The organism is Bacillus massilinigeriensis, from assembly GCF_900117315.1.
GTDB classification, from domain to species: Bacteria; Bacillota; Bacilli; order Bacillales; family Cytobacillaceae; genus Bacillus_BE; species Bacillus_BE massilionigeriensis.
This window is the reverse complement of the sequence record NZ_LT630337.1, coordinates 3,810,774-3,868,444: the sequence shown is the minus strand read 5'-3', so window position 1 is coordinate 3,868,444 and position 57,671 is coordinate 3,810,774. Positions and strand designations below refer to the sequence as shown.

General features: G+C 37.9%; 48 protein-coding genes and 3 pseudogenes (1 of these 51 only partly in view). 27 read left to right on the top strand and 24 right to left on the bottom strand.

Going from position 1 to position 57,671, the window contains the following annotated elements; genetic code table 11:
- The 4 genes and pseudogenes from BQ6100_RS19075 to BQ6100_RS19060 form a co-directional block, all read left to right on the top strand.
- A protein-coding gene (locus tag BQ6100_RS19075; RefSeq protein WP_159433181.1) for a hypothetical protein crosses the window boundary here: on the top strand, window positions 1–266 show its 3' portion. It extends 214 nt beyond the left edge of the window; only the last 266 of its 480 coding nucleotides appear in the window; the start codon falls outside the window, past its left edge; its stop codon occupies window positions 264–266.
- A gap of 131 nt (window positions 267–397) precedes the next feature.
- Window positions 398–943 (top strand): HNH endonuclease, encoded by a 546-nt coding sequence (locus tag BQ6100_RS21010; RefSeq protein WP_097677934.1) that lies wholly within the window; start codon window positions 398–400, stop codon window positions 941–943.
- A gap of 119 nt (window positions 944–1,062) precedes the next feature.
- Window positions 1,063–1,491: a 3-hydroxyacyl-ACP dehydratase FabZ gene (gene fabZ, locus BQ6100_RS19065; protein ID WP_075983110.1), complete on the top strand. Its 429-nt coding sequence runs from the start codon at window positions 1,063–1,065 to the stop codon at window positions 1,489–1,491.
- Window positions 1,492–1,671: 180 nt separating this feature from the next.
- A pseudogene (locus BQ6100_RS19060) lies at window positions 1,672–1,911 on the top strand (hotdog domain-containing protein); the annotation flags it as partial.
- A 316-nt stretch (window positions 1,912–2,227) separates the two neighbouring features.
- On the opposite strand, the gene BQ6100_RS19055 reads toward BQ6100_RS19060, so the two are convergent.
- Window positions 2,228–2,608: a hypothetical protein gene (locus BQ6100_RS19055; RefSeq protein WP_075983108.1), complete on the bottom strand. Its 381-nt coding sequence runs from the start codon at window positions 2,606–2,608 to the stop codon at window positions 2,228–2,230.
- 81 nt (window positions 2,609–2,689) lie between these two features.
- Here BQ6100_RS19055 and BQ6100_RS19050 point away from each other — a divergent pair, with 81 nt between their 5' ends.
- Entirely contained in the window at window positions 2,690–3,052 is a 363-nt protein-coding gene (locus BQ6100_RS19050) for a hypothetical protein (RefSeq protein ID WP_075983107.1), read from the top strand.
- A gap of 133 nt (window positions 3,053–3,185) precedes the next feature.
- On the opposite strand, the gene BQ6100_RS19045 is transcribed toward BQ6100_RS19050, so the two are convergent.
- Window positions 3,186–3,614 (bottom strand): YwpF-like family protein, encoded by a 429-nt coding sequence (locus BQ6100_RS19045; protein ID WP_075983106.1) that lies wholly within the window; start codon window positions 3,612–3,614, stop codon window positions 3,186–3,188.
- A 272-nt stretch (window positions 3,615–3,886) separates the two neighbouring features.
- Between BQ6100_RS19045 and ssb the strand changes: the two genes are divergently transcribed.
- Both ssb and BQ6100_RS19035 read left to right on the top strand, forming a co-directional pair.
- Window positions 3,887–4,252 carry a single-stranded DNA-binding protein gene (ssb, locus tag BQ6100_RS19040; RefSeq protein WP_075983105.1) on the top strand — a complete coding sequence of 122 codons (366 nt, stop codon included), beginning with the start codon at window positions 3,887–3,889 and terminating at the stop codon, window positions 4,250–4,252.
- A 678-nt stretch (window positions 4,253–4,930) separates the two neighbouring features.
- Window positions 4,931–5,164, top strand: a complete 234-nt coding sequence (locus BQ6100_RS19035; RefSeq protein ID WP_075983104.1) for a hypothetical protein — start codon at window positions 4,931–4,933, stop codon at window positions 5,162–5,164.
- Between the two features lie 541 nt (window positions 5,165–5,705).
- Here the strand turns inward: BQ6100_RS19035 and BQ6100_RS19030 are convergent.
- Window positions 5,706–6,113, bottom strand: coding sequence for a helix-turn-helix domain-containing protein (locus BQ6100_RS19030; RefSeq protein WP_075983103.1), 408 nt, complete (start codon window positions 6,111–6,113; stop codon window positions 5,706–5,708).
- A 188-nt stretch (window positions 6,114–6,301) separates the two neighbouring features.
- Here BQ6100_RS19030 and BQ6100_RS19025 point away from each other — a divergent pair, with 188 nt between their 5' ends.
- Window positions 6,302–6,727 (top strand): hypothetical protein, encoded by a 426-nt coding sequence (locus tag BQ6100_RS19025; RefSeq protein ID WP_075983102.1) that lies wholly within the window; start codon window positions 6,302–6,304, stop codon window positions 6,725–6,727.
- A 99-nt stretch (window positions 6,728–6,826) separates the two neighbouring features.
- On the opposite strand, the gene BQ6100_RS19020 is transcribed toward BQ6100_RS19025, so the two are convergent.
- Entirely contained in the window at window positions 6,827–9,763 is a 2,937-nt protein-coding gene (locus tag BQ6100_RS19020) for a DEAD/DEAH box helicase (RefSeq protein WP_075983101.1), read from the bottom strand.
- On the bottom strand, window positions 9,756–11,381 hold the full coding sequence (locus BQ6100_RS19015) for a hypothetical protein (protein WP_075983100.1): 1,626 nt from the start codon (window positions 11,379–11,381) through the stop codon (window positions 9,756–9,758). The genes BQ6100_RS19020 and BQ6100_RS19015 overlap by 8 nt, the downstream gene beginning before the upstream one ends.
- A 799-nt stretch (window positions 11,382–12,180) precedes the next feature.
- Here BQ6100_RS19015 and BQ6100_RS19010 point away from each other — a divergent pair.
- Window positions 12,181–12,843 (top strand): hypothetical protein, encoded by a 663-nt coding sequence (locus tag BQ6100_RS19010; protein ID WP_075983099.1) that lies wholly within the window; start codon window positions 12,181–12,183, stop codon window positions 12,841–12,843.
- Between the two features lie 15 nt (window positions 12,844–12,858).
- Window positions 12,859–14,064, top strand: a complete 1,206-nt coding sequence (locus BQ6100_RS19005) for an efflux RND transporter periplasmic adaptor subunit (protein WP_075983098.1) — start codon at window positions 12,859–12,861, stop codon at window positions 14,062–14,064.
- A gap of 86 nt (window positions 14,065–14,150) precedes the next feature.
- On the opposite strand, the gene BQ6100_RS19000 is transcribed toward BQ6100_RS19005, so the two are convergent.
- Window positions 14,151–15,155, bottom strand: a complete 1,005-nt coding sequence (locus BQ6100_RS19000) for a C40 family peptidase (protein ID WP_075983097.1) — start codon at window positions 15,153–15,155, stop codon at window positions 14,151–14,153.
- Window positions 15,156–15,906: 751 nt separating this feature from the next.
- On the opposite strand from BQ6100_RS19000, the gene BQ6100_RS18995 reads away from it, so the two are divergent.
- The 5 genes and pseudogenes from BQ6100_RS18995 to BQ6100_RS21770 all read left to right on the top strand — a co-directional run.
- On the top strand, window positions 15,907–19,065 hold the full coding sequence (locus tag BQ6100_RS18995) for an Ig-like domain-containing protein (RefSeq protein ID WP_075983096.1): 3,159 nt from the start codon (window positions 15,907–15,909) through the stop codon (window positions 19,063–19,065).
- Window positions 19,066–20,285: 1,220 nt separating this feature from the next.
- Window positions 20,286–20,639: a recombinase family protein gene (locus tag BQ6100_RS18985; protein ID WP_075983094.1), complete on the top strand. Its 354-nt coding sequence runs from the start codon at window positions 20,286–20,288 to the stop codon at window positions 20,637–20,639.
- Window positions 20,640–21,355: 716 nt separating this feature from the next.
- A complete protein-coding gene (locus BQ6100_RS18980) occupies window positions 21,356–21,760 on the top strand; it encodes a hypothetical protein (RefSeq protein ID WP_075983093.1) in 405 nt (134 codons plus the stop codon).
- Between the two features lie 306 nt (window positions 21,761–22,066).
- Entirely contained in the window at window positions 22,067–23,596 is a 1,530-nt protein-coding gene (locus BQ6100_RS18975) for a YifB family Mg chelatase-like AAA ATPase (RefSeq protein ID WP_075983092.1), read from the top strand.
- Window positions 23,593–23,769 (top strand): annotated as a pseudogene (locus BQ6100_RS21770) (transposase); the annotation flags it as partial. The gene BQ6100_RS18975 and the pseudogene BQ6100_RS21770, both read left to right, overlap by 4 nt.
- A gap of 104 nt (window positions 23,770–23,873) precedes the next feature.
- Here BQ6100_RS21770 and BQ6100_RS18970 read toward each other — a convergent pair.
- Window positions 23,874–24,302 carry a hypothetical protein gene (locus BQ6100_RS18970; protein WP_141770171.1) on the bottom strand — a complete coding sequence of 143 codons (429 nt, stop codon included), beginning with the start codon at window positions 24,300–24,302 and terminating at the stop codon, window positions 23,874–23,876.
- Window positions 24,295–24,741 (bottom strand): hypothetical protein, encoded by a 447-nt coding sequence (locus tag BQ6100_RS21600; RefSeq protein ID WP_141770170.1) that lies wholly within the window; start codon window positions 24,739–24,741, stop codon window positions 24,295–24,297. The genes BQ6100_RS18970 and BQ6100_RS21600 overlap by 8 nt, the downstream gene beginning before the upstream one ends.
- 56 nt (window positions 24,742–24,797) lie before the next feature.
- Between BQ6100_RS21600 and BQ6100_RS18960 the strand changes: the two genes are divergently transcribed.
- Window positions 24,798–25,262 carry a hypothetical protein gene (locus BQ6100_RS18960; RefSeq protein WP_075983089.1) on the top strand — a complete coding sequence of 155 codons (465 nt, stop codon included), beginning with the start codon at window positions 24,798–24,800 and terminating at the stop codon, window positions 25,260–25,262.
- Window positions 25,263–25,679: 417 nt separating this feature from the next.
- Complete coding sequence (locus tag BQ6100_RS21510; protein WP_097677933.1) at window positions 25,680–25,829, top strand: hypothetical protein; 150 nt, start codon at window positions 25,680–25,682, stop codon at window positions 25,827–25,829.
- 315 nt (window positions 25,830–26,144) lie between these two features.
- Here the strand turns inward: BQ6100_RS21510 and BQ6100_RS18955 are convergent, their stop codons facing one another.
- The 3 genes from BQ6100_RS18955 to BQ6100_RS21340 form a co-directional block, all read right to left on the bottom strand.
- A complete protein-coding gene (locus tag BQ6100_RS18955) occupies window positions 26,145–26,933 on the bottom strand; it encodes a transposase (protein WP_075983088.1) in 789 nt (262 codons plus the stop codon).
- 132 nt (window positions 26,934–27,065) lie between these two features.
- Window positions 27,066–27,242, bottom strand: a complete 177-nt coding sequence (locus tag BQ6100_RS22095; RefSeq protein ID WP_390622423.1) for a magnesium chelatase subunit ChlI family protein — start codon at window positions 27,240–27,242, stop codon at window positions 27,066–27,068.
- The gene (locus tag BQ6100_RS21340) at window positions 27,196–27,342 is read right to left on the bottom strand and encodes a hypothetical protein (RefSeq protein WP_159433179.1); all 147 of its coding nucleotides are present in this window, start codon (window positions 27,340–27,342) and stop codon (window positions 27,196–27,198) included. The genes BQ6100_RS22095 and BQ6100_RS21340 overlap by 47 nt, the downstream gene beginning before the upstream one ends.
- Before the next feature lie 575 nt (window positions 27,343–27,917).
- On the opposite strand from BQ6100_RS21340, the gene BQ6100_RS18950 reads away from it, so the two are divergent.
- Entirely contained in the window at window positions 27,918–28,493 is a 576-nt protein-coding gene (locus BQ6100_RS18950) for a DUF5067 domain-containing protein (RefSeq protein WP_235816554.1), read from the top strand.
- Between the two features lie 124 nt (window positions 28,494–28,617).
- On the opposite strand, the gene BQ6100_RS22090 is transcribed toward BQ6100_RS18950, so the two are convergent.
- The 3 genes and pseudogenes from BQ6100_RS22090 to BQ6100_RS18940 form a co-directional block, all read right to left on the bottom strand.
- On the bottom strand, window positions 28,618–29,565 hold the full coding sequence (locus tag BQ6100_RS22090) for a methyl-accepting chemotaxis protein (RefSeq protein ID WP_390622447.1): 948 nt from the start codon (window positions 29,563–29,565) through the stop codon (window positions 28,618–28,620).
- Window positions 29,560–30,459: pseudogene (locus BQ6100_RS22085) on the bottom strand (HAMP domain-containing protein); the annotation flags it as partial. The gene BQ6100_RS22090 and the pseudogene BQ6100_RS22085, both read right to left, overlap by 6 nt.
- A gap of 610 nt (window positions 30,460–31,069) precedes the next feature.
- The gene (locus tag BQ6100_RS18940) at window positions 31,070–31,435 is read right to left on the bottom strand and encodes a hypothetical protein (RefSeq protein WP_075983085.1); all 366 of its coding nucleotides are present in this window, start codon (window positions 31,433–31,435) and stop codon (window positions 31,070–31,072) included.
- Window positions 31,436–31,849: 414 nt separating this feature from the next.
- Here BQ6100_RS18940 and BQ6100_RS20890 point away from each other — a divergent pair, with 414 nt between their 5' ends.
- Genes BQ6100_RS20890 through BQ6100_RS18920 form a run of 4 tightly spaced genes read left to right on the top strand, consistent with a single transcriptional unit; the run spans window position 31,850 to window position 36,080 of the window.
- On the top strand, window positions 31,850–32,041 hold the full coding sequence (locus tag BQ6100_RS20890; protein ID WP_084780496.1) for an aspartyl-phosphate phosphatase Spo0E family protein: 192 nt from the start codon (window positions 31,850–31,852) through the stop codon (window positions 32,039–32,041).
- Window positions 32,042–32,085: 44 nt separating this feature from the next.
- Entirely contained in the window at window positions 32,086–32,802 is a 717-nt protein-coding gene (locus tag BQ6100_RS18930; protein WP_075983084.1) for an EAL domain-containing protein, read from the top strand.
- 35 nt (window positions 32,803–32,837) lie between these two features.
- Window positions 32,838–35,396 (top strand): PAS domain S-box protein, encoded by a 2,559-nt coding sequence (locus BQ6100_RS18925; RefSeq protein WP_075983083.1) that lies wholly within the window; start codon window positions 32,838–32,840, stop codon window positions 35,394–35,396.
- A 24-nt stretch (window positions 35,397–35,420) separates the two neighbouring features.
- Window positions 35,421–36,080, top strand: a complete 660-nt coding sequence (locus BQ6100_RS18920; protein ID WP_075983082.1) for a response regulator transcription factor — start codon at window positions 35,421–35,423, stop codon at window positions 36,078–36,080.
- Window positions 36,081–36,130: 50 nt separating this feature from the next.
- Here the strand turns inward: BQ6100_RS18920 and BQ6100_RS18915 are convergent, their stop codons facing one another.
- Window positions 36,131–36,835 (bottom strand): toxin regulator, encoded by a 705-nt coding sequence (locus tag BQ6100_RS18915; RefSeq protein WP_075983081.1) that lies wholly within the window; start codon window positions 36,833–36,835, stop codon window positions 36,131–36,133.
- A gap of 139 nt (window positions 36,836–36,974) precedes the next feature.
- Here BQ6100_RS18915 and BQ6100_RS18910 point away from each other — a divergent pair, with 139 nt between their 5' ends.
- The gene (locus BQ6100_RS18910) at window positions 36,975–41,288 is read left to right on the top strand and encodes a GLUG motif-containing protein (protein WP_075983080.1); all 4,314 of its coding nucleotides are present in this window, start codon (window positions 36,975–36,977) and stop codon (window positions 41,286–41,288) included.
- 55 nt (window positions 41,289–41,343) lie between these two features.
- Here BQ6100_RS18910 and BQ6100_RS18905 read toward each other — a convergent pair whose 3' ends face one another.
- The 7 genes from BQ6100_RS18905 to BQ6100_RS18875 all read right to left on the bottom strand — a co-directional run bounded on the left by BQ6100_RS18905 (window position 41,344) and on the right by BQ6100_RS18875 (window position 49,127).
- On the bottom strand, window positions 41,344–43,416 hold the full coding sequence (locus tag BQ6100_RS18905; RefSeq protein ID WP_075983079.1) for an ABC transporter permease: 2,073 nt from the start codon (window positions 43,414–43,416) through the stop codon (window positions 41,344–41,346).
- Window positions 43,406–44,173: an ABC transporter ATP-binding protein gene (locus BQ6100_RS18900; protein WP_075983643.1), complete on the bottom strand. Its 768-nt coding sequence runs from the start codon at window positions 44,171–44,173 to the stop codon at window positions 43,406–43,408. Before BQ6100_RS18900 ends, BQ6100_RS18905 begins: the two co-directional genes overlap by 11 nt.
- Before the next feature lie 145 nt (window positions 44,174–44,318).
- On the bottom strand, window positions 44,319–45,338 hold the full coding sequence (locus BQ6100_RS18895; RefSeq protein ID WP_075983078.1) for a sensor histidine kinase: 1,020 nt from the start codon (window positions 45,336–45,338) through the stop codon (window positions 44,319–44,321).
- The gene (locus BQ6100_RS18890; protein WP_075983077.1) at window positions 45,335–46,003 is read right to left on the bottom strand and encodes a response regulator transcription factor; all 669 of its coding nucleotides are present in this window, start codon (window positions 46,001–46,003) and stop codon (window positions 45,335–45,337) included. The genes BQ6100_RS18895 and BQ6100_RS18890 overlap by 4 nt, the downstream gene beginning before the upstream one ends.
- A gap of 80 nt (window positions 46,004–46,083) precedes the next feature.
- Complete coding sequence (locus BQ6100_RS18885; protein ID WP_075983076.1) at window positions 46,084–46,929, bottom strand: hypothetical protein; 846 nt, start codon at window positions 46,927–46,929, stop codon at window positions 46,084–46,086.
- Between the two features lie 91 nt (window positions 46,930–47,020).
- On the bottom strand, window positions 47,021–48,514 hold the full coding sequence (locus BQ6100_RS18880; RefSeq protein WP_222705720.1) for an NUDIX hydrolase: 1,494 nt from the start codon (window positions 48,512–48,514) through the stop codon (window positions 47,021–47,023).
- 172 nt (window positions 48,515–48,686) lie between these two features.
- Window positions 48,687–49,127 (bottom strand): zinc ribbon domain-containing protein, encoded by a 441-nt coding sequence (locus tag BQ6100_RS18875; protein WP_075983074.1) that lies wholly within the window; start codon window positions 49,125–49,127, stop codon window positions 48,687–48,689.
- A gap of 216 nt (window positions 49,128–49,343) precedes the next feature.
- On the opposite strand from BQ6100_RS18875, the gene BQ6100_RS18870 reads away from it, so the two are divergent.
- The 3 genes from BQ6100_RS18870 to BQ6100_RS18860 all read left to right on the top strand — a co-directional run bounded on the left by BQ6100_RS18870 (window position 49,344) and on the right by BQ6100_RS18860 (window position 53,282).
- Entirely contained in the window at window positions 49,344–50,918 is a 1,575-nt protein-coding gene (locus BQ6100_RS18870) for a TcaA 3rd/4th domain-containing protein (RefSeq protein ID WP_075983073.1), read from the top strand.
- Window positions 50,918–52,204 (top strand): beta-N-acetylhexosaminidase, encoded by a 1,287-nt coding sequence (gene nagZ / locus BQ6100_RS18865; RefSeq protein WP_084780493.1) that lies wholly within the window; start codon window positions 50,918–50,920, stop codon window positions 52,202–52,204. The genes BQ6100_RS18870 and nagZ overlap by 1 nt, the downstream gene beginning before the upstream one ends.
- Before the next feature lie 211 nt (window positions 52,205–52,415).
- A complete protein-coding gene (locus BQ6100_RS18860) occupies window positions 52,416–53,282 on the top strand; it encodes a hypothetical protein (protein WP_141770168.1) in 867 nt (288 codons plus the stop codon).
- A gap of 61 nt (window positions 53,283–53,343) precedes the next feature.
- On the opposite strand, the gene BQ6100_RS18855 is transcribed toward BQ6100_RS18860, so the two are convergent.
- Both BQ6100_RS18855 and BQ6100_RS18850 read right to left on the bottom strand, forming a co-directional pair.
- Window positions 53,344–54,903 (bottom strand): zinc ribbon domain-containing protein, encoded by a 1,560-nt coding sequence (locus BQ6100_RS18855; RefSeq protein ID WP_159433177.1) that lies wholly within the window; start codon window positions 54,901–54,903, stop codon window positions 53,344–53,346.
- A 55-nt stretch (window positions 54,904–54,958) separates the two neighbouring features.
- Complete coding sequence (locus BQ6100_RS18850; protein ID WP_075983071.1) at window positions 54,959–55,987, bottom strand: hypothetical protein; 1,029 nt, start codon at window positions 55,985–55,987, stop codon at window positions 54,959–54,961.
- Window positions 55,988–56,307: 320 nt separating this feature from the next.
- Between BQ6100_RS18850 and BQ6100_RS18845 the strand changes: the two genes are divergently transcribed.
- On the top strand, window positions 56,308–57,531 hold the full coding sequence (locus tag BQ6100_RS18845) for a right-handed parallel beta-helix repeat-containing protein (RefSeq protein ID WP_235816553.1): 1,224 nt from the start codon (window positions 56,308–56,310) through the stop codon (window positions 57,529–57,531).
- The last annotated feature ends 140 nt before the right edge of the window (window positions 57,532–57,671 follow it).

The window sequence follows — 57,671 nt, the reverse complement described above, 5'->3', positions numbered from 1 at the left end:
ATGTTATTATTTATACATACTTAGCAAAAGTAGCAAGTATAAAAAGATCTGGTGTTCTAAAGTTTGAAATTGGTGATTTATATAACAAAACAAAACTGAGGAAAACCCAGATTAAAACATCAATGAATAATCTTGTGAGAATGGGTATTATCATACCTGACAAAAAAAGTGGATACTACTTAATAGAGGAGTTAGACTTATTTTTCACAAACCCTGAACAGGTTATGGAAATTGAAAGTATGGCTAATTCCATCCTTAAAGATTGATGGGTTCACCCCCAATTACCTTAATGTTTCTTATAACATCAATTTTTTTCATTTTATGTAAAGTATCGGGCTGAAATATTATAGCTTAACTTAGGATATTGGGATTTTGATAGAGTTACGGGGCGATTGCTATGTCGGATATAGGTAGCTTTTGTTTACTTTATAAAAAGTGCAAGATATGTGGAGAAATAAAATACAAAACAGATTTTCCTCCATTGGGTGGGAAAAAGAATAAAGGTAAGAGAAGGTCATTCTGCAAGATCTGTAAAGAAAGGAGATATGAAGTTGTTCTAGATAATACTTTGATATATAGCTTTGACACATCAATTTTGAATAAAAATGAGCCAATAATCATAAGGGGTAGGACTAGTAATGATAAACGGTATGAGGACGTTATTAATTTAAAATTTGCAAGGATCTTAGTTGAAGCAGGCCGCGCAGGAATTGTTCATAAAGGATTAATACATAACTTATATACTAGGAAATCCTTCCGAATTATGATATTAGTGAGAGATAATTATACTTGTCACTATTGTGGGAATTATGGAGATACCGTAGACCATATAATCCCTAAATCAAAAGGGGGTTTAACTACACCTAAAAATTGTATCTGTGCTTGTAACGCCTGTAATAAAGAGAAAGCAGATCAGGATTATAATAATTTTCTTTTAAATTAGGTTTCTCATGTCCTTCTCTAAATAAGGTCCATAAGGAATTTAAATTACCGCTCTGTTACTATATAATTAGCAATGGAAAGTTTTTTATTGGATAGAATAAAAGTGGAGGTGTTTTTAAAATGAAACTTAATATCGAACAAATTAAAGAAATTATTCCACATCGTTACCCTTTTTTACTTATAGATTCAATTGAAGAATTAGAACCGGGTAAACGGGCTATTGGAAAGAAAAATCTTACAGCGAACGAGGAAGTTTTTAATGGCCATTTTCCTAATTACGCTGTCTTCCCAGGTGTCTTAACTCTAGAAGCATGTGCTCAAACTGGTGCGGTCGCACTTCTATCAATGCCAGAGTATGCAGGTAAGATTGCTTTCTTTGCAGGGGTAGAGAAGTGCAGATGGAAACGCCAAGTTCGACCTGGTGATACTCTTATTATGGAAGTTGAATTATTATCAATTCGTAGGGGAATCGGAAAAGGTAAGGCTGTTGCAAAAGTAGATGGTGAGACAGCTATGGAAGCTGAAATTATGTTTGCTGTTCAAAGCTAAACTACAATCTCCTTGTTTTTTATTATGTATAATTTTTTATTACATATTCATTTTATATTTTTTTAAAAGTTTTAAATGCATGTGTATATAAGAAAGTGTATACTGATAACAGTAAAATGTCCTTGGATTTAATGAATAAACACACTTAAGAACACATTAATCTACAACATATAACCCATGGCACTCGCGCAGGTTGGAGCTGTATCGGTATTAATCAAAGAAGAATATCGCGGAAAAATTGGTTTTTTTGCAGGAATCGACAATTGCCGTTTTAAAAGACAAGTCAAACCGGGCGACCAGCTTCGTTTAGAGGTGGAAATGCTACGACTCCGCAAATCCTTTGGCAAAGCGAAAGCAGTTGCTACGGTAGATGGAGAACTTGCTTGTGAAGCAGAGATTAGTTTTGGGTTTGGCCAGTAAAATCTTAAAAGGGGGAGCTGCGCTTTAAATGGGTGGCTCTTTTTTTATGGAGAAAGTTTGTATTGGCATGAATCCTTTTCGTGATGATAGTTCATGAAAAGCAGAAAACCCTCATCGCGGATAAAATGACCATTTCCGCGGATAAATTGCAAAAATCGCGGATATAATCCAAAAATCGCGGATAAAACAAAAAAATCGCGGATATCCATTTTTGGGCAGGCGGATATGCTCTTAGATTTCACAAAATGAACTTTGAATATGGAGGAAATTAGGTAAAATACTCTATCGTGTAAGTTTATGTTAAGCCGAAAAACCCTCATCGCGGATAAAATGACCATTTCCGCGGATAAATTGCAAAAATCGCGGATAAATCGAAAAAATCGCGGATATCCATATTCAAGCAGACAGAACTCCCCTTATATTTCACAATCACGCCCCCAAATAAGAATAAACCCACGTCAAATAACCAAATATTTGCTTCTTTCTTCATCCGCAAATCCCACCCATTCTCATCCACTTCCCGAGCATCTACACCCGTTTTTTTCCACCAAACACTATGAAAATCATTCACCTTAATGGGGCATGATAACAAAAGACCACCGGCAACCCGACGGTCAAACATAAATTCTGACATACCAATAAAGTCGAGCCAAATTAAGGATAGTCGAGAGAACAAATTCACAATACTTAAGGGCATTGTATAATCCTAATGCCCACGGGCAATCGACTGTCGCTCAGTCACCTCAGATTTTCTCAAAATGAAAGGAGTCTTAAACAAATGAAAAAGCTTTTATCGTTATTAGGTTGTTCTCTACTTTCAACGATGTTACTGGTTGGTTGTGGAACAGATGACGATCAGGATCCACCGCCAGAAAATCAAGTAGACGTGGGCAACCCGTCAGATGTCAATGATAATGTCGATAATGATGGAGATATCAACGACAACAATAATAATGGAGATAATAATGCAGATGTTGACGGCAACGATAATAATGGCGTAAATAACAACTTGGATCAAAAAGAAGATAATGATCAGAACACAGACAACGATGGGGATCCAGCATCTGATAACAATGATCCAGGCGAGGATGTCATTGAGGATAATAAGGATGCTGCCGATAATGACAATAAAGATCGTTAATAGGTAATTATTGGGGGATATATTGGGTTTAACTTACAATTATTAGAAATCCCAACCTTCTCAGACTGTAGAAGGAACCCCAAATCCTAACATACAAAAAAGAGGCTTACCACAAAGGTAGGCCTCTATACATTTACTTTAAAGGAGACACTTTCGGCTTCAATTGCATTTGCTCCTTAAATTCAGTTAACAAATCATCGCCCTGCAAGCCCTTTTCCATAAGATTCTGCAATAACAATTCTGCATACTCGCTTCTCATTCTCCGGAGGTTTCCTTTGAGGAGAACGCTTATGTGTTGATCCAAGACTTTGACATAATGTATTTTTGCTGTAAACGGAGCAGGGAAATTATCCTTTTTCGTGATAATTACTTGAATGTTAAGCATTTTTCCCTGATTTAATATATCCTGAAAATAATCGTTTTGGGACTTTGGAATATAAGCTTCAATTAACCAAGTATTGCTTTCATCTTCCTTGTTGATGATGAGGCCGTCATCTAGTGGTATATCCCTTAATCCGCTTTCCTCTTCAATTTGCAACGAGACTAATTTAAATGTTTTCACCTATTTTCCTCCCGTTCATCAACTTCCATTAATTTCTTAATTATAACATAGAACAAAAGGAATGCGAATTTGTCAAAAATTGTCGAACAAAACCTGTAGAATTTTGCAAAATTGAAAGTTCCTCCACTTTTTTTAAAATAAAAACCCACTTTGCTACCTCAAAATTCAATTTTTAAATAAAAAATGACCCCAAAATTGAATTTTCACCATTTTACCTATCAGTGTCCCTAGGTTTATGATAGTCCCATCCCCATTTTGAAAGGAGAGAGGATATGATTAATCAAGTAACATTAGTGGGGCGAATGACGAAGGATCCCGAGCTAAAAATTACCTTGGAAGGGACCTCAGTGGTCAATGTAACAATCGCTGTAAACAGGCATTACCGCAACCAAAGGGGAGAAATCGATGCTGATTTTGTGCAATGTACCCTATGGAGGAAAAATGCTGAGAACACAGCCTTGTACTGCAAGAAGGGCTCCCTAATCGGGATTACCGGAAGAATTCAAACGAGGTCCTATGAAAATCAAGACCAGAAAAGGATTTATGTAACGGAGGTGATTGCTGAATCCATTCGCTTTTTAGACCCGAAAAAGGCGGATACGAAGGAGGAAATGAAAAAGGATGTGGTTTTATCATGAACAATCAAGGGAAGGAGGTTTTCTATTTGTGAGGAATCACATGAATAGGTTTACCACCGGGTTTTGTCCTTCATAACCATGATGAGAGACACTTTAATTGGATTGCAACCAGTATTTGTCCTTCATAACCATGATGAGAGACACTTTAATTGGATTGCAACCAGTATTTGTCCTTCATAACCATGATGAGAGACACTTTAATTGGATCGCAACCAGTATTTGTCCTTCATACCCGTGATGAGAGCCACTTTAATTGGTTCCCAACTAAGTTTTGTCCTTCATAGCCTTGATGAAAGCCACATTAATTGGATCGCAACCAGTATTTGTCCTTCATAGGCGTGATGAAAGCCATTTTAATTGGATTGCAACCAGTATTTGTCCTTCATAACCGCGATGAGAGACACTTTAATTGGTTCCCAACTAAGTTTTGTCCTTCATAGCCTTTATGAAAGCCACATTAATTGGATTGCAACCAGTATTTGTCCTTCATAAGCGTGATGAAAGCCACATTAATTGGATCGCAACCAGTATTTGTCCTTCATACCCGTGATGAAAGCCACATTAATTGGATTGCAACCAGTATTTGTCATTCATAACCGTAATGAAAGACACTTTCAATTGAAAATGTTACCTATTCCAAAATCTCAACAGGTTTCTATGATAAGGAGGTTTTTTAAGATGGACGAAAAAAAGAATCTCGAAACAAGTATTGAGCTATTAATCGAGCATCTAATCAAAATGCTAGGGAAATCGAATGAAAAGGTAGTTGAACTTAGCAAAAGGGTTAGCCAGCTCGAATTTATCATTCTCCAATCTATACAATTGAACTCCCCCAGGAAACAACGCTATACAGTAATCACCACCTCAAACCGACAGTTAATAAAACGAGAAGCCCTCAAACAATTTCAGTAAAAAGGACCCTTCGTATAATGGAGGCTTCTTATGAAAAAATAATAAAGGAGCTGGTGGGGAAAATTTGAATATTCACTTTCAAATTGCCATGAAAATCACTCATTCAAAAACTCATTCCCCCATTAGAGAGAATCAATGACATCCTCATACCTTCCCCCATTTCTTCCGGTTGATCAAATGCCGGGATTTTTTTTTGTATATTTTTTTAACTTAAGGTTCTGTTAAACTTGAATGTTGATTTCCGTTCCAGGCGTGAGCGGTTCGCGAGCGTGACGGGGAGCTTACCTCTAGCTAACGCTCCTGCGGGGTCTCCCCTGCCCCGTTTTCCCGCAGGACATTGAAATCGCTTCATTGATAAAACTCCGCACGATAAAAATACTTTAGCATTTTTAGAGGAGTCTTCGCGCCTTCCACTCCAATCAACACGTCTTAATATCAACAATGAACTTTAACACAGCCTAACAAAAAAAACAGGCACTTTAATAGATGCCTGCAAAAAAATATCCAAAAAAACCACAAATCCAACCGCCCACTTGTCCAACTACCGATTCTGCTTAATCCCCCTAACAAACGCACCCAACACTTCCGCAGCATGCTTAATACTTTTATCATCCAATGTATATAGCTCAAGCAAGGCCTTTTTCAAGTTTGGCTCTCTTTTTAGGAGCTTTTGAATGATATCGAGCTCCAGTTTTTCCGTTTCCTCTGTTAAGGTATAAACCGTGTTAGAATCAGAAGGTATGTCATTAGGGTCCAACTCATTCACTAGGTAGCTTTTATCAACGCCGTAGATTTCGGCCAACTCGACAACAGTTTGATAGTTTGGTACCGATTTTCCCGTTTCATATCGGCTGAGCGTTGTTCTGTCGACCTTCATTAAATTTGCAACAAATTTCTGAGACCAATTATGTTTATCCCGAAGCGATCTTAGCTTATCCGACAAAGCCATTCCATTGCACCACCGTTATGTAGTCTTAAGGTTAAACTTAACGGCAATCGTTGGAAAAAAGTCGAAGTGTGTGAAATATGCACGTAAATATATGTGAAAATCACGCACATGGGAATTTTTAGAAGGAATTTAGCAAAAATAGTCGAATAGTAGGATTAAATTATTTTGAAAAATAGGAGAGATGGTGGATGGAAAGCTTAGAAGTCTTCTCTCATATGGAGAGGGAGCTATGTTTACTTTGCATCAGTGACCAACAAAATAATAGTCAAATAGAAATCCATGAAAGACCAACATTCTATGATGCCCTGCAAGTACTCAAACCGCCTCTGAAACAGCAGAAGCAGTATCAAATTCTACCTCTTGGACCAATTACTTCACTCACATTTCTTTATAAGGACAAGAAAATTCAGAGAAAACTAGACATGATTATTGATTTACCTGCTAGAACAATTACCGTACAAGAAACGGAACCTTCCAATGCAAAAGCCTTTCGACTACTTTCCTACTTCATGGTGAAAAAGGACGACAAAGTAATGTTTATGACCCAAAAGCCGAACACGCCCTTTGGTGGGAAAATCAAAGAACCCTCGCCGACATGTCGAACGCGAGTATAATTAACAATATTAAAAGGAGCCAGTGATTGCTGGTTCCTTTTTCATTATACAAAAAAGAGGAATGTCCACATCCGACCCGACATTCCTCTCCACCAAAAATCAACTCAACAACACCAAATCCCGCAAATCATCTGTCGACAGCTCGGTAATCCAATGATCGTTCTGGATAATCTGATCATTCAGCGACTGCTTCTTCTCGAGCATGGCATCAATTTTTTCCTCTAACGTTCCAGTAGAAATAAATTTATGCACGTGAACGAATCGGCTCTGCCCAATCCGGTAGGCGCGGTCAGTTGCCTGATTCTCAACGGCCGGATTCCACCAACGGTCATAGTGGATAACATGATTGGCGGCGGTCAAATTCAGACCCGTTCCTCCAGCCTTCAACGATAAAATAAAAACAGGAAACTCACGGTTTTGGAAGGAGGCAATCATTGTGTCACGCTGACTCTTTGGTACACTCCCATTTAGAAACGGAACCTCAATCCCGTAATTTTTTTCTAAAACCTTCTTAATCATATTGCCCATTTCGATATACTGGGTAAAAATTAAACAGCTTTCCTTTTGGCCAAGAACAACCTCGACTAGTTCATTTAATTTCTCCAGCTTGCTTGAGCGTTCCAGAACCCCATGAGGCTTCGGCTCCTTCAAATAAAGGGCAGGGTGGTTGCAGAGCTGTTTCAAGCGGCTAAGCATCTGCAGGATCAAACCCTTTCTTTCAAAGCCAGACAGTTTTTCAATACTATCAAACGTATCGCGAACAAGCTGCTCATAAAGGGAGGCCTGCTCAACCGTTAACGGGCAGTATTCCTTTTGCTCGAGCTTATCCGGCAAATTCAAGGCAACCTCTTCATCCTTCTTCGACCGCCTTAGTAAAAATGGGCGAATGAGGGCTTGCAGCTCTTGAATCTTGGCTTTATCGTCATCCTTTTCGATGGGCAAAACAAAGCGTTTTTGAAAATGGGTCAGTCCACCTAAATAGCCATGATTGGTAAAATCAAAAATCGACCAAAGCTCAGATAAGCGGTTTTCCATCGGGGTCCCGGTTAAGGCGATATGATGCTGACCACGCAGCTTCCTTACCGCACGAGACTGCTTCGTATTGGCATTCTTAATATTTTGCGCTTCATCAATTGTAATCGTTCCCCATGTCAATGACTCGAATTCGGTAAAATCGAGGTGACTTAACCCATAGGAGGTGAGAACCACATCCGCAGCTCCAGCAATCCGGGCAAATTCCTCACCCTTCAAACGATTCGAACCATAGTGGAGATACACGTTCATGGACGGAGCGAAACGCTCGATTTCCTTTTGCCAGTTGCCGAGTACAGAGGTTGGGCAAATAATCAACGCTGGCCCAGCACCGGAATCTCTGGAAGAGCTGGCAACTGCATCTGGTCCAGAACTATCGTCAGAACTAGCAACAGCAACATCGCCATCCCCGGTCCCAGTCCCCTTACCAGAACGCTCACCATTCTCCTTCACCGACAACAAATAAGAAATCAACTGAATCGTCTTCCCAAGCCCCATATCATCAGCCAAAACCGCGCCAAATCCATACTTCCTCAAAAACAGCATCCAGCTCATCCCAAGAACCTGGTACGGCCTAAGCTCCCCACAAAATCCAGAAGGTACAGGCTCCAAAGGAATCGTCTTAATATCCTGGAGCTGAGAAATCATCTTCTTCCACGAGCGGTTCATCTCAATTTGAATCTTCGCAAAGGCCTTTGGATCATCAAGAGGATCAACCTCGGCATCACCGTCATTCATCAGCTCCTGTGCAATCAAATCACGAACGTGAAGCCCTTCTTTTTCCGCTTGCTTCATTAAATCCTGTATTTGCCGCACAAACCCTGGATCCAGCTTAATCCAACGCCCTCGTATAAACACAAGCCGACGCTTTTCCTCGACGAGCTGGGAGAACTCATCCTCCGATAACTCCACACCATTCATTGAAAAACGCCAGTCATAATCAAGCACCGCCTGAAGTCCAACGAAAGACGGGCGGTGACTGGCGCCAGTCCCCTTAACACGAGCCTTCATTTTCAAACTTGCGCTCTTCATCGCCTGCCACCAAGATGGAAGGAGAATCTCCACACCTAGGGCAAGCAAAATTTCACTGGAATCCGTCAAAAACTCCCAGGCTTCATTCTCCGTCAGCTCCGAAGAAATTCCTCGGTGGCCACGAAGCCAAGGGAAGAGGCGAATCCAGCGCTCCTGCTCACGGTCAACAACGTCAAGATCATCCAACCAACCAGCCGGCATATTTGAATCATCCCCAGCATCGACCACTAAGCCAGGCTCTTCTTTTCCTCGTAAAAAAATCCCCAAATCCCAGCTGCCATCCACATCCTCCGGTTCCACCAATCGAAGTCCAATCGTAAATGGTACATCAGAGGCCTTCAACCCAAGCCACTCCGACCAGGTTTCCTCATCAAAATAAGCAGCCAAAGTAGCCGGTGGAATTTGCTGTTGCTGTAAAGCCTTAATTTTATCGCCAAAATGCTCTCGCAAATCCTGATTTTTCTCCAAATAGGAATTTAGAGAGTGATGGAACCATTCATGGACAAAGCTTTGGACCGGAATCGCCTCGCCATCAGATGCCTCAATCGTCTGCTCCCAGAAGGAGGGGCCGAATTCCTGCTGAACGCTCTCTGGCAGGGCCCAGCGAAATTCGCTCTCCTCCCAAGCATGAAAGTCAGGGAGCCATTCCTTTTCTAAAATCGCATCATATATGGAATGGGCAGCAGACAAACAGATATGCGAATTTTCATCCCAGCTCCAATGGATAAATGGATTGAAATCCTCCTTGGCAAGCATCGTGACAAGCTGCCAGCCATTTGTCGTAACCCCGCGAATCCCGTTTACCTCTGCATCGGTCAGCATCGTGCCGTAAAAGCTTTCCTCATGACGGGAAAATAGGAGATACTTCCATGAGGTTGGCTCGAGATATTGATCCTTGCTATTTTGAGCGGTTATTAAATATCGATCCTTTAGTGGTTGTATATTCACTTTCAAAGTTCTTGTTTTAAGCATCGATTAGCTTACTCCTTTTACATTCTTCCTGAAAAGCACGCAGCCTACGCGTTGATTGCAATAACTGCGCAAGAAAGGACTCCCAATCCTCAAGTCGCTTCATTTTTCTATAAAGTGTTCGCAGCTTCTTCAATTGCTTTACGGCCTCGCGGTAATTGCTGCGATTTTTCAAATCAATATTCTTTTGAATCGATTGATGATAGAGCGGGAGGAGCACAATAGGCTCTTCCTTCGCGATCGTTTTAACGGTGTCGCTCGAAACCGAACTAATGTCAAAACCTAAATAAGTAATCAGCTCGCTCCATCTCTGATATTTCCTCTGATCGATTAAAAAATACTCATAGTTTCGCGCACTGAACGGCAGTGTCTGCACGAGCATTTTCTCAAATCGCTCCATATCCTGACTCTCTTCGCAGTAATTTGCGATCACACCCAAGGCCATCCTCGTGAAATCAATACAGGCATACGGATCATGAAGGTCCTCCAAGTAATCACGAATAATGGTGATCAGCTGGTCAATATAGCTCTCCATTCGCTTCCATTCTTTTTGAATTTCAAGAATCTGTAGCCATAAAAGCAGATAGGGAGCAGCCATTGTATGAATCTTTGCCAAAAGTGAAAGGGCATCGTCATCAAGACCCAATAAAATCTGCTGATGAATAATCCCGATGATCAGTGAAAAATTATCCTTTTCCGTCTTCTGGCTAGCGATTAACCGCTCCAATTCCTGCTCGCGCCACTCCCTTTTTCTAAAAAAGGTCGTCCAGAGCATTCGATAATTGTCGAGCCTCTCAAATTCAAGCTCTGGTCCACTAGCAAGTAGCAGAGAGCAATCCTCCCTCAAACGCTCAAGGAAAGGGTCAAAGGCAAACGGCAACGCCTGCACATGCAAGCGATTGATACAATCCTCCATATCATCGGCCAGTTTGAGAAAAACATGACGGTAATAGCGACTAATTTCCTCCTCGGAGTGTCCGAGCTCTCGGCTCAACTGGAACAGTCGGTTAAATGAAAAAACGGAGCCGATTAATAGGTAAAGCTGCTTCCATTCCTGCTCAGTTGGTGCCCCAGCCCGAATTCTCCTTTTATAAACATGGAATAATTCCGGAATAATATACGGATTTAAATGTCTTTTCCCCTGCATGATTGTCTGAAAGCTTTCCTCAAAGGTCGAAATCCATTGGTCGTAATCCTGCTTAACCGCCCCAGCCTTTTTCAGCAAATCCTTTGCCTTCTGGATGCCCCACTGAGAGGCTGCTTCCCGCTCACGTAACGGCTGCCGCCATTCCTCCACCCAATTCGACACGCTGTCCACATTGGCATATACATGGAAGAAAGTCGCCAGCTGATGACGGCAAAAAACATCTGCCGGACATGAGCAAACACTTTGCATAACAAAATCTAAGTCCACTACAACCGGAACAGGAGTCACATCCTGAACGATGGCCGTAATCTGATTATTTTCTAATCGAACCTTTGAAACAAGGCCCTGTCTATAAAGAAGAAGCCCTTTCTGCACAAGTCGGGCGTCTTCCTCATTTTCTGGTCGTAAAAGTTCCTTCCATTGAATAGCAGCACCCCTTAAAAGCTCAGCGCTCTGCTCTGGAATCGGCGGCATACCCGCACCCCCTAAATCAATTTGCCGGTTAAAATTTCCGATTTCTAAAATTCAATTATAACATTTCTTGGGCAAACACCGCATTATGGGTTACAATGATATTGTCATTTGTTGTCAATAGGGGGTTTGGTTTTGTTTGGGAGAGGCTGGTTTGTAGAGGGGTCATGTTGTGAGGATGTTTGATTTTTGGGAGTGAAGGGATTTCTTTGTGAGTAAGTGGTTGTTTTCGCGAACGGGAGCTATATTTTGCGAATAAATCAAAATTATTGCGAGAAAAGAAGGATTTTCGCGAATAAACGAGGGAAATCGCGAATAAATTTCCGGTTCGCGAATAAAATTTAATTTTCGCGAGTAAATTTCATATTTCGCGAATAAAACTGGACTTTTCGCGAATAAATTTGAAATTTCGCGAATAAATGGTCGATTTTCGCGAATAAACCCCAACTTCGGGGCAAAAATCATCTCGCGACTACTAAAAAAACAAACATACTAGCAAAAATACAATATTCCAAAGCAAAAAATCCTATTTTTTATCAAATTTCCTTTTCAAAACCAGCAAAAATCCAGCTAATCTATCAAGCTGAGATCAACATATTACATTTATTTAATCAAACCATGAAATAAAACCAGCAACACTCAATGGATTTCTCAAATTTCCTTTTCAAAACCAGTAAAAAAACAACTAATCTATCAAGTTCAGATTGAAATAGTTCATTTAGTTAAACAAACCATCTAATAAAATCAGCAACAATCAAAGTATTTATCCAAAATCCAGCAAAATCACTACCAGGAGGTCCCTATGTATTATCGTGTTCAGCTTTTTCGTGGAATCGTTCAACCTAATATTTGTTCTTACCAGCTACAGAAAGCAGAACAGATCACATCGTTGGTGAAGAAAACGATTTTGCTTTTTGTTTGTAGCATCATAATCTTTGGGCTTAGCGCTTATTTTGGGATTGGCAATGAATCGATTTCAAAATCTATCAACCAATTTTCGGCCGCTCAGTTTGAAGCGCATAAGGCATGGTTTGCTATTGGCCAGGTTCTGTGGGGAACCGTGTGGACAGGCTTTATTATCTTTTTCCCGGCTCTCTTATTTTGGATTTTCACAGATTTAGAGTATAGGAAGCTAGTAGTATTGCAGTTGTTCATAACCACGATTTTGTTGGTAGAAAAAGCAATCTTCATCCCGTTCCAGTTAACACTTGGACTTGATGATCACTCCTCGCCATTTTCCCTAGGAGTCATCTTTCAATACGTAACAAATAACGAATTTATCATTGGATTTTTCGGGGCGATCACTCTATTTAAAGTAGGGGCCATGTTTCTACAATATTATTATTTGAAGGAGTTAACGGATAAAACTTCGAAACAGCTTCTTTTCATCATTTTGGCTATCAATCTTTTTTTCTGGCTTTTTTCAGCTATGCTTTCCACAATCGATTTAGACAGACTTATTTAAAGGGGGTTGGCAGAGATGAACTGGAAGAAGTGGACAAAAGCAGGATTAGCATGTGTGTTTATCGCAGGGAATACATATTTAATTGTTCAATCCGATAGTCCAATCAAACGGTCGAATGCAGTGGACGAGTGGACTGCCGTTAAACAAGAAGACTTGGTAAGTACGAAAAAGGCAAAGGGAATTATCATGCCGACCGAAGAGCAGCACATCTATTTGGATCAAAATGTGGGAACATTCGGGAAGTTCCTTGTTTCTGAAGGCGATGAGGTTCAGGCCGGAACTCCACTTTTCGAATATTCTTCCGTAAATGGGGAGGCAAGGAAACAGCAGCTTGAGGCAGAATCGACTCGTTTGGAAAAAGAAATCTCAGGAATCGATGCAAGCATTAGTGAGCTTGAGGATTTAATTGCAGACCTACCTAATAAAACAAAGAGTGAAAAAGAATCCAAGAGAATGCTAGAAGCTTCAATTAAACAAGACATCCAAAATAAAGAACTGCAGAAAAGTAGATTGCAGGCAGAGGCCGATAAATATGAAGACCTAATAACGGCTGAGGAGGATCACCTATCTAACTTAACCGTAACTAGTGAGATTGATGGGGTCGTTAAGAGCGTTAGCCAAGACCTGAAAAATCCAGTTGTCACGATTGCCTCCAATGATCAGCAGATTGAGGGCGTTCTAAAAGAAAAAGAGCTCCGGTCGGTTGCAGAGGAAATGAAGGTCTACGCTTATTCGGAGAGCGCGAAGCAAAAGATAGAAGGAACGATTTCAAAAATTGCCTCTCTGCCAGTAGGGAAGGTAGAGGTGAAGAAGGAAAGTGAGTATCCGTTTATTGTAACCCTGAATGAGAATGTAGAAGGCCTGATTCATGGGTCACATGTGCAGATGAATATTATAAGAAAAGAGGAGCTTGGGGCTCTGACTCTTCCTGCTAGTGTAATAGATCAGGGGAAGAAGAATTCATATGTATATGAACTGAAGGAAAATGGGGTTGTTGAGAAGCGGAAGATTGAGGAAGGCCTTCGATTGGGAGATCGACAGGGTCTTGCGAGCGGGGTTAGCAAGAATCAGATTGTTGCCGCGGAGCCTAATAAAATAGTAAAGGGATCTAGTTATTTCACTCCGTTGAAGGTGGAGCGGTTGAATAAGAAGAATCTTCTTACTGAAATAAGGAAGAAGGATATTTTGAGGTATATTGGAAAAGGATTTTTGGCGAAGTAATCAAAGGGGGTGCCTGCCACAGGTGCCCTTTTCTCGTTCACACAAAAAAGGTCAGCCCCCACACCTGGAGCTGACCTTTCCACTTTTTACTTCAATCTCTTAAACCCGACAAAATGCTCTTTATAATAAGTACTAGTCAAATTCGAAATAACCACACCAGCCGAAGAACTAGCATGAATAAATTCATTGTTTCCTAGATAGATTCCTAAATGGGAGATGCCAGTTGTATTTGGGTCTGTATTTTGAAAGAATACGAGATCTCCAACGATAGGCTTGTCCACGTTTGCTGCAGCATCATAGTATCCCTTAGATGATAGACGATCGATGCTAATCCCTGCTGCATTGAAGACATAAAAAACAAATCCGCTGCAGTCGAAACCGCTTTTTGTCGTTCCAGCGTAAAGGTAAGGGACGCCAATGAGGCTTTTAGCCGTAGAAACAAGCTTGAAATCAGTAGAAGAATCCTTCTCATCCGTGCCAGATTTAGGATCTTCACTATTAACTTTAACAGGAGAAGTAACCTTAAGCTTTTGCCCAGCATATATTCTATCTGATGATAGTTTATTTAATTCCTTCAGCTTTTGGACAGTCATGTTTGCCTTAAGGGCAATCCCGCTTAATGTGTCTCCGGAGACAACAGTATAGGAATAGGTTTTCACCTGTGGTGCCTTAGCTGCTTCCTTTACAGTCGCCTTTTTACTAGTTACCGGTTTAGAAACCTTTAAGGTTTGTCCCACTTTGATCACATCAGACTTAAGCTTATTCCAGGATTTCAGCTGGGTAACAGTCACCTTGTATTTCGCTGCGATTTTGCTAAGGGAATCGCCTTTCTTTACTTTATAGGTTTTTACCTTTGCAGCGGTCTTGGAGGCGCTGGTTGGTTTTGTAACGGTTAACTTTTGATTGATCCGTATCACATCAGATTTTAAATGGTTGATCGTTTTTAAATCCTTCAAGCTGATATGATATTTTTTTGCTATATAGGAAAGAGTATCTCCCTTTTTCACGGTATATGTGGCTGCTTGTGCATTGGATACAATAGCAGACGACAAAAGAGCTACCGCGGCGAGTGATGCGATTTTTTTCTTCATACTTCGTCACCCTCCAGGCTTATTTTCACTCCAGTGATCTGAATATCATTCAGACTGGAAAAATTAATCGTTTTCACTAGCTATAATTTTATCATAATTTCTGGTAGATTAGAGGATTTTGTAGAAAAATAGGAAAATAATCATTGAGTTTCTTTATAAATAGAAAAAATAATATTTATATCAAATGAAGGATGGGAAATATTTTTGGGAAGGAATAAGCATTTAGTAGAAAAATTCAAAAATATTTAACATTTATATTTATAAGAAATTAGAAGAATTTGAACAGATTTTTTTATAAGATAAATAAAAATCATGGATATGTTAGGAAATTGATGTGACGCAAGGTTCAGAGTCTATTTCCCTATGTTTTAGGAATAATCATGCAGGTTAGAACATATATAAATAGAGTGTAAATTTCCATATCATGGGTACAAGGGATATATATTGAAACAATACCATTAATTTCGCCCATTTTTTTGGAAATTATTCCGAAAACAAGCAAATAAAAGCTAGAAATTCGTTGAGATTTGTATTATTATAGGTTTACAAGAATGATTTGGGAAATAAACTAGATTGTTCTTGTACTCATATTTTTGTACTACCAATTAGGATTTATTGGAGATATTGTTTTACATTTCCTAGTTAATCTAGTACAATTAATGTTAGTTTGTAAGTCATTAGGATTCTATTAAAATACATACATATTTAATCCTGATGCACTACTTTAGATATCGAAAGGAGAAACAAATCAATGACGAAAAAGAAAGCAATTAAAGTTATCGCTGCTTCTGCAATCGCTGCATCATCATTCGCAGCTGTAGCTCCTAACAATGCGGACGCTGCTAGCAAAAGCATCAGCACTCAAGTAAAAGAATCAAAAACAACTATGCGTAACGCAATGGTGGCATACTATGATGCTCCAAGTTACGTAAAAGCTTCAGTGATGGAAAAACACATCCAAAAAGCTAAAGATTCATACAACAAAACTAAGGCAAATGTTAAGAAATCTAAGTACAGCTACAAACAAAGACTTGCTTGGGTAACAGATCTTACAAAAACTTACAAGAAATATGTTGGAAATGCGGTTAAATACCAAAATGCTATCAAAGCTGCTTATGCTGCTAAATTAGACATTTTAAAACAACTTGAAGCTGCTAACGCAGCAGTAACTGCTAAAGATTTAGCAAAAGCTGAAGAAGCAGTAGCTGCTATCAACAAAGCTCTAGAAGATCAAGCATACGCAATCAAAGCTGGCGTTGTTGGAGCTGCTCCAGAAGGACATGTATTAGCTGCTTATAATGCACCATTAGCTGCTCAAGCTGAAACTTTAGCTGCTGATGTTGCTAAGCTTAAAGAAGAATTAGCTACTCCTGCAGTTCAATCTGTAAGTGCGATTAACAATAAGACATTAGTGGTTAAATTCAACAAAGAAATTGACGAAAATACATTAAATACAACAAACATCGCTCGTAGTGGTTCTGGTACAGCTGCGTTTTCATCTGGTACAGTTTATCAATTATCAACTGATAAGAAAACTGTAACTGTTTTCCTTTCAACAGCTGCTGCTCAACAAGAAAAGGTTGAAGTTGTAGTTAAAGATGTAAAAACTACTGACGGTTCAACTGTTCCAACTTACAAGCAAGATGTTGTTTTCTTTGATAATGCTGCACCAGAAGTTTCTGATGTAAAAGTAACTGGTAAAAACACAGTTAAAGTATACTTCTCTGAAGCATTAGCAGTAGCTCCAACTGCAAAGATTACTATGAATAATGTAGTATATCAACCAGCTGTATCTTTAAATAGTACTGGTACTGAGGGTACTATTACTTTACCAGTTGATATGGTAGATGGAAATCACTCTATCGAAGTTAGTGGAGGACAAGACTTTGCTCAATCTCCAGGATTTGGAATTAACAAAGTTACTAAACAGTTCACTTATGTAAAGGATACAACTGCTGTTAAAGCAACAGTTAAAACATCAACTGAAACAAGTGTAACACTTAAATTCAACAAGCCAATTCCTGATATTTCTTCAAATGCAGTTGCTCAATACCTAGTATTCTCTCATGGATACAAAGGTTACAACGCAGTAACTAATAATGGTACAGCCTTCTCTGGTGGTTCTGTTACTAAGATTGCAGATGATGAATATAAAGTAACATTCAATCAGCCATTAGCTCCGGGTGCTACAACACTTTATTTTGACTATGCTGCAAACACTGCTGATGCTAACAAAGTAAAAGACGGTTTTGGTAATATTCTCGAACCATTTACTGTAACTGTAAACACTTCAGCAGACTTTGTTAAACCAGTGCTTAACAATGTTGAATTCAAGGATGCTAATACATTAAAGGTTGTTTATTCTGAAGTTGTAAACGATGCATCTACTTCAGGTGCTAATAGTGCTACAAACCCTGCCAACTATGTATTAAAAGATGCGGATGGTAAGATTGTTAACGTAAGCTCTATTGCAAATCCTTCTGGAGACCATAAGACATTTGAATTGACTACGTCAACTTTAAATGGTGGTACTTATACTTTAGAAGTTAAAAATGTTGCAGACGTATCAGTTGCTGCTAATAAAATTGACACAGTAACTAAGTCTTTTGTTGCAACAGATAAAGTTGCTCCAACTGTAAATACTGCAGCTACTGTTCTTGGAACTAAGAAAATCAAAATCAAATTCAGTGAAGCAATGGATAAAGCTTCAATTGAAGATAAATCTATGTATAACGTAGATTCAAAAGTAAAAATTACTGCGTCTGCTGATAATAAATCAGTTGTATTAGATTACACTGACGTTACTGGATCTATTGATTTTACAACAGGTGGTCCAACAACTATTCAAGTGGGTCAAGTTAAAGATGCTGCTGGTAATAAGACTTCTAATTTCGTAACATCAGTTACTGTTACTCATACAGCTGCAACTGTTGTACTTGACAAGGTTGAAGCAGTATCACTTACAAAGCTTAAATTATATGTTGATGATGTTGTAACTGTTAATGCTAGTGCGAAAATTGCAGTATCTGCAGATAACGGTACTAACTATACACTTGCAAACATTGAGAGTTCAACAATTATTGGTGGACAAACAATTATTACTGTTGAGGTTCCTGCGGCAATTGCTTTAGCAGCTGGTAATACAGAAGTTGCTGGTGTTAAAGTTGCTACTGGTACTGTTTCTGGTACTACATTAACTCCAGGATCTATCTCAGGAATCACAAACGCAGATGGAGCACAACTTAACATTGTTGCAACTACTGTTGAAGACAAAGTTGGTCCATCAGTTGTTTCACGTACAACTAAAGACCTCGATGCAGATGGTAAAATTGATGCAGTAGAGGTTGTATTCTCTGAGAATTTATTTGCAGGTTCTGTTACTGCAAGTGATTTCCAAGTAGAAGGATATGTAATTGAAGGTGTAAGTTCAATCGTTAATGGTTCTGGAAATGCTACAGTAACATTAGCATTAAAAGAGGGTGCAAATAACGATACTGCTGCCACACCAAAAGTAACTGTATCAGGACAAGTAGAAGATTTATTACGTAATGCATCTACTGCTGAATCAACAGCTACTGCTGCTGTAGACGGTGCTGCTGCTGTTATAACTTCAGCTGTTTACAACTTAGTAGGAGCTGCTCATAAAGTAGTAATTACATTCTCTGAAGCTGTTACAGATGAGTCAGCAACTCCTGCAGCAATTGCGAGTGGAGATATTCTATTTACTGATGGTGGAGCTGGTTCTGCGACTATCTCAACAGTTGCTCATGTACTAGGCTCTAACACAGTTGAATTAACACTGAGTGCAGCTCCGACAGCTGGCGCAACTGTAAATGCTGTAGCTACAAAAGTTGAAGATGCTGCTGGTAATGCATCTGCTACAACAACTAAAACAATTTCTGGACTATAAGTTTTAACTGAAGTTCTTTAATAGGATTGGTAGACATAATTTAATGTCTTTCTTGGAAAGCTCTGTGGAGAAAAAATCTCTGAGGGACACGGGGACAGGTTCCTTGTCCCTCCCCTTTATCCAATAATTTGTGAGGGACACGGGGACAGGTTCCTCGTCCCAGCACGAAAGTGCTGATAGTGGAAGGAAAGCTCATTCGGGAGAAATCTCAGAATGGGCTTTTCTTTTTAACTTGGCAACCGAATTAAATGGAAAGAAAGATATATTTATATTTTAATCATGCAAGATAGTTACAGCCCTAATTCCTTTCTATGGAGTAAGGGACAAAGGGACAGGTTCCTCGTCCCAGCAAGGGGTTGCGTCACAGTGACCACCCGAGGGACAAGGGGACAGGTACCTCGTCCCAGCACGAAAGTTCTGATTGTGGAAGGAAAGCTCATTCGAGAGAAATCTCAAAATGGGCTTTTCTTTTTGGGGATGCGTCACAGTGACCACCCGATTTTTGTCGAGGGACAAGGGGACAGGTACCATGTCCCAGCACGAAAGTTCTGATTGTGGAAGGAAAGCTCATTCGGGAGAAATCTCAGAATGGGCTTTTCTTTTTAACTAAGACTAACTGTATATGCTATGCCTATGAAGGGACACGGGGACAGGTTCCTTGTCCCACTAAATTAAAGAAGAGCTCAACAGATGTAACTTACCTCTACGAGACATTGATTGCTTTATATTCAGTTGCTTCACACGTTTTGATAGGGACAAAGGGACAGGTTCCTTGTCCCAGTACGTAAGTGCTGATAGGAAGGAAGCTCATTCGGAACAAATCTCAGAATGGGCTTTTCTTTTTGACTTGGTAGCCGATTCAAATAGAAAGAAAAGCTTATATTATAATTGTATAAATTAATAACAGCCCTAATTCCTTTCGATGGAGTTAGGGCTATTTCTATTGGAGGAGGTTGCCGAGGGACACGGTGACTGTTTTCTCGTTCCACTACAAATCATTAGTCATTTATTCCAAATAAAAAAAACATAGCATCTTTTCCAAAATCCTTGCTTATGCTGTTTAAAAAGTCAATCCCCCCGTTTTTCCTACCAACACTTTATTATTTCCGAAAAATATATATATAAATTGTGGTGTTAATGAATAAATTCTTATGTAACAAAAAAGACTCCTCTTTATGCAAGAAATAACAAAATACCCAGAGGAGATGAGTTAAAAAAGAGTGCTAATTATTGATAGCAAAAATAAAAATCTCACTGCAATTAACTACTACAGAAAATCAATAAAAGTTTCTGGTATGTCAGAAGAAGAGAGTATAAACTACCAGCACAATGTTTGTAATGATTTTGCAAAAAGAAATGGGATTGAAGTTTTAGAAACATTTAATGATATAGGATATACAGGAGCAGTGGCAGATAGGCCGGAGTTACATGAGATGTTAAAGTTTATTAAAGAGTCAGATTCTAAAATCGACTGTCTAGGGACACAGGGACAGGTTCATTGTCCCACCCCAATAACCAATAATTTATTATTGAGGGTTGGTGCCTGTCACACCCCGAATTTTGTCGAAGATTAGTAGGCAAATAGTTGAAGGAAGGCTCTGTGGAGAGAAATCTCTGCGGGGCTTTTCTTTTTATTTTGGGCTCTATTGGGGATGCGTCACAGTGACCACCCGATTTTTGTCGAATACTTGATTGGTAGAATAAGGTGGTTGCGTCACAGTGACTACCCGAAATTTGTCGAAAGATAAGTAGATTGGTAGAAAATTTAATGTCTTTCATGGAAAGCTCTGTGGAGAAAAATCTCTGCAGGGCTTTTCTTTTTATTTTAGGCTCTATAATATTTGTTGGGGGGGATGCGTCACAGTGACCACCCGAAATTTGTCGAATGCATAATTGGTAGAATAATAGAATTTTTAAATTTTTAGAAGGATTCTTGTGGTTTTTGTAGAATTTAGGAAGGTGCAATGTAAGTGGTATGAATTGGAATTTCACCTTTAAGCCTCAGTTTATTTATTTTCTTCTATGTCTTCGTATCAGGTCTTCCTTTATTTTTCCGAAGCAACACACAGTATTCAAAAATTTGCTTGTAATTTTGATAATTTTGTTAAGCTAAGGAGGTTTTGTGATGAGAAATTCTCTAAAGGGTTTCTTTTTTTATGCATATTATGTCGCATTAGGAAGATTAAACATTAAACGACATAACACCAACACCTAAAATAATGAATTTTTGTTTATAAAAAGGGGAACAACACCTTTTGTCGAATTATGAAGAGGGAAGGGGGCGACATTATTGCTTGCAAATATATTTCAATTAGCAGCAGGAGTATTGTTAGGAATTTCTAGCTTTATAAAAAAAGATATATTTCAATTTCCGGTATTTGGAGAAAAACTACCTGGGACCCTAGAAAACTCTAAACAATCTTGGATCATTAGGTTAGGACTGGTTCTTCTAATAATTGGGTATGCGTTGCAAATTTTGGATTTTGATCTATATGTATTTTACAATCTTTCAAAAAGTATTAGAGTATTTTTTTCTCTTTTTATAACTGGTATAATAATTGCTTTGTGCTATTGTATAGCTAATGCCTTAGCAAAAAGTGACTATGAAAAAGCGCCTTTGTTTACAGAGGAAACTCCCGCTTCACCTGGAATAATAGCGATTGAAAAAAACGAAGAAGTTATAGATGAGAAGTAAATAAAAGGTACACAGGGGGTTGCGTCACGGGGGGTTCGTCACAGTGACCACCCGATTTTTGTCGAATACTTGATTGGTAGAATAATAGAATTTTTATATTTCCTGAAGGATTTTTGTAGTTTTTGTAGAATTTAGGAAGGTGTAATGTAAGTGGTATGAATTGGAATTTCCTCTTTAAGCCTCAGTTTATTTATTTTCTTCTATGCCTTCGTATCAGGTCTTCCTTTATTTTTCCGAAGCAACACACAGTATTCAGATATTTGCTTGTAATTTTGATAATTTTGTTAAGTTAAGGAGGTTTTGTGATTGACAGTAAAGGTTTCAAGTATTGGGTTAATGGGGTTAGAGGGGTATCGGGTACAGGTACAAGTTCAGATCTCATCTGGAACCGAGTCGATGGTGATTGTTGGTTTGCCGGATGCTTCTGTAAAAGAATCGAAGGAAAGGGTTCTGTCAGCGATCAGAACATTGAACTGTGATGTGACAGACCAAAAGATTGTCGTGAACCTATCTCCCTCTGAACAAAAGAAAAATGGCCCTCTTTTTGATCTGGCAATTGCCATCGGAGTACTCATTGAAACAGGAGAGCTGCAGGGGAATGTCCCAGAAACCATAGGATTCATTGGCGCATTATCCCTAGATGGAACAATTGAAAAGGTTGAAGGAATGCTCCCTGCTCTAGTCGCAGCGAAGACTTTAGGATATAGGAAAGTATACTTGCCTTTTGACCCCTTGATTCCACTGGACATGATTGAAGGGTTGGAATGCGTTGTCGTTCAGCATATAAAGGAAGTGGTGCAACACCTGGATGGGCAAGAACTCCTACCGCTAAGAAAGGTAAATCAAGAACGGGTGCTTCCTGCTTGCAATCATAAATTTGAGAGGGATTTCAGCCACATTATGGGACAAAGACATGCAAAGGAAGCAATGGAGGTAGCTGCGGCAGGTGAACATAATGTATTGATGAGCGGTCCCCCCGGATGTGGCAAAAGCATGCTGGCAGAAACGTTTCCATCTATACTTCCTCCTTTAGACAAAAAGTCACAGCTAGAAGTTATTAGTTTGTACCAGCTTGCGAAGGAAAAACACCTCTATCCCCAGATAGCCCCCTTTCGACATCCTCACCACTCCGCTTCATCAGTTGCAATGATTGGAGGGGGTTCTTATCCGAAACCAGGAGAAATTTCACTAGCCCATCGAGGCGTTTTGTTTCTAGATGAAATGGCCGAGTTTTCAAAGAAAACATTAGATATGTTGAGACAGCCTCTTGAAACAGGGAGAGTCACCATAAGTCGAGTCCATTCAACTGTAACGTATCCTGCTTCCTTTATTTTCCTTGCCGCCGTAAATCCATGTCCGTGCGGTTATCTTGGTTCAAACACTCACTATTGCACCTGTACTCAGAAAAACATTCAAGCCTACCAAAACAGAATTTCAGGACCTGTCTTTGATCGTATTGATATCCTCCTATTTTTAAAACCAGTAAATTTAACTCACACAACTCCAGAAACCACCTCTGATGAAATTTTAGGTAGAGTGATAAGAGCAAGGGAACGGCAATATGAACGGTATCAAGAACCAGTCTGTAATGGAAAAGTTGCCATGGAAAAATTGCTTGCAACAAGCCCTCTAAAGGAACCCCAGCTAAATATGATAAAAAACGCAGCGTTTAAACATCACTGGAGTAATCGTGTGCAAATGAAAATCATCCGTTTAGCGAGAACAATCTCCGACCTGCATGGAAATGCGGAGATAACGGAAGAGTCTATATGGAAAGCTATGACACTGAGAAGGTCATTTCACTTGAGTAACCAAATGAAAGTAGGGAAAAGATAGTGTCTTACAAAAAGAGAATATGGATTCCGAACAGATTTTATCATGTGACCAGTCGAGGAAATCGCCGCGATCCTCTATTTCGATCCCAAACTGATTTTCTCGCTCTTTTTCATATACTTGAACAGATCCATGAAAACCTTTCCTTTGAACTAGCCTCCTATTGTTTCGGGACAAAGGGACAGGTACGATGTCCCACCATAAGCTACAATCTCTTTTTTTCACTTTTTTCGCTTAGAAATATATAATATTTTTGATTGCTTTGATTGGCAGTTATCTATCATTGCATGCTTCCCTCTTTAACGTCCTTTTCGTAAGTATAAGCCTTGCAGAGGTTTAACTCTCCACAAGGCTTTCTTTTAATTTCATCAACTCTTTCTTTTTGGGACGAGGTACCTGTCCCTGTGTACCATAATTTTTCAATCATGTTTTCGTAAACAGTTAGAGAAAGAGTTCCTAACTTAGCAACTGTATCCTCATTTACGATTTCGGCACAACCTTTTTGAATTAAAACATTAATTTGTTCCTTTGTTTCTTTTGGAGTTAAAACCTCATTTTCATATACATATTCATGTATCAGCAATTTCCCAACATAATTTGGCAGCAAATCTTCTATTATTTTATATTTTCTTATTCTCCCAAGTTTAATAGCAAAATCTGCGTCTAATATTGCGATTGGCCAAATATATGATGTTGAATGACTATTCATCATCTAATTCCTCTAACAATTTATCTATTTCATCTTCTGTTGGAAGAATATTTGGTAACACAATATCATAAACTTCTGGTGTTTTGTTTAAAAGTGACAGTAGATTTTGCAGTCTTTTTGGAGTAATTAGCCCTTCCTGATAAAGATCACAGGCGTTTTTGGCTAGGTCTTCATAATGAATAACCGGATTTTCTATTTTGGGATTTTCTAATTGAAGTTTTCTACGAATCAACTCTACGTTAGGTTCTTTCCACAGTTGTTCCATTAAAGGTTTTTCTATATATTTAAGGTACACAGGGACAGGTACCTCGTCCCAAAAAGAGAGTTTTAATGAATTAAAGAAAGCCTTGTGGAGAGTAAAATCTCTGCAAGGCTTTTCTTCGAGAAGGACTTTTAAAAGAGGACGCAAACAATAACAGGTATCTGTCCATCCAAACAATCAAAAATATAAAATATTTCTGAGTGGAAAAAGTGTGAAAAAAGAGATTTTTGCTTATGGTGGGACATTGTACCTGTCCCTTTGTCCCGAAGGATCCAATATTATTCGAGGATGTGCGGAGAAGTACCATTCTAAGTAAAATTCAAGAGGACATTCAGTTTTATATCAATCGCCATAACACTTATTCTAAGAAATACGGTATAACCTATACCTTTACACTACCAATATTGAGTAAAGAAGACTGGGACAACACAATAGATGATATTGGTATGATTTCTTTTATACAAGGTTATCCGTTAGCGGGAAATGAGACGTATAATAACTTTGCGTTAGGGGGAAGTAGAATCTCGAAAGTTCATCAATATTTCGGAACTGTCATAAATGGGACTAAATATTATTTTCGAGATGACGCTGATTATTCATATTCTGTTGAAGAAATCTTCACAACCCCAAAAGAGGCTGTAAAAAAAGGTTATTTACCAATTACACAATCCAATCGTGACCACTTTACGCATAATTAGAAAATTTGTGGTTTTATGGAATCAAAGTATAATTGAGATATAAAAAGAATGATTTATAAGGGAAAGGTACACAGGGACAGGTACCACGTCCCAGCGCGAAAGTGCTGATTAAAGAAGGAAAGCTTATTCGAGAGAAATCTCAGAATGGGCTTTTCTTTTTTTTGAAAAGGACAAGGGGACAGGCTGGGATCACTGAAAGAAGGTACACAGGGGAACGGTTCCTCGCCCTACCGCTGAATTGCTGATGTTTTGAGAAAGAAGCCTTGTGGAGAGGAAAAAACTTCGTAACAATCTTCTCTTTTTTTACATTTTTGAAAAAAGGTTATTTAAAAATATGATAAAATGAATGGGCAACTGAATATTGTGAGGGTGGTTGGTTGTCCAATCTTCTTTCTGTTTGGAAAGGAGGTGATAATCATGGAAACATTTCTTGAAATCATTCGTGAAATTTTGAAGGGGATTGTGCGTGAAATTGCTGCACATGTCTTTCGAAAAAACGTCATAGATAACAAGAAAACCGCCCCTCGCCGTCGCAAGCTAAAGGGTGGTTTTCGTAGAACTAAATAATATATGACAACCACCACCCTGACGGTAGAGGTTGCAGGGAGGAGTGTTACCGGCACTTCTCCTTTTTATTATATTCTTATTATACATGAAATAAACCTTTAATTACAAGGTACACAGGGACAGGTACCTCGTCCCAAAAAGAGAGTTTTAATGAATTAAAGAAAGCCTTGTGTAGAGTAAAATCTCTGCAAGGCTTTTCTTACGAGAAAGACTTTTAAAAGAGGGACGCAAACAATAACAGGTAACTGTCCATCCAAACAATCAAAAATATTAAATATTTCTGAGCGGAATAAGTGTAAAAAAAGAAATTGTTGCTTATGGTGGGACATTGTACCTGTCCCTTTGTCCCGCCCGCTGGATAACGCTTTTTGAAATACCGGTTATTCTGGAAAGCTGTCTTAAAGAGGTCCCACTCAGACCCTTTAGTTTAAATAATATGGCATCCCTATCCCTGTTATCCATTTGTTGCAGGATACTAATATTCGGAATTCCCAGGTTATGCAAATGCCTTTTAACTTCAGCATCAGACATCCTTACTCTTATCTGAATATCTAAACATTGATCATCATTAGGCTTTTGCATAAAATTTTTAAAAGATATTAATGCCCTTTTTCTATCAGAAGAGAATAATTGAAGTGCATAATCGATATTAACCATGTGTGGTTTATACAGGTACTCCTTCATACTTGTCCATTTGCATGAAAACACGTCTGAAACTAAACCAGCTTTAACCGGGTTTTGGTGAATATAACGGAGGACTGTTAGAAAATAGTTAACGCTATCAACATTTTCACTATGAAACCGTTCTTGAAACAAGTGACCACATCGCTCATATTTCATATTGTACCAATAGACATAACTAGAGCTAATTCTCTTTATTATTGTGGAGATGGTTTCATCCGATTCTTTTATTAATAAGTGAATATGATTATCCATCAAGCAATAGCCATATATTTCATATTTACATATTTTCATATATTTGTTTAAGGTTTCGAAAAATCTAGATTTATCCTCCTCGTCTTCAAAAATTGTTTGCTTGTTTATGCCTCTCATGACAATATGATAAATCCTACTTTTACTTTTGCTTCTTGCTACTCTTGGCATATTTGACACCTCGGAATGTTTCTTTAATTAAAACTCAAAGACTTTCTCTTGCATTTTTCTCCTTTTAATTCATAGGCCTCCTCAGCTGTATCGCTTTTCAAATCGATTCGTCAGTAATTTGATCTTCATTTGCTAAATCGAAATCGTTCGTGCTAAACGGATAATCTTAATTTGAACACGGTTACTCCAATGCTGTTTGGCTGATACTTGGGTAATCATTCTCTGTAGGGTAGACGATAGTGGGGATATTGAGGTTAGGATTTCAAAAGGAATATTGGAGTTCTTTCTCTGAGGTATCAGGCAGACCAACAATAACCATGGAATTCATACCGGGTGAAGCCTGTACCTCAACACGCATACGATAACCCTCCAACCCTTTTAAACCAATGCTTAATACTTTTACTGTCAAAATTAAACCTCCTTTGAATAATAATTTTTTTAAAATTAGGAATGTTGAAATGAGATAAGTGATGGAAAGAAATAAGTGGATCAATTTGGGGTATTTATTTTATTCAACACGGTTACATAAATCCCTGCAAAATGGCGTATAGAGATTAAAATAGTCCTATGGACAAGGGGGAGGTACAGTATCACTGTTTAAATGATAAAACAATCTATAGAAATCACTTGAGTAGACATGTGTGGGACGAGGTACCTCGTCCCAGCAAGAAAGTGTTGGTGAATTAAAGAAAGTTTTGTTAAGAGAAAATCTCTGCAAGGCTTTTTACGAGAAGAACGTTAAAAGAGGGACGCCAGCGAGGACAAGTACCTTGCCCCATCCAAACAATTAATAATAGATTGTTTCTGTGCAGAAAAAGCATGTAATTAGAAATCGTTACTTATGGTGGGACATTGTACCTGTCCCTTTGTCCCACATACCTGTTTTGCGTGTAATTTTTTCATTGCAAAACTCGCTATGGGCTGAGCAATTCTTGGTTACAATAATATTATTAAATTTTAAAACATAAGGAGATATGGAACATAATGAAGAAAACTTTATTAATAATTTCATTACTTACACTTTTTATAATTACTGGTTGTGGTGGTAATCAAGACGAAGCAAAGAATACTGATTCTGATACTGCAAATAATGAAGCAACAACAGAAAATACAAAAGGAAATGAAGAAAAAGCAGCAAATAATAAAGATGTTTACTTTAAAGACAATGAAGCAAAATTAAATGATTTAAAGATTAAAATTACAGAAACCAAAGTTATTCGAGCAGGTGAAAAAGGAAATGAATACGGTGAAAAACCTGTTTTTGCAATTTGGTATGAAGTAACAAATTTAAGTGATAAAGAAATTGACCCTTCTACTGGATGGATGGCAGTTTTTGAAGCAGTACAAGACAATAATCCTAATGCAGTTAACACTCTTGAAGTTGGTGGACTTCCAGATGACCAATTTCTCGAATCCCAATTAGAAACAATTAAAAAAGATGGTACAGTTAAAAATGCAGTAGCATATGAATTAGATGATCTAGAAACTCCTGTAACATTAATTGCTACACAAGGTGTTGGTGGCGATAAAATAGGTGAACAAATTTTCAACATTAAATAAACGTTTAAAAAACACTTGTAGGGACATAGGGACAGGTACCTCGTCCCATCCAGACTATCAAAAATATAAAATTAGGGTGACAGGCACCTTCCAGAAAACTGGAAGGTGCCTGTCACCCTATTTGCTATATCTTAAATTTTGTTAACATTTCTTGTAAATCCTGTGCTAATTGGCTTAAGGATTCAGTTGAGGTGGATATTTCTTCGATGGATGCTAGTTGTTCTTCAGAGGCCGCTACGACATTTTGAGAGCCAACGGATGCTTCCTTAGCGATAGAAGCTAGTTGTTCAATCGTTGCAGTAACCTGTTGTGTATTCGCTGATATTTGTTCAGACGTGGCTGAAACCTCTTGAATTTGTGCACCAACATAGGCAATGGCCTTTGAAATCTCTTGGAAGGCTTCACCTGTTTGATCAATCACTTTTCTCCCTAAGGTCACTTCCTTAACACTGCCAAGCATCTCTTTATTTGCCACCTCGGTATCTTCTTTAATGCCGTTGATTAATGTGACAATTTGTGTGGCTGAGTCTCGAGATTGCTCCGCTAACTTTCTGACCTCATCTGCAACTACAGCAAATCCCTTTCCATGCTCCCCAGCTCTAGCTGCTTCAATTGCTGCATTTAATGCTAGCAAATTAGTTTGATCTGCAATACTAGTTATCACTTCAATAATTTTAATGATTTCGTGAGAACGTTCCGTTAATTGAAAAATGGCAGTTGTAGTATTTTCTGTTGCTGTACTAATGGACTCCATTTGTAGCATAGCTTTTTGAATTAATTCATTTCCTTGTTCAGATAATGTAGTGGTTCTTTCTGCTGAGTCTTTTACCGATGATGAGGATTCAGCAATGCTTTGCATCCCTTGGGATACCTCCTCCATCGCCAGTGAGCTCTCTTCGGAACTAATAACCTGACTCTCTGCCCCCTCTGCAACCCTTTGAATATCTGAAGCTATTTGATTGGTGGCCTGAGTGGTTTGATCCGTTGTTGCAAAAAGCTCCTGAGATGCAGCAGCCACTTGACTTGCACTGCTATTAATCTCCGTAATCAAATGGCGGAGGTTATCTGACATCTCATTGAAGGCACCTGCTAATTCGCCTATTTCATCATTGGTATCAATCTCAATTACTTCTGTTAAATCACCGCCGCTTATGGCTAATGCTTGGTGTTTTAATTTTTTCAATGGAGAGATAATGGACTTTGTTATTAAATAGATAGCGACTGCTCCAATAATCAATGCAATTATGATAATAAGAATGCTATGCTTAAGTATCGGTGAAGCCTTTTGACTTACTTCAGAAGAATCAATGGATCCTCCAATCTTCCATCCTGTTAATGCATTCGTCTTATAGCTCATAATTTTATCGATATGTTTGTCCGTATAATTAAATTGCCCTGTCTCTTGTTTATACATTTTGTCAACATAATTTCCTGTTGCCTTGCTTCCACCTTTTTGCGTTGGATGGGAAACAATTTGTTTATCTGCATCAATCAAAAGAGCATAACCGTGTTTTCCAATTTTTACTTGATTCGTTAACTTTTCAATATAGCCTAAGGAAAGATCTATTGAAACAACTCCTGAACCATCCTTTGTGGATTGTGAAAGAGTTAAGACCATTTTCCCTGTATTAGCATCTACATATGGAGGTGATATAACAATTTCCCCTTTTTTATCCATAGCTGCCTTATACCAATCTCTCACTCTTGGATCATAGCCCGCTTTTATTTCCACCTCAGGCTTGCGAAAAAATTGCCCCTTTTCAGTACCAACATTAACCATATCCACCTCAGGGTGCATATTAGCATATTGTTCAAAGGTTTGAATCAATTCTTTTAGCCCCTGTTTTTGATAGGATTGACTTGAAATATTTTGGGCTAAATAGCCAATATCATTCATTTTCGGCTGAATTGTATTATCAATGGTTGAATTTAACAACCCTAAACTCTCACTAAATCCATCAAGCATCTCCGCTTGAATCGCATCCTTTGCTGATAAAAAGGATAGATACCCAATCGTTATGGTAGGAACGATCAAAATAATCGCAAAGGAGAAAATCAATTTTGTTTTTATGTTTTTAAAGAATCTTAAGATGTTTTTCATTTGTTTTACTACCTTTCTATTATCCAAATAATTTATTCAATATTTTTGTTTTTAACTTTCCGTTCATCATCTCCATTTCTCCTATCAAACGATAATACCGTAATAATATTTCCACCAAAAAGGCTATTCTACAAAACATAAGATAGCCAAAGAATGGGAAACTAGGCGACCTTAGTTTGTTGAGCTTTCCTAGCTCACAAAACGTAGACCAATAGCTTTGATTCATATTCATTCGAATAGTTTACCTTTATTTCATAATTATTAAGGTGAATTAGATGGTAATGTATAAAATTGTCTACGAAAGCCTCATTTTATCGGATTATAGAGATTTATTCAATGAGTTTGTTACTTACTTCACAATTTTGTAATGGGAATGGTGGGACATAGGTGGAGGTGGGACAAAGAGGGATAGGGTGACAGGCACCTTCCAGAAAACTGGAAGGTGCCTGTCACTTTTTAATCAATCTATTACCTATTATTTTCTTATTACCTTCATCCCTGTTAAGATGGCTTTAGCATCGCTATTCAAATATGCAATCACATCATCTCTCATAAATATCTGCGCGTTTTCCTTTAGGATTACCTTAATCCCCATTAAATCGAATTTATAAGCATATGTATTAATAGCATTGATAATGGAAAGATCTTTTCTTGATAGTGGTTTGACTCCAGAATTTAATTGTTCTGTTAAAAATTTATGAATTTCTCTTGCGTTACTTTTCAGCAATTGTTTATTATCTTGCAGTATGCTTAAATTGCCCTCAATATATTTTCTTGCAGTAACGAAATCAAGATCTTCAACACTGTTATTGATATTATCAATCAACTCTGCTAGTTTCACCTCAACACCACTCCTACTATTTATAACTATCAGTCTGATAAATAAAGTATATCACTATAGTAATAAACAGAAAATTAGTTTGTGCGGGACACAGGGACAGGTACCTCGTCCCATCCAAATATCAAAAATATAGTTAACAGGGTGACAGGCACCTTCCAGAAAACTGGAAGGTGCCTGTCACTTTTAAATCAAACGTTTGATTTAAAAGTAGAATGTGCTTATTAAGGAAGAGACGCAGGCTATGCCTGAAATCGAGGAATTAGCCGATTTGCTAAGTGAAAATAACAGAATGATGGAAGAACTATTAAGTAAGATGAAAAATTAATAGTGTAATATGTCTAAAATATTTTTGCGCGCCTCCGAAAGAGAATTGCGCTCACTTTTTTGAAATGAAATGGTAAAATTATACTATAGATGAAAAAAAGGGTGAAGTATATGAAAAATAATTATTATGATCTAGATACTTTAAAAGGAGAAATAAATGGATTGAGAATGAAAATGTACAAAATAGCAATGGAAAAAACCTTTTCAAATCCCGAAGTAGTTCAAATTAGTCAATTTCTTGACACAAAAATAATAAAGTACCAGCAATTATTTAAGAAATAACCAATAATCAATAGAGAGTATACGATCAAGGGGGGGAGTGAAAAGTGTCTAAGTATTCTTTTGTTCATTGGTATCAGCCCATCTATGATCTGGGAAGGGAAAAGATAGATGGATATGAAGCATTAATAAGATGCTTGTTTCCGGATACAAGAACACCAAATGAGTTATTACGTCAGGCTGAAATGGATGGAACATTAATTGAGCTAGATAAGCACTCCATTGAACTTGCTCTGAGCCAGGAAATACATCATTCAACTGGTAATCTCTTTGTTAATATCCTTCCATCAACAATGATTCAAGATGATTTCATGGATTGGTGGGGCAGGCAACGATTCTCATCGCAATCTATTACCTTAGAAATTTCGGAACGTATGGAAATTAAAGATTGGGAAAAAATCAAAAATAGAATCTCTTATTTAAAAGAAAGAGGGGTCAAAATTGCTATTGATGACTTTGGTATTGGTCATTCATCCTTTAGGCATTGGATTGATTTAGCCCCCGATTTTATTAAGATTGACTGTTATTATTTTAAGAACTTTTCTGAGAATACAAAGAAGCAAGAGGTGGTTCAAAAACTAGTATCTCTATTTAAGGGTTCAGCAAAAGTCATTGCAGAAGGAATAGAAAGAGAAGAGGACCTGCGGCTAGTTAAAAGTTTTGGTATAGATATGGTACAAGGCTTTTTAGTTGGGAAGCCTGCTCCAAACATCCATATTTCAAACAATCATTCGAATGTTTGTTCTCTATTAAAATTAGGATAAATCCGTACTAATAAACTGGAATTGGAGAATTTGCGATGGTAAACACTAAAAGTAGTTTAGTAAAAATAGCAAATCAGCTCTTAAAATCGTTTTCCGATCCAATATATATAATTGATAAAAAGGGGATAATTATTTGGACTAATCCCTCTTTTTTGCATACTTATGGCTGGGAAGTAGGTGAGATCAACTTCAGCCCATTTATGCCGAATTATTTGCTCGATGAATATCAAGAACTACAAAGAAGAATTATGTATGGCGGTAGTATTTATGGATACGAAAGCAGTAGATACACAAAAGATGGATCGCTCTTAAATGTACTGATTGACTTCCTGCCTGTATATTCCGATATTGGAGAAATAGATGGATATGCTTTAATTCTTAAAAGTGGTTCAAAACAAAAAAAGCTAGAAAAAGAATTAATGGAAACAAACGAAAAATATGAGTTAATTGCCAATAACACATCTGATATAGTAATGCTGGTTGACCCAAATGGTTTTATTCGTTATGTTTCTCCATCGTTAGAATCTATTACCGGATATAAGCAAGAAGAATATGAAGGAAAAAAGGCCTTTTCAATTATTCATCCAGATGACATAGAGAGAGTTTCACAGTTACATACTTTTGTTTTTGGAGAGAATAGGCCAGTGGATTTAGAGTATCGGGCTCTTCGGAAAGATGGAATGGTCATCGATATCGAGTCAAGAGTAATGCCTGTCTTAGATGATGATAAACAGGCAGAATATTCCGTAATAGTAGCCCGTGATGTAAGTGAAAGAAAGACGAAAGAGAAACAATTAGAATATATCATGAATAATATACAAGCTGCCATTTGGTCTACCGATAACAATTTTAGTACCTTAAATTTCTGCTCAACTAGTACTATAAATGTAATCGGAATCTCAAGTGAAGACTTCTCAGAAAATCCCCGTATTCTTCATAAAATGATTGACTCCAACCACATGAAACCATTTGAGATTTTTGACATCAATAGATATCAGGATACTGATTTTATTATTGATGAATTTCAAATTATTTTTAATAAAAATGAAAAAAGATGGATTCGCTGTATGGCTCATGCTATTAGGAACGCACATAACAAGGTAATCAGAATAGACGGGATATTCTTGGATATTACCTCATTAAAAGAATATGAAAATAAATACAAGCTTAGCGAACAAAGATTTAAAGCACTATTTGATAACCATATAGATGGGGTATTTACTTTAAATACGAATGGTGAATTTATTAATTGTAATATCTCTATGAAGGAAATATTGGAATTAGGCAACTATTTAATAGACAAATTGAGTTTCATTGATTTTGTATCAGACCAAAATAAATACCTTGTGGAAGAATGCGTAAAAAAAGTTATCACTCTAAATCAGCCTCAAAATTTGGATATAATAATTAATACCCTTCAAAAAAATCCATTAATGTTAAATGTCACCTTTATTCCTGTCATTGAGAACAATGAGACAATCGGAATTCACGGGATTGCAAAAGACATAACTCTTATTCATGAGACCTCAAATGAATTAAAAAGAAACAAAGAACGATATCAAAAATTAAATCATAGTATCAACAATTTTGCGCATGACTTGAGAAGGGTGATGAAAGTACCTGATATAGAAAGAAGATTGTTAAAAGAAATCAACACAATACTAGGGTTGAATGATGTCTCGGTCATTCAGGTTGATCGAACAAATGAAAAAAAGAGTAAAATCCCCTATGGAAAGCCGACGGCAATCGAGGAAGATCTTTACTTGAAAATATGGAGAAATTCTGACAAAATTATTTTATTAAAGATAGATAACCACACATTAAATGACTTTGATGACGTAGAAATTAGTTGGTTAGAAACGATTATTCAGTATGTATCAACTCTCTATGAAAATTTGCAAATAATCGAAGATCTTTCCAAGCAATTGGAGTCTGAGATAAATACAAATAGTACTCCACAATGGATGTTACGATTGCTATTTAATATTTCAGAAAAGGAAAGACAATACCTCTCAAGTGATTTACATGATTCAGCATTACAAGATCAAATCATATGGTATAGAAGGTTAGAAACATTACTTTCAAATACTAAATTACCGATTGACATTTTTGAAGAGTTATCTCAAATTTCAGAAGGCTTACTGGATGTTATTCACCAAATTCGAATCACCTGTAATGAATTACGCCCGCCTTTACTTGCTGAAATGGGATTAATTGAAGCTTTAGAATCATTAATATCTTTTCATCAATTATATTCTGATTATACTATTGATTTTCACTATAATGGGAATTGCGACTATATTAATGAAGAAAAAATCATGGGAGTATACAGAGTATTTCAGGAATTATTAAATAATGCAACAAAACATTCAAAAGCAACTGATATTACTTTATCTTTGGAAATAAAAGAAAGCTTACTAGAATTACTTTATAAAGATAATGGGATTGGAATGGACCTGGCATTAAAAACGAATTCCTATCAACATCTTGGGATTTCTGGAATTAAAACTAGAATACAGAGTATGGAGGGAGAAGTGGTGTTTCATTCCTCACCAAATCGGGGTTTAGAAGTAAAAGTTATTCTACCAATATAAACAATACAAAATGGGAGGAATGATATGATACAAATATTACTTGTTGATGATCATCCATCTGTCATTGAGGGGACCAAGTTACTAATTGAAAAAGAAGAGGATATGGAAGTAACCGTGGAAATAAGTCCTTATAATGCAATCGATTTAATACAAATGAAGCATTTTGATGTTATGCTTTTCGATTTGTATATGCCCCATATGAATGGAATCGAATTAACTAAGAAAGTATTAAGTCTTGACCCTGAAGCAATAATATTAATCTACTCCGGCTTTGAAATATTCCCCCATTTTAACTCCCTTTGCGAAGCTGGGATTTCAGGTTTTATTTCTAAAACCTCTACAAGAGAGCAATTAATTACAGCGATTCGATGTGCCCTTCGAAGGGAAACGGTCATTCCCCTATCATTATTTAGGGAACTGCGTAGAGTAAAGATTTATATGGAGGAAGAAAGCAAGAATAAGAAATTGGTTAGTATTACGATAACAAAAAGGGAGGAAGAAATACTCTATTATGTATCAAAGGGGAAAAGTAACAAAGAAATAGCTAAACTATTATTAATAGGTCAAAGATCCCTGGAATACAATCTTACGGCAATATTCCAAAAACTAGGCGTACGCTCAAGAGCCGAAGCCGTAAAAAAAGCAAAAGAACTCGGGCTCCTTACTGAAGAAATACTCCCATAGAGTGACAGGCACCTTCCAGAAAACTGGAAGGTGCCTGTCACCCTAACTTTTTACATTTCAATCTTATCAATAGAAACACCAGGAATGGAAATTTGTCCTCCCATAGTTGATTGGTATGTGACTAAACCAGAAGATAATCCAAATATCGTAATCTTATCGTCTTCTAATACCCTTTGGCTAACAGCATATTTATCGAATTCAGCAAAAATAATTTTGTCGTAATCATCATTTACAGCCAATCTTATTTGTGTTGTATCGTCACCCTCAATAACTTGAACAACTTTTCCGTGGAATTTTACCTTTTTTCCAATATAATCATCAGGAGTTCTAGCTAATTGATCATAAGTAATGCCTGTTTCATAGCCTTTCTTTTCTTCTGCTTCAGCTTTAGCCCTAGCTTCAGCCTCAGCCTTGGCTTTTGCTTTTGCTTCAGCTTCTTTCTTTGCCTTTTCGGCTGCTAGCCGCTTTTCTGCTTCTGCCTTGGCTTCAGCTTCTTTTTTCTTACGCTCTTCTTCCTTCATTTTAAACCAAGGGGCCGCTTCATCTACTTTCGCCTGTAAGTCTTTAATCTTGGCTTCTTTTTCTTTAATGGTTGAATTTTTATCTTTTACTTGGCTATTTAAGTCCGCTTTGTCATTCAAAGCTGACGCTAATTCATCATTAGAGGGACCAAAAGTGGATCCAATCATAAGTGCAATTACAGCGGTTAATACATACTTCCATCTATTTTTTAAAAATACTAGTACTTTGTTCATATAAATTCCCCTTTTATTATTTAATAATCAATACATTGTAAATTATAAAGAACTAAGAATTGAAATTTATACGTAATTTTTACAAAAGTTGGGATAAAAAGGAGAGTAGGGTGACAGGCACCTTCCAGAAAACTGGAAGGTGCCTGTCACCCAAGTAGAGTACAAGCTACTGAAGCAAACCTCAACAGCATTAAAGGCTTCAGAAAAAGCTATTCAGAAGGAAAAGGGGAAGAATCGAAAAGTTTTTGAGGCTCGTTTGCGTCAAAATGTTAAGGTGCCTTACAACAATGCGATGAAATTATACCAGGCTGTTAAGGCAGGCAAGAATATCGCAGCAAAATCAAAGGAAGTAAAGTCCCTTTTAAATCAAGGAATTGTAAATAGCACCACCATTTTAAGGAATAAACAATTAACCGATTCTATTAAGAAAAATAGTCCATTAATTAAAAAAGTAACAGAGAAACAAATGCGAGACGGGCTTTCGAATTACTACATGAAAACCGCAACAAAAGTAAATGCAACTGCCAGCATTGCCATCTCTATTAAAGATGGAATCAATTTATTCAATAAAGCATTAAAGACAAACAACACAAATACAGCCATCAAGCAAAAAACAAATATTGAAAAACTATTTAAGGAAGCAAAAGATAAGGGCCTATGGAAGAGCCAAACGAAATTATATTCCTTACTAAATGGTTCCTTTGGTAAATTAAAAAATCAATTTGATCAAACTATACTAGTATCACAATCAATAATTGCCAATCGTCCAACAACCTTTGGAGGAAAAATAGGGCAAGAAAAGATCTATAATCAATCGATCGTCATTGTCGCTGGTAAAGGAAAATATATAAAACTAGCAAATGCTGAAGTAAACGGAAATATCATCATTAAGGGCGATTCGACAGGTGCAGGAACGGTTTACTTAGACAATGTGAAAGTGAATAGGGTCCAATGCCAGGGTGGGTCTATTATCGTTGAGGATGTTGCCAATAGTGGGCTATCCCTAAAAAGTGTGATTGCTGATTCAATGAGGATTAATGATACAAACGGAGCGAATATCGTAGCCGATAAAGGAACCAAAGTCCGTTGTCTTCATCTGGCTGAGAAAGCTGGAACAAATGGATTGATTTCAATTGATTCAAAGGAAAAAGGTACCTTTGAACAAATGGAGATTGCTTCAAATGAGCCGGGAAGCCGGGGTGGGACTACTTTGAGTGGTGAACTTTCTGAATCCACGGTATCCGTTACAGGTAAAAATTCCATGATTAATTTTTCCAAGGGGTTAAATTTGAAACAGCTTAATGTCACTACTTCAGCAATCCTGAACTCGGAGACAGGGGCTAATATTGAAACCGTTCAACTCAGTCCAAAGGCTGCCATTCAACGTTCTGCAACCAAATTTAAAGGTGATTTTACAAAAACCACGGTGTATGTCAAACGATCCTTATCAGACTTAACCGTTCAAAATCATACAGAAATCAAGTTAATTGTATTTGAAACAGCAGGAAACCTCTCAGCTGAAAATGGTGCGAGTATTTATAAGGTACAAGTTGCTGCTAAAGAGAAAGGCGGCATCATGCAATTATTCGGTGATTTGAGTAGGACTTTAGTACAAATTTTAAATGCAAATTCTCGTATTGATGTTGGAGCCAATACTGAAGTTATGGAAATGAAAAAGGACCCGAGTGTTGGTGAAACTGTAACAGTTATAAACAATGGAAGAATTTTGAGAGCAACAGGATTGGTAGTAAAGAATAATCCACCTGTTTCAACCACCCCGCCTATGGATAGTCATCCAGGTGAGGCACCAACGATTGGAAGCTTAACCGTAAGTTCTGTGGATGATGATGACAGTGATAATCAAACGATTATATCAGTAGCCGGCCACCGTGGGACAGGGAATGAGTATGCTTATAAGGTGTTTGATGATGTAGCTTCAGCAAATGCCGGGAAGCCAAAGTTAGATGATGATGTTTCTGGTTGGACGGTGCTTCCCGTTGGTGGAAAAATTGCAGTTCCAAACGGCAAAATTGTCTTGGTAGTGGAGAGAAATGCTACGAGTTATAAGGCGAAGAAGGTCGGTCAGACTGTTGCGGTAACGGAAGTCGAGCCATTCAATCAACCGGCAGATTTGACGGAGGTAGTCATGCTGGATGGAAAGGATGGAGTAAGTCCACAGGATGGTGAGGTGGAAACGGTTCGTCTGAAGTTTAATGAGAACATCGATCCATCGACAGTGTCGAATAATTCTTTTACCGTGGAAGGGTTTGATGTCCTAAGTATTCAGGCAACAGATAAGGGCGGAAGAATACCAGGTGATGCAGCTTATACAAATGGGGAGCTGAATTACATTACGATAAAAGTCCAGCCGGTGCCGGGCACTAATTTTTCACCAAAGGTAAGACAGAACCCAAGCATTACGATTAAAAGTGCTAGTGGGACCGAGTATAAAAAAATATATGTTCAAGCCACCGATTCAGCGGCACCAGTAATCATCGGCGCTAGTTTTGTAGATGTGAATAGCAATGGTGTTGATAGGGGTGACCAAATCGTTATTACCTTCTCTGAGGATGTTAATGGAATAGAGTCAGACTTGGTGGATGATTTTATTTTAAAAGAAAATCAAGATTACTCTTTTGATTCAACAGATTCATTTAAAATTGAAAATAATGTTGTAACGGCTACATTGGGAATAACAACAGCAATGAAGCTTGCGGAAAAAACTAATATTACCATTCAATCTGATTCATCAAAGGTTTCAATAAGTGATCTTGGAGGAAATATGGCAAAGCCTCAGAAGGAATTGAATTCCTCGACCAAATCAGTTGAAATTAAAGATATTCCAGGGAAAAGCGAATTCGCTGGGGGCGATGGGTCCGTTGAGAATCCATTTATTATAATGAATGCGCAACAGCTGGATAAGGTACGAAAACATTTGGATGCTCATTATCAAATAGGTGATGATATTGATTTAAGTGAGGATCCGTTTGACCAGGGAGAAGGCTGGGTGCCTATTGGAGATAAGACAAATCGATTTACTGGTTCTATAGATGGAAATGGGAAGACGATTAGGAACTTAATAATTAATCGAGCTAGTCAGAGTCAATATACTGGATTATTTGGATTTATAGACGGAGCAACAATTAAAAATTTGAAATTGGATGATATAAATGTAACTGGGTGGATACAAACCGGGGGACTAGTTGGGACAGCTTTTAGTAGTACAATTTCAGATTGTAGTGTTTCTGATGCCCGGATTCATGGGGATAATTTTTCGGGTGGATTCATTGGGTATGTCAAGGATGGGTCAGTCAATAACATAGAAATTGTAGGAGTAAATTTATCCGGGGGAAGTCAAAGTGGAAATTTGATTGGTAGGCTAGATAATGGACAGGTTTCGGGTATTACTGCATCTAATTTAACAATAAGCGGTTCCACTTTTAATGGAGGCCTTATTGGTTATGACCAATCAAGTCAAATATCGGATGTCACAGCCTCTAATATAAATGTTAAGTCACAATCTGATTCTGGTGGTATCCTTGGTCAATCAATAGGTAGTACTATTCACACACTTGATATTAAACAAGTTGTAATTGATGCGTCAGGGTATAATCAAATCGGCGGCGTAATAGGAACTGCAGGGAATATCAATCTTGAGGATATTAATATTGAAGGTGTCAACTTAAATGGTGCTAATTTCGCTGGAGGATTAATTGGGACTGAGGATTATACCTCTACAAAAACTATTATAAATAATGTGGCTGCAAAGGATATTAAAATTACAATAACATCCCAAAAAGCTGCTGGACTTATTGCCGAAATAGATACTCCTGAAAGCCAAATATCAAATGTTGTTTTGGACAATGTAGAAATCTCGGGAGACCAATATGTAGGAGGCCTCGTATCTATTAATAAAGGAAAAATTAATAACACAAGTGTCCATCATGGCAAAATCTCTGGATCATCAATTAATGTAGGTGGATTAGTTGCATTGAATTATGGAGTGGTTAGGAAATCAAGTGTATCAGATGACTCGTTCATAATAGGGGAGACTAACGTAGGCGGATTGGTTGGTTATAACTATCTCAATGCTTCAATAATTGAAAATTGTTATTCTACAGCTGAAGTAGATGCCTCGGGAGTAACAAGTCCATCTGGAATTGGTGGTCTAGTAGGTAAGTTGGACGCAAAAGGTACTATCACGAATTCATATTCTACGGGGAAAATACTTGGAAATAAAAATCTGTCAGTAATGGGCGGTTTAGTTGGACTAAACTTCCGAAGTGAAGGAATAATCAACTCGAGCTTTTATGATAGTGACACAACAGGTTTTACTGGCTCAGATAAGGGAACTCCGAAAACGACATTAGAAATGAAGGATAAGGATACTTTTGTTGATTGGGATTTCACTAATATATGGGAGATGAATGGCAGTTATCCGATATTGAGGTAAACAGCACAGAAGGGTGACAGGCACCTTCCAGAAAACTGGAAGGTGCCTGTCACCCTCATTCCTGGGACGAGGGACCTGTCCCTTTGTCCCACCCAACATTCCGCTTGAAAGAATAATACGTAGCTGCAAAATAGCATACATAAATAACGATAATCAACAACAAGGAAATACTTATGTTAAACATAAAGGCGTTATCCCCAATAAAAACATCAATAATGGTCCTGTTTGCCTTTTGAAAGGCATCTAAGAATATATAGAAACCGAATACAGCAACCGTGATTGGTATGATAAAGTACAAGGATATTTGTTTTAGAATTAATCGACCAATCTCTTTCTGATCGATCCCCAGCTTTTTTAAAGTATCATATCTGCTTTTATGCTCGATAGAGTCTGATAATTGCTGCAATGCAAGCACTGTTAAGCTAATCATTAGTAAAACAGTCCCTCCATATATCCCAAGGATTCTCATGCCTAATGTCATATTTAATATTTCATTCGTCTCAGCAACCTTTAATCTAATAATTAAAGGATCACTAGAGATTTTATCATTAAGTATTTTACTGTAATTTTTCAAAAACCAATCTGGAATATACTCTTGTTCCAGCTGAACAGCCTCATCAACACTCATTTCCTTCTCTGTGTTAGCATAAAAGTCCTTAGCAGCTAAGGTTAAGTCTTTGCACCATTCATCAGGTAAAACGATTAGTCCACCTCTAAAGGATTTGTAAATATATTCACCAATAGATTCCTTATGGTACGGGGTTGAACTAAGCTTTAGCTCATGACCCTTAATATTCAAAGTTGAATTTTCCATCATGTAGTCATCAATCGACTTATTATCCTCCATTTTGAGCCATTGCATGGTAAACTCATTCTTCTCGAGCTTTACTTCCCGATATCCAAGCATTTTTCTTAACTGATTATAATCACTTAAACTGATTGCAAATAGCGGCATATCCTTTCCATTCTTGTTGTATGCCTTAGCATCATCAATATAATATTGCTCCACCTGACAATAGTCTTCCAACCGATATTTTTGACTGTCCATATGCTCAGCCAAATCGTGATAATCTACTTTTGATACATCCTCTAGCTTATTCATCATATTTATCTTGCTGCTAACAACCGTATCAAAAGGAATTCTATTATCTAAGTACCCCAAACTCCATTGGGATAGAAGGAGGGTTAGAGTAAAACTCAAGGCTGCACCTAAAAAGGTTAACGAGATGGTAGCCATTAAAATGGGTGCTGTCTTTATTTTTGACACTATTGCCCCAATTAAAAATAGGTTCGTATACTCGTACTTAAAACGGGTCCACCGTTCTTTTATTGCAATAATGATATAGGCTAAGGAGTAAAACAGCGCGTAAGTTCCTGCAATATAACCTGCTAGCGCGATCCCCGTATAAGTCATTTCATTACCGAGCTTGAGTTTAGGATGGTCTATTGCCTCTAAAATTTTATGAACCGAATAACCACAAAGTACATAAAGTAAAACAGCCAAAATAAATACAATAATATAGATAATCCTACTTCTCTTTAATTGAAACTCTGTTTTCCTTTCATCATTAAGCATATGAATCAATTTAGTTTTACTTAAGGATCTTACGTTTATTAGCCCGATGATAATAAACATTGCTATAAAAAACACAAAGGTTATGAGCACGGTATCCAAATATAGTTTGAAGGAAAATACAATTTCCTGCTTTGCAGTCATTAGAATGAGAGCTGTAACCACCTGTGAAAACAAGGTCCCTAGAAATATACCCAAAGCAATAGAGCCAATACCCATGACTAAAATTTCTATGAAAAACATAAACGCCACATTTTTTTGAGGAATGCCTAACAATATATAGGTGGCAAACTCTCTTTTGCGCCTTTTTATCATATATTTGTTGACATAGCCTACGAGTACTATCAGCAGGCCTGTAATAACATAGGTGGTATACTTGATCATCACCTTCAGCATTTCAAAATTATAGGTGTCCTCTGTGATCAATTCATAATGTGAGCTTGATAAGGACATAAAAGCGTAAAATAAGCTTACGCACATCGTTAATGTAACAAAATAAATAAGATAATCCTTAATAGATCTTCTTGCATTACCCAGTGCCAGTTTAGCGTACATCTCTAACATCGCCCCCCAGCAGTGCCACCACATCCAGAATTTGATTAAAGAACTGCTTGCGAGTGTTTTGTCCCTTGATTAACTCGGTAAAGATCTTGCCATCCTTAATAAACAAGATTCTGTCACAATAGCTTGCTGTGAAGGAATCATGGGTAACCATAAGAATTGTTGCTCCTAATTCCTTATTTAAATGAGAAATCGCCTCTATGAGCATTTGTGCTGACCTTGAATCTAAGGCACCGGTTGGTTCATCTGCTAAAATCAGTTTTGGGTTGGTAATTAAAGCCCTTGCGCAGGCACATCGCTGCTTTTGACCACCTGAAACCTCATACGGATACTTTTGAAGAATCCCATCTATCCCCAATTCTTCCGCAACAGCCTTTACCTTTCTGTCTATCTCCGCCTTTTTATGCCTATTTATCGTGAGTGCTAAAGCTATGTTTTCATGAATCGTTAAAGTATCCAGCAGGTTGAAATCTTGAAAGATAAAACCAAGGTTTTCTCTCCTAAACTTGGCAATATCCTTTTGATTAATTTGTGTTAAATCTCTACCATCTATAAAAATATGACCTGCGCTGGCTTCATCAATAGTAGATATGATATTCAGCAAAGTGGTCTTGCCCGAACCGGAGGGCCCCATAACCCCAACAAATTCACCCTTAGAGACATGAAAGCTGATGTCATCAATAGCTTTTACAACATTTCCTTTGTTCCCATAATATTTTTCTACCTTTTTTATATCCAGTAGCGTATCCATTACCCTCACCTCAATGTTATGGTACATGATTTCACCCCTGGCAGATTCGATGAAACCTTACTTTTAGGTTACAACTTTGTCACTTAAGGAAGGCTGTCTGGTCATTAAAGGTTGGCACGAACGGTATCATTAATAAAAAAAGAGCCTACATGGCTCCATCCTTACAAAAGTTCCCCTTAGGAAAAGTAATCACTATTTTAGTATATAAATTTTCCTTTGAATCTACTGTAATCGATAAACCTAATTGATCACATAGTTTTTTACAAAGATATAGGCCTATTCCCGTAGATTTATAGTTTTGTCTACCTTTGCTCCCTGTAAAACCCTTTTCAAATATTCGGCCAATCTCACTTTCCGGTATTCCTATCCCATTATCCTCAATGATAAGCTGAATCCCATGCTTCAGATCCCGAGTATAAATCTGAACCTCTGGTGATTCTTTTCCTCCATACTTTACTGCGTTAATGATAATTTGATTGATGATAAACTCCAGCCACTTGCTGTCACAGTATACATTTCTATCAAGATTTTCGAGATTTACAGCGATATCATTCAGAATAAAAGTCTGCTTATTCCTGATCAGAACTTGATTTACGCATTCCTCCAACGAGATCTCTTTTATCAGATAATCCTTTTGCGCCTCTTCACTTCTGGCGTAAAATAAGGCCTGCTCAACATATCGATCTATTATTTCTAATTCCTCTAATACAGCTCTCGAATTAGCATTTCTATGATTCTCTTCGATTAGCTTAATGGCAGCAATCGGCGTTTTTACCTCATGAATCCATTGCTCGATATATTCTTTATATTCCTTTCGCTGCGTGTTCGTTTTATTGATTTCCTCAAGCATGGATTTTCCAGCCATTTTCATTAATTGGAAATAAGGAACCGCATCCAAGTAGGGTGGAGGATCAATTATTTCTCCCATAAGATATTTCTTATCCAGGTTGCCCACGGTTTTTAATAAATTCGAATAGTAGGCCTTTCTTTGGCTATATTCATAGATGAAAAATAGGGAGTACACTACTACCCAAGTGACTGCTATAGTAATGATCGTATCCATGGTATTTCCGACACTGAAAAGGAATAGGCTTAGAGTAATGATTGAGATTAAATTTAGCAGAATAACTTTTACTCTTTCTCTAAAATAATCCTGGAAGCTCATATGATATAACCTTGCCCTCTTCTAGTTTTTATAAAATCATGAACGCCGATATCTGCAAACTTATTTCTTAATCTAGTTATATTGACCGTAAGAGTATTATCATTGACAAACAAGGCACTATCCCACAGATACTCCATGATGTCTACTCTAGATACGATTTTTCCCTTGTTAATCAACAAGTAATAGAGGATTTTGAACTCATTTTTGGTAAGCTCGATTTCCTTATCAGCAAATTCTATCCTGCTGGACAAAAGGTTCAGCCTAACCCCGTTACAATCGATGTAATCGCTCGACTTTTCATTAGGATAGACTCTTTTTAGGAGAGAATTAATCCGGGCTAACAGGATTTGAGCATTGTATGGTTTGGTAATGAAATCATCCCCACCTAAGGTTATACTCATCAATTCATCAACATTCGTATCTCTACTCGTGATAAAAATAATCGGTACGCTTGAAAAACTGCGGATTTCCGTACATATGGTAAATCCGTCACTATATGGTAGATTAATATCTAACAAGATTAAATGGGGATTGTTCTCCTTCACTTGGCCAGGTATATTCTCAAACTCAACCGTTTTCACCACGGAATACCCATGACGTAATAAAAGACTTCCAATTTCATTTTGCAATTTTGGGTTATCCTCTACGATCATAATGTTAAACATCTCATATCCCTCCACATGGAGGTGACAGGCACCTTCCAGTTTTCTGGAAGGTGCCAGTTTTCTGGAAGGTGCCTGTCACCCTAGTTCCCGCTAGCGTCAATAATCTCAATTCCGTCAATAACCTCGTAAATATTAGAAAACTCATAGTTTCTAGTCTCTCCAGGTGCAACGTTGTTAAACTCGGCAGTTTCAGTTACACCTGTAACAACTGGATTGCTTCCGTATGTACCATTAATTTTTATTTTAACAGTCCCGGTGGTAATTGTTCTAGGTTCGAGATTTGTGATTTGAACAGCCACAACGGTTTGACCAATAAGGTTCTCATAGATATCAGTAATCTGTGCAGTCACATGGATGGGTTGAGCTGTCTGCTCTCGAGTAGACGCCTCACTATTTTCAGTCGGAGTAACGGTAAGTAAGATAGATTTTACCGGCTTGTCCTCAGCGTCAGAGGAATACCAAGCGACTTTATTATAGTCTACCTGACCTTGGATGAACCAGCCACCATCCATCTCATCCTCACCCTCAGACATAAGAAGGATGGCCTCTTTCTCCATAATCTGCTTAATCTCAGCTGGAGTTTGCCCAACCTTTGTGCCAAAAATATCGGCATTCTTATTGTTAATAATGACTGAAGAAATATAGTTATTCGCATCAGGCACAATTGTAATGTTAGGAATTTTGGCGAATTGGTATCCTACTCCGCTATCCACCTGAACCTCCTTGCTCGGCTCTCCCCAATTCTTTTTAAAAGCTTCCCATTCCCAACCGATGATCTCATCGATGACATTGGGCAACTCTACTTTTTTCTCTTTTATGGTAACCTGAGCCTCTTCTTTAGTAGCTGCTTCTTTATCCTCAGCAGACTTTGAAGAGGTTTCCTTTGAATCAGAGCAGCCAGCAAGAACAAAAGCCGCCATACCCACTAAAATAAATTCCTAATTCTATTCATAAAAATTCCCCCTGATTTTGGGTGACAGGCACCTTCCAGTTTTCTGGAAGGTGCCTGTCACCCATTTACTTCTGAAATATCTTCTTCAAATACATACCACCATATCCTGCAGCAAAGGAGAGACCGAAGCTTCCGATGAAGACTTTGATGAGGCTGACGGAAAGGGATAGTTCAAACATTTGCTTTCCTTCTTCAACTGCCTCGGCAACTCCATCTACATTCAAGATACTAAATGAAGCTAACGCGACCATGAATAAACTGTATACGGCGCTCGAAATCGCAAGAGATTTTAGCGAAAATTGGTTTGCCTTTGCCATCGAATAACCTGCAAACAATAGGAAAATGACAGGAATCACCATAGCAAGCTTATAATATAAGTCAATATCGAAAAGATTAAAAAAGTATTCTAGTTGAATTAAATCTCCATTCATAGCTTCTCCTGTGAATTTGAACCCCGAGAAAATGGAATATTGGATTCCACTGCTTTCCCCATCAGCTTTTAAATGGAAAGATAAAGGAGAAAAATGAAGCATACTATAGAAAATAGATGAAACCTGAATTCCAAATAAGCCAATAGCATATGATGTTTTTTCCAATAACTCAGGGAGCTCAGGCACATGCAAAGAGCCAATGATCTCCTTTAAATCATTCATTTTTCCAAAAAGATACCCAACAAAAATAATAGAAAAAGAAATAAATCCGCGAACAAATGCTGCAAAGCCCTGGTGCACAGCATTCCCATATGGAATGAACTTTTCCAAATGCTTCGTCACCCGTCGATAATTGATACTGAACAGCATCCCTAGCATACTAAAAATAAAACCGAATAAAAAACCTTTGACAATCGTTTGAAAAAGTGGATAGTTCGTCCCTAAATCAATGCTTACTCGCTCGCCTGATTTTGATAGGTTCAATTGATAATCAAAGCCACTAAAAAAGGAAAGAGCAGTTAGCAACAAAGTATAGATTAAACCGATTCCAAATGAACCTGAGAGAAATGATTTGAAAGAGATTTCAGGGTTATTTTTTCGATAAAGGATCCCACCAACAAAAAGTCCAATGAGAGGGAATAAGATGTAAGCAATCAGTGCAAAAGAAATATCCAAATCTGCGGTTCCGTGAATTTCCTCAAAGTAAGTGTTGACATCTAATTTTAACTGATAAGTAGGTGATAGGATGTGGGACATCATCACATTATCGGTAAATCCAAATAATTTATCTGGAACTTCTACATGTGAACCATATTCTTCAGTAATTTCTTGTGCGAACTCTGCCGGGGTAGATCCAAGAGAATCCTCAAAAATTCCTTCGTAAAATTGATTAATGGGTGCAAAGGATAAATAGTTTAGAATGAGCATAATTGCAAAAGCAACAATGGCTGGAATAAATACCTTTTTCAAAAGACCTTTTGACAATAAAGAAGTAAAAAAGGCTGCTGGCGCCGCAGCTGGTTCCATTCTTTCTTGAACGATTGGCTCCGGATTCATGTCCATGCTAGGCTGGGGCCTGCTATATTTTAATAGAGATTGCCCACAGCTGGTACAATATTGATCTACCATATTTACGCCATTCCCACAGTGGGGGCAAAAATTCGTTTCATTCGTTTTTATAAATAAAGATTGTACAGGAGGATTATGTCCAATCTGGTTGCCATCATGAGAGCAATAATTGCTCCAATCGGGGTTCGATTGGCCACATGTCTTACAATACATTTGATCGTCTCCTTAAGTTCTAGTTGTTCCGTTTCATTCCACAGCAGGGGCAGAATGTTGAGTTAACAGGGATTTGTTCTTTACAGGAAGGACAAGCGACTGTTTCTAGTACTTCCTTTTGCTCCGGCTGATCAATTTTTGCTCCGCATTCCCCACAAAACTTGTCTTCTTTACTAACCGGTGCTCTACAGGAGGAGCAGACATCTCCATGCCCGGCTTCTAATTCAGCCATTGCTCTTTTACATTGAAAAATTGTCCGATCTAGTTCAATCATTATGTCAATTTTTCCCTTTAAATCATCAGAGGTAATCCCTTCTGAACGAATCTTTTTGTAATACTCCTCCCCAAGCTGTAAAAGAACCTCATTCCGCTTCAATCCAGACTCTTGAAGAATATTATTCAAAGTTTGAGAGTCTTGAAGATTCATCCCATTATTTAATTTTTCCTCTATAATATTCATAATAATTTCTCACTCCTTTTAGTTTAAATTTATCACATAGTTCAAAAGGTGTATATTTGCTTTTTAGACGGTTTTAAGGGTGACAGGCACCTTCCAAAAACTGGAAGGTGCCTGTCACCCTTAGGTCCTTGTAGAAAAATTGCTAATATTATATGATTTAAAAGTAATTTTAATATATTTTATTACTATTTTAATATAGAAAGTGAGGGGAGTGTTTTGCATTGTAAACAATGTGGAACAAAGTTGAAGGAAAACCAGGTCTTTTGTAACAACTGTGGGGCAAAGGTTGAACGAAAAGGAGCCACAGAACAGACGATAGCAAATGGGCAATCGGGAAAATCGTCACAATCAGCCCAGCCAGGACATCCAACTCAGCCGACCCAACCAGGTCAATCGGAACAACCGGTTAAGTCGGGACAACCGACAAATTCAGGTCCAACAGCTCAGTCTAACCAACTAAATCAGCAGACGCAATCAGCACAGCAAGCTCAACGGAATCGAGCAACTAACCCAACACAGCCGGTCCAGCAAACGCGTTCCGACAGCAAGCCAAATTCATTTTTTCAATCCAAAAAGTCGAAGATAATTGCCTTAATCGTCGTTATCCTTGCTGCAGCGGGATTCACTGGCTACAAAGTCCTTTCATCCATGTACGAGCCGACAAAAATTGTTGAAAAGTTTGAAAAGGCTATCGACAAGGATGATGCCAAAGGATTGGCCAATCTCCTAAATAGTGGCCAGGATAATATGGAAGTTACTGAAGGAGACGCTAAGTCACTTTTAGCCTATTTAGAGGATAATCCAGATCTCCTTGATGAAACGAAGGACAACCTACACAAAGAAGCTCAGGCGTTTACCAATGACAAAATAATCGATGCTGAAAGTCATGATTATTTTAACCTAGTAGCCTTACCGAAAAAGTGGGGAATTATCAAGCAGTACGGAATTAGTTTTAAATCTATTTATCTTAAAATTACCTCAAATCAACCAGATACAAGTGTGACGATTGATGGCAAGGAACAGGAGAAACTGAAGGAAAATGATGAGAAAACGTTCGGGCCATTTTTACCAATCGAGCACGTAGTAAAAGGACTAATAAAAGCAGAATATACTTCGGTAACCGATGAAGTAGAGGTTAACCCATTTGACTATGAAAATAGCAAAATAGCTGTTGAACTTAATTTAACCGGTGAAGAAATTTACTTGTGGTCCAATTACGATGATGCGGTTGTTTTTATCAATGGAAAAACTACGGCGAAATCCGTTAGAGAATTGGCAACATTGGGACCCGTCCCAGTAGATGGTTCCATGAAAATCCATGCAGAAAAGAAAATTTCAGGGAAGCTATTAAAGAGTGAAGAGGTTTCTATTTCAGAAGGCAATAAAGAATACGAATTATACATCGATGATTCTGTAATTCAAGCCGAAGCCTTAGCAGCAGAAGAGGCCAAGCAAGAGGTAGAATCTGCCGTATATGATCACTATAGTTACATTTCCTCTGGTGATTATTCATCAGCCTATGACCTGTTCAGCGCCAGCCGACAAGGGAAAATTAACTACGAAAAGTGGAAAGATGGGCTAATCGATAACTACAGCAATGAGGTCGTGGTCAAGACCGATTCGGTAAAAGGGGATAAAGCTGTTGCCTCCTTCGAATTGATTTCTCGTGATTATAGCGAGGATGGAACCTTAGTACAGACCTTCAGCGGAAAGTGGAATCTAGTAAAAGAATTCACTGGCTGGAAGTTAGATACTCCAAAAATTTCAAAAACCGGCGAGAGAACGGAGTAATGAAAAGACCAATCGTTATAGGGATTCCAATTTTGGTCATTTTATTAGTCTCTGTAGGAATTTCCCTTCAATTAAATATGAAAGCAGACAAAGCCGATGTAAAAAAAGTGTCATCGAATGCAGAGTCAAATACGAAAGTTTCAGAGAAAAAAGAACCTGCGGAGCTCGTGGTAAAAAGTGAAGCGGAGCTAAGAGAAGAGCAAGTTGAGAAAGTATTGGCTGGCATGTCTCTTGAGGAAAAAATTGGCCAGCTTATGATGGTCGGCTTTTATGGAACAGAGCCAAGCCCTGAAATAAAGGAGCTAATCGAAGAAAAGCACATTGGCGGTGTCATTTATTTCGATCGTAACATGGCCACTCCAAAACAAGTGGCAGAGCTATCCAACTCCTTACAGCATTCGGCAATAACAATTTCTCATGAGCTTCCATTAATGATTGCCGTCGATCAAGAGGGCGGAGATATTTTAAGAATGAGAAGTCAGGTGTCTCCCATCCCTTCGCAGCAGAGACTGGGCCAGTTAGCCTCCCAGCATGTGTATAATGTCGCAAAAATTAACGGATCCGAGCTTAGCGCAATGGGGATTAATATCAACTTCGCGCCTGTTCTTGATTTATCAAACACGGACACCCGTTCTTTCGGAAAAGACCCGAATAAGGTTTATGAATATGGAAGAAATGCGATCAAGGGCTTGAACGATATGGGCATCACAGGGGCCTTAAAGCATTTTCCTGGGAACGGGCGAAGCGCCATTGACCCCCATGTCGAAACGTCATCCGTAACAGCAGACCAGCTTGACCTTGAGAATTCGGACATTTTCCCATTTAAAAAAATGATCCAAACCGTGGATCATCAGAACTTCTTTATCATGGTTACTCATATTAAGTATCCCGCCTATGACAAGGAAAAGCCTGCGAGTCTTTCCAAAGTGATTATCCAGGACTTATTGAGGAAAAAGCTCGGGTATGAAGGAATCGTCGTCACAGATGACTTGGAGATGGGTGCGGTTAATAAATATTATTCCTACAAGGACATGGGCAAGGAAGCCATCCTGGCAGGAGCTGACTTGCTCCTCATCTGCCATGAATATCAGCACCAGCTTGAGGTTTATAATGGATTGCTAGGTTCAGTGAAAAACGGAGAAATCCCCGAAGCACGAATCAATGAGGCAGCCAAAAGAATCATAAACTATAAGCTGCAAAAACAAATTCAAACTGAGGTGGACCCTAACCAGGCAACACTTAAGGTTAAAACTGATGAAAATGTAAACTTCATGAACGGGTTATAAAGCAGGGGAGCAGGGATAGCACACAGCTTACTGTTAGCACGTCAGCTATCCTCCCTCCCCACAACATCAAGAGGAAAAACCAATCCAATACACCTCAACTTGGGGAAAAGAAAAAATCAGAATAACATCGAAGGGAAGAAAGTAAATGATTTGTCCAAATTGTCAGCATCAAAATGATGGGGGGAATTTCTGCGAAAAATGCGGTACTAAATTGACAGCAAACGTAAATCCAGAAGTGGCAGCTACAGCTGAGTCATCACCTCAAGGCTTTACTAATCCTGTTCAAAACGGGGCAGACTTTAATTCAAACCCAAATCAATACACACAGCAAAATCAAAATCAATACGCTCAGCCAAACCAAAATACACAACAAACATACCAAAACGCACAGCCAAACCAATATATTGAAACGACTAAGAATGTATCCAAGCAATACTTTGGTTATTTTATCAATGTATTGAAAAAACCATACGCAACAAGCCAAGCAGTCGGCGGCGAACATTTAATCAATGGAATCATCACAATGGTTTTATATTCATTATTTATCCCATTAATGTTCTACTTTGGTCTAAAGGGAATTTTATCTGATATTAATAGCTTTGGCGCATCTCTGCTAGGCGAGGATATTGTAAAAAATCCACCATTTGCCGATGTCGTTCTTAAGCCAACATTTGCTTATCTCATCTTTATTTTCTTAGTATCAACCTTTACATTTGCAGCTGTAAAACTTGGTAGGATCAATGCAAGCTTTAAGGAAGTCATCGCTCGTTTCGGCTCATTTTTAATTCCGTTTGTTTGCATTTTAGCAATTGCATTAATTATGTCCATTTTAAAAATAGATTTCTTCCTATTCTTTTTACTATTAGGATTTTTAGGATCCATCTTCATTGTTCCACCTCTTGTTATCGCAAGCTTTAAAAAGGGTACTCAAGAAGGTGTTGATGCTATCTATGGAACACTCATTACGTATGTTCTAACCTTTATCGCCATCTTTATTATGGCAGATATGCTATTTGAATCCATCAAATCAGCAGTTACCAACCTACTTGGTGACCTAGGCGGATTTGGCGGCTTCTAAAAAGGGTGACAGGCACCTTCCAGAAAACTGGAAGGTGCCTGTCACCTGGATTTTTTTCCCTTTATAAATCCTCACTCTTGATTTCCTCTGTTTTCTGCAAAGTATGAACCTTCAAACCGTCTTCATGCTGAGTAAGTAAGAATTGAGACTGAAACTCTTTATATTTCGCAGAGCCGTCGCCATAATAAATATTATAGCCTTCCTCTGTTTTTACTTGATAACCTTCCTTCGTCTTCTTGACCTCTTTAATCTCCATCCCTTGGAAGTTCTCCGTAATTCCATTTTCCTCAATATAGGAAATATAATTTTTTGATTCCTTATAGGATTTCCCTTTTGGATCTAAAAAAGGCTCTGAGATGGAAAAATCACGGCTGTTGATGGCTGAGACACTTGTGTAGAAGTAGGTTTCCATGAACTGTTCAATTTCTTCATTGCTCACACTATCAGAGGTTTTCACCGCTGTTTCTACCTTTTCTTCCTCTTCCTCAAATAATAACCAGACATTGGACTCATCCACAATTTTCACCTTGTTACTTTTCACCGTTTTACCATCCTGTTTTCTTTCTGCGAAAACTGTTAAAGAACCGTCTGTTTCAATAGGGCCAAGCTCATCGATGTCTGCCACCAAAACTCCTGTATTTTTTCCATTTACATATAAAACGGCATCATCATAATTCGAATACACAATGACGTATTGTCCATCAAAATTGAAAGAGACATCTAATTTGTTTTTACTTGAAAGGGAAAAATCAAGTTCTCCTGATTTGGTCATTTTGGTGTAATCGCCATTATAAATTCCCTTGATCTCTTGCTTCCCAGGGAACACATATCCTACATTTTCAAAGGTGTCACTGTTTTTTAGGTGTTTCAGTTTTTTGCCATTCAACAAAAGATCCGTCCCTCCAAGATTAGAAGAAACATTTAATTGAATAGGATAAAATTGCAGGTAAAATTGATTATACAATCCCCATTTTTTCTTGCCTTGTTGTAGAGTCACTAATTTATTGCCATAAGTATCAATAATTGGTTTAATCTCTTTGATTTTTTTAATTTGATCAGCCTGTTTATTTAATTTTTCAACGATTTCACCAGCATCATTTTCTTTCAATAAGTACGTTAAAAAGGCTGCAGCCTCATCCTCAGAGATTTGATCCTTTGTTTGGCCTTCATTAATTAAATCGGCGAGTTTTTCAGAATCTTTTTGCTGGATTGCTTGAGTAAAGGCTTCTACTACCTTTGTAGGTTTTGCTTGTGATGAAAAATAAAAGTGTAGCCCGCCGATAAAGAGTATGACAATTAGCCCGGAAAAAAGAGCGATTTTATTTTTGAAGGATAGCGGCTTTTTTGGTATTGTTGGCTGAGTGATTTGTGCTTCTCCTGGTTGCTCCAGATTTGTTGGTACTGCTGTTTGTGTGTTTACTGCCGCCTCTGTTTTAGATAGTGTAGTCGATGTTTCTGTTGGCGTGGTAGCAGTAGCCCCCGTTGGTGTTGATTGTGTTATAGGGTCTGGTTTTTGTTCGGATTGTGTTTGTTCAGGCTGTCTAGTTTGTTTCGCACCACAATTTGAACAAAAAGCCTGATTTTCTTTTAATTGTGTTCCGCAATTTTTGCAAAATGCCATTATCTTCTCTCCCATTCTTAATTCACAACATCAATAACAATGATTTGTTCGTACACTATTCCATATATGCCTCTGAGATGTCTCCCGATTTCTTGTCCACTTTATAGTAGCCATGGGTAAAAACCTGTGGAGCGTCTTCCTCATCACGATACACCCAGAATACAAAGTAGTCCTCGAGTTCCTGATCAAGTGCCACCACCATATTCTCTAATTCTCCTAATTCAAGATATTGAAAAAGCTTTGTTCGTGCTTGACTCTCGTTTAAGAGTTTTGGTTTATAAGCCGCTGGGAGAATTTCATCAGGGACCTCATAGAGAACAGCGCCATCCAATGTCGAAATTCCATGTACTTGATCATCATTGTTCAATTTATATATGTAGGAGCTAACCTTCTTTGTCACGTAATCATCAGCTTCAAAGTCATAAACCGACTGATTCATCTTGGCTTTTTTGATTAACTGCGGTTTTGAATAATATTTTGTCAGGTACTTATTTGCTTCATCCCAGGTTACATTTAAAGGCTTATCCGATGCTGCAATTCTCTTAATCTTGTCGATTTTCCATTTTCCATCTTGCTTTCTAACCGTTAAAAAAATCTGTTCTCCACCACTGCCGGCTTCATTCTCAAACTCAACCGAACGAATCTTGATATAATCTTCTGTGCTTTCAATTAGCTTAAAACGAATATCAAAATGCGGATTAGCAAATATTGCTACATCACATTGGCAATATAAATCATCTGCTAGTGGACGAATCTGAGCTTCCGCAAAATTCTCCGTCGTGTATTCAGATATCCCCTTGATTAACACATCCATATCTGGGGGATTATCCCCTTTTGTCCATTGATATTGATCCCCTAAATCGAAAACTTTTCTTAGAAATTTCTCGTATAAAGGAGGAATAATCTTCTTGGCCTCATTCTCTTTTATGACATTCTCCTTAGAAACGGACGGAGCTGTCTCTTCATGATTGGTATTGGTTGTATTTTTTGAAGGTGAATCCGTGCTGGAAAAATAGGTATACCCATAATACCCAACAGCAGCTAAAACAACTACAGATACTAGAATCCAAATTACTTTTTTCAAATAGTTTTCCTCTCTCTCCCCTATAAAAATTAGAATGGTTAAAACCCAAATATGATAATCGCCCACCTAAATACAGATGGGAATTATATATATTTTACTATAACTTTTGGTCTATTTAATAGAAATTAAATGGAATTAAATGGTGACAGGCACCTCCCATAAAATGGAAGGTTTCTGTCACCGTTTACCCTATGAGAATAGTCCCTTTTGAATTTCTGGGAATTTATAGTAAGATTAAATGAGAGGATCTTGGATAGGGTGACAGGCACCTTCCAGGAAATTGGAAGGTGCCTGTCACCTAGGAAGGGGAGATTTGCAGCATGATCTGGAAGTTTAAGAGATTAGGAGTTTTATTGGTAATAACCGCATTAGTCGTAAACATTTGGGCAGTCGGATTGCCGTCACATTCTGTTGAGGCGGCATCGAAAAAGATATACACAATATCGGCAACCTCGAAGCCTATCAATAAGAAAATGCTAAAATACAGTACATATAACAAATACACGAAACAATATTATTTAATCCGGTCCTATCTTGAAAAGCTGGAGAAAGCGGGCGGGGGAACACTAGTCTTGAAAAAAGGAACCTACACTATCAGTAATGTTCTCTACGTTCCTTCAAACGTAACGATTAAAATGAAAAATGGGGTCAAAATGGTAAAAGGCACAAAGACAGGAACGAAAAAGTTCAGCGCTTCGAAATCCATTTTTCAATTAATTCGACCATCAAAGGCTCATAAAAAGGGAGTTTACGGGAAATACAATGGAGAAAAAAATATAACGATTCAAGGTGAAGGCACAGTAACCATCGACTTAAAATACATAAAAGATAGTCTGGCCATCATTATGGGACACAATCAAAACGTACTTGTTGAAAACATCCATTTTAAAAATATGTATTCTGGCCATTTTATCGAAATGGACGCTTCTAAAAATGTAGAAATTTTCAATAATTCTTTTACTGATTCAAAGGTATCTCCAAATGTGAACAAGGAAGCAATTAACCTCGATACCCCTGATAAATCAACAAATGGTTGGAGTCAGAAGTGGAGTAAGTATGATAAAACGCCGAATGAAAATGTCTTCATTGAGTATAATATTTTCGATCAGCTGGACCGAGCGGTGGGGACTCACAAATATTCAGAGGGAAAATACCACGAAAATGTAGTCATTCGCAATAACTCAATTATGAATACACGCTCCGATGCCATCCGCGTGATGAACTGGTCCAATCCAATTATTGAGGAGAACACCATCGAAAATGTTGCAGACGGTGCCCCTGGAAAAAGAGGAGTACTAGCAAGCGGAGTCATCAATCCAATTTTTCAAAATAATGTATTCAACAACGTGGGAAGAACATTCCAATTCATCGCATGGAAAAATACCGGCTCCGGTGCCCAGTATGATATCACATACAACATCCTAACCGACGAAAATAAAGCCGCTCTCCAAACAAACAAAGCAACAAACGTATCTGAAACCATCATTCGAATCAACAACGAATATAACGAATACAGAAGAAGTACGGAAATAGTAAAATTTTGACGGGTGACAGGCACCTTCCAGTTACTGGAAGGTGCCTGTCACCCGTTTTCCGAAATTCCGGAAAGAACAAATGGATATATTCCGGTATTCCGGAAAATTCCGTTTTTGCGGAATGATAGACTAGCCCACATAGCTTAAAC

Excerpts from the sequence above, each read along its gene's own strand:
- BQ6100_RS18900 (WP_075983643.1), bottom strand. The coding sequence starts at position 44,173 with ATGGATACGCTACTGGATATAAAAAAGGTAGAAAAATATTATGGGAAC.
- BQ6100_RS18845 (WP_235816553.1), top strand. The coding sequence starts at position 56,308 with ATGATCTGGAAGTTTAAGAGATTAGGAGTTTTATTGGTAATAACCGCA.
- BQ6100_RS18880 (WP_222705720.1), bottom strand. The coding sequence starts at position 48,514 with ATGGTAGATCAATATTGTACCAGCTGTGGGCAATCTCTATTAAAATAT.
- BQ6100_RS18915 (WP_075983081.1), bottom strand. The coding sequence starts at position 36,835 with ATGAACAAAGTACTAGTATTTTTAAAAAATAGATGGAAGTATGTATTA.
- BQ6100_RS18895 (WP_075983078.1), bottom strand. The coding sequence starts at position 45,338 with ATGAGCTTCCAGGATTATTTTAGAGAAAGAGTAAAAGTTATTCTGCTA.
- BQ6100_RS18890 (WP_075983077.1), bottom strand. The coding sequence starts at position 46,003 with ATGTTTAACATTATGATCGTAGAGGATAACCCAAAATTGCAAAATGAA.
- BQ6100_RS18995 (WP_075983096.1), top strand. The coding sequence starts at position 15,907 with ATGACGAAAAAGAAAGCAATTAAAGTTATCGCTGCTTCTGCAATCGCT.
- BQ6100_RS19030 (WP_075983103.1), bottom strand. The coding sequence starts at position 6,113 with ATGGCTTTGTCGGATAAGCTAAGATCGCTTCGGGATAAACATAATTGG.
- BQ6100_RS19015 (WP_075983100.1), bottom strand. The coding sequence starts at position 11,381 with ATGCCGCCGATTCCAGAGCAGAGCGCTGAGCTTTTAAGGGGTGCTGCT.
- ssb (WP_075983105.1), top strand. The coding sequence starts at position 3,887 with ATGATTAATCAAGTAACATTAGTGGGGCGAATGACGAAGGATCCCGAG.
- BQ6100_RS19035 (WP_075983104.1), top strand. The coding sequence starts at position 4,931 with ATGGACGAAAAAAAGAATCTCGAAACAAGTATTGAGCTATTAATCGAG.
- BQ6100_RS18855 (WP_159433177.1), bottom strand. The coding sequence starts at position 54,903 with ATGGCATTTTGCAAAAATTGCGGAACACAATTAAAAGAAAATCAGGCT.
- BQ6100_RS18920 (WP_075983082.1), top strand. The coding sequence starts at position 35,421 with ATGATACAAATATTACTTGTTGATGATCATCCATCTGTCATTGAGGGG.
- BQ6100_RS19000 (WP_075983097.1), bottom strand. The coding sequence starts at position 15,155 with ATGAAGAAAAAAATCGCATCACTCGCCGCGGTAGCTCTTTTGTCGTCT.
- BQ6100_RS22090 (WP_390622447.1), bottom strand. The coding sequence starts at position 29,565 with ATGTCAGATAACCTCCGCCATTTGATTACGGAGATTAATAGCAGTGCA.
- fabZ (WP_075983110.1), top strand. The coding sequence starts at position 1,063 with ATGAAACTTAATATCGAACAAATTAAAGAAATTATTCCACATCGTTAC.
- BQ6100_RS18925 (WP_075983083.1), top strand. The coding sequence starts at position 32,838 with ATGGTAAACACTAAAAGTAGTTTAGTAAAAATAGCAAATCAGCTCTTA.
- BQ6100_RS18950 (WP_235816554.1), top strand. The coding sequence starts at position 27,918 with ATGAAGAAAACTTTATTAATAATTTCATTACTTACACTTTTTATAATT.
- BQ6100_RS19055 (WP_075983108.1), bottom strand. The coding sequence starts at position 2,608 with ATGCCCTTAAGTATTGTGAATTTGTTCTCTCGACTATCCTTAATTTGG.
- BQ6100_RS18875 (WP_075983074.1), bottom strand. The coding sequence starts at position 49,127 with ATGAATATTATAGAGGAAAAATTAAATAATGGGATGAATCTTCAAGAC.
- BQ6100_RS19005 (WP_075983098.1), top strand. The coding sequence starts at position 12,859 with ATGAACTGGAAGAAGTGGACAAAAGCAGGATTAGCATGTGTGTTTATC.
- BQ6100_RS18905 (WP_075983079.1), bottom strand. The coding sequence starts at position 43,416 with ATGTACGCTAAACTGGCACTGGGTAATGCAAGAAGATCTATTAAGGAT.
- BQ6100_RS19010 (WP_075983099.1), top strand. The coding sequence starts at position 12,181 with ATGTATTATCGTGTTCAGCTTTTTCGTGGAATCGTTCAACCTAATATT.
- BQ6100_RS21010 (WP_097677934.1), top strand. The coding sequence starts at position 398 with ATGTCGGATATAGGTAGCTTTTGTTTACTTTATAAAAAGTGCAAGATA.
- BQ6100_RS18960 (WP_075983089.1), top strand. The coding sequence starts at position 24,798 with ATGGTGGGACATTGTACCTGTCCCTTTGTCCCGAAGGATCCAATATTA.
- BQ6100_RS21510 (WP_097677933.1), top strand. The coding sequence starts at position 25,680 with ATGGAAACATTTCTTGAAATCATTCGTGAAATTTTGAAGGGGATTGTG.
- BQ6100_RS18970 (WP_141770171.1), bottom strand. The coding sequence starts at position 24,302 with ATGAATAGTCATTCAACATCATATATTTGGCCAATCGCAATATTAGAC.
- BQ6100_RS19020 (WP_075983101.1), bottom strand. The coding sequence starts at position 9,763 with ATGCTTAAAACAAGAACTTTGAAAGTGAATATACAACCACTAAAGGAT.
- nagZ (WP_084780493.1), top strand. The coding sequence starts at position 50,918 with ATGAAAAGACCAATCGTTATAGGGATTCCAATTTTGGTCATTTTATTA.
- BQ6100_RS20890 (WP_084780496.1), top strand. The coding sequence starts at position 31,850 with ATGAAAAAAAGGGTGAAGTATATGAAAAATAATTATTATGATCTAGAT.
- BQ6100_RS19025 (WP_075983102.1), top strand. The coding sequence starts at position 6,302 with ATGGAAAGCTTAGAAGTCTTCTCTCATATGGAGAGGGAGCTATGTTTA.
- BQ6100_RS18955 (WP_075983088.1), bottom strand. The coding sequence starts at position 26,933 with ATGCCAAGAGTAGCAAGAAGCAAAAGTAAAAGTAGGATTTATCATATT.
- BQ6100_RS19050 (WP_075983107.1), top strand. The coding sequence starts at position 2,690 with ATGAAAAAGCTTTTATCGTTATTAGGTTGTTCTCTACTTTCAACGATG.